Consider the following 45,241-nt stretch of genomic DNA (forward strand, 5'->3'; position numbering starts at 1 on the left):
AAGGACCAGAACGACGACAACGTGCTCGACGACAAGGACCTCATCCACGTGAAGGCGTCGGCCTATCCCGACTTCAATTACGGCCTGAGGCTCGGCGCCGAGTGGAAGGGGCTCTTCGTCAACACGATGTTCCAGGGCGTGGCGGGCTACAAGCAGTACATCAGCGACAACTACTCGCTGGAGAACGGCACGCTGCAACGCTTCCAGGACTACCACCTGACCGACACCTGGACGCCCGAAAACCCCGACGCGGCCTATCCGCGCGTCAAGATCACGCCGTCGAGCGACAACAACCGCCTGAAGTCCACCTTCTGGCTGCGCGACAACAGCTTCCTGCGCTGGCGCTACATCAACGTCGGCTACCGGCTGCCGCAGGCCCTGCTCGCCCATCTGCCCGTCAGCACGGTGCAGATTTCCTTCACGGCGAGCAACCTCCACACGTGGAGCAAGCTCAAGCACATGGACCCCGAGTCGCACATGGGCTACCCCATCCAGCGGTCCTACGGCTTCAACGTGAACATCGGTTTTTAGTCGTTCAACCCAAAAAACATTTCAATCATGAACAAAACATTCTTCCACAGATACCTTTCGGCCGGCTCCCTCGCGCTGGCCGCCATGCTGACGCTGGGCAGCTGCGACGCGCTCTTCGACGACGCGCCCGAGGACAAGCTCACCGACGAGAGCATTTGGACGAGCGAGAACCTGCTCGACGAGTACACCATGGCCTGGTACGGCAACATGAACAAGGGCTGGGGCGCGATGATGTCCACCTCGTCGTTCTTCGGCATGAAGTACATGTCCTACATCACCCCCGCCTTCTACGCCGACCAGACCACCTACGGCGTGGCCAACTGGGTGAACTCGGGCGTGGGCGAGGAGATGGCGTCGAAGGAAAGCACCGTCATCTTCTACGGCGGCAACCGCTGGAAAGCCTACTACCTCCAGATCCAGAGCGTCAACCGCCTGCTGGAGAACGCCGACAGAATGCCCGCCACCTACAAGAAGCGCATCCTGGGCGAGGCACACTTCTTCCGCGCATACTACTACTACATGCTCATGCAACGCTTCGGAGGCGTCCTGCTCATCGACCACAGCTACGACCCGCTCCACAGCGACGAACGGTTCGCCCGCGCCGGCTACGCCCAGATGGCCGACTTCATCGCCCGAGAGGCCGAACTGGCGGCCGAAGCGCTGCCCCTGAAGCACGACAACCGCAACACGGGACGCGTCACCAAGGGCGCGGCCCTCATGCTCAAGGCCAAGACCTACTTCTGGGTGGGGAGCCCGCAGTTCCAGAACAAGGACAAGGAATACTACGGATTCGCCGACGACAAGAGCCGGGAATACATGCTCAAGGCCATCGAGGCCTACAAGGCCGTCGAGGCGCTCGGCCTCTACAAGCTCATGCCCGTGAGCGGCAGCAAGCAGGCCGACATCGCGCAGAGCTACCACGACCTGTTCCTCCAGCACAACAACGCCGAGAGCATACTGGAATACCAGCACGGCGAGTCGCGCCTGACCAGCGAAGGGGCCCACTCGCTCGACCAGATGGCCATGCCGCCCGTGCTCACGGGCACGCAGTGCGCCTACTGCCCCACGCAGAACCACGTGGAAGAGTACGGCATGCGCGACGGAAAGGCCTTCGACCCGCAGAACCCCTACGCCAACCGCGACTACCGTTTCTACGCCAACGTGCTCTACGACGGCACCACCTTCCGCGACAGCGTCATGGAAATGCACTACACCGTCGACGCGAAGGGCAAGGAGGTGGCCCAGAGCGGAATCGCCAAATACGGCACGGGACGCAACAACGGCTTCAGCCGCACGGGCTACTACATGCGCAAGTTCCTCGACCCCAAGACCCCTTATCCCTACAAGGACAACGAGGGCAGCAAGCAGAACTACCCCATCTGGCGATACGCCGAACTGCTGCTCGACCACGCCGAGGCCGCCTTCCGCACGGGCGACAGCAAGACCGCGCTGGAGAAGGTGAACCAGGTGAGGCAGCGGGCCCACATGCAGCCGCTCGCCAGCGTCACGCTCACCCAAATCCTCAACGAACGCCGCGTCGAGATGGCCTTCGAGGAAACCACCTACTGGGACGAAATCAGGCTCGGCACAGCCCTGAAGAACCTCAACGGAGCGACCAACCCGCTGCGCCTCATGAAGATTGTCTACAAAAAGGACGGCGCCAAGACCTACACCGTGGAAGAACTGAAGAACCAGAAGGCCGAGCGCGCCTTCCGCGACTACCAGTACTACGGACCCATCCCATGGGACGAAGTGCGCTTCCAGGGCATAGAGCAGAACAAGGGGTGGACGGAGAAGTAGAGACGGGGGGCCTCCCCCGCCCCTCCAAAGGAGGGGAGTGTCTGCCGGCTTGAGACGGCGGCGGGAGGGAAGCCGCCTTTTCATCCTTCAAAAGCACGGCGACCGCTTTCCCAAAGCTGCCTTTTCTCCCCTTAAAAGCACAGCGATTGCCTGCTGAAAGGGCTGCTTTCACAAGACGAAAGCAGCCCTTTCATTTTTACCTTTTTACCCTTTTGTTTTTCCACCATCCTCTTTTACCTTTTTACCTTTTTACTTTTTTCCCTTTCCTTTTTACCCTTTTACCTTTTTACCTTTTTACTTTTTTCTTATCTTTGCCCCACCATCACCCATTGATGGCGAACAGACAAAGACCGACGAATGATGAAAAGAATGATGGCGACCGTGCTGTGGATGGCGCTGCTGACGCTCCAGGCCGCGGCTCAGGTGACCGACGACAGGCCCGGACACGTGAACCCCGAAGACCGGCCGATGGCCCCCGGCCAACCCACCTTCGTGCCGATGGTGAAGGTGGGCAAGGTGCTCGACGGACGCGACTCCATCCCCTACGTGGAGCTCAACGACGTGTGGTGCTACCCAAAGCCGCAGTTCGCCGACCCACGCCAACAGCAGCTCTACAACCGGCTGGTGATGAACGTCAAGAAGGTCCTGCCCATCGCCAAGGAGGTGAACCACATCATCGTCGAGACCTACGAATACCTGCAGACGTTGCCCAACAAGCAGGCCCGCGACGCACACCTGAAGTTCGTCGAGAAGAGTATCAAGCAGGAGTACACGCCGCGCATGAAGAAACTCACCTACGCCCAGGGCAAGCTGCTCATCAAACTCGTCTACCGCGAGTGCGGCAACTCGGCCTACGGCACGTTGCAGGCCATCCTCGGCCCCGTGAGGGCGGGCTTCTGGCAGGCCTTCGCCTGGACCTTCGGGGCCTCGCTGGCCAAGCGCTACGACCCCGAGGGCGTCGACCGCGTCACCGAACGCATCGTGCTGCAGGTGGAGGCGGGACAGTTGTGAGGAAAGGGGCATGCCCCGGGTGCGCCCACAGCGGCAAGTTGCCCACAAAACATTTGGAAATCTGAAATATAATCTTTACATTTGCACGATAATTAAAAACCGAAGACATGACATTTACACAAACTTGCAACGAGATTTTCAACAAGGCCATTGCCGACTATCATGTGAAGGATGACATCGAGACACCTATCCATAATCCCTACGACCGCGACTCGATCGAGAACAGGCTCTATCTGAAATGCTGGATCGACACCGTGCAGTGGCATTTCGAGGACATCATCCGCGACCCGCACATCGATCCCGTCGAGGCGCTCAACCTGAAACGCCGCATCGACCGCAGCAACCAGGACCGCACCGACCTCGTGGAGCAAATCGACAGCTACTTCCGGCAGAAGTACAGCGACGTGACGGTGCTGCCCGACGCCCGCATCAACACCGAGAGTCCCGCATGGGCCGTCGACCGTCTGAGCATCCTGGCCCTCAAGATATACCACATGCGCGAACAGGTGGAGCGCGAGGACGCCACCCCCGACCACCGCGAGAAGTGCCGGGCCAAGCTCAACGTGCTGCTCGAACAGCAGAAAGACCTGGGCGCCGCCATCGACCAGCTGCTCGACGACATCGAAGCCGGCCGCAAGTACATGAAGGTCTACCGCCAGATGAAGATGTATAACGACCCCGCCACCAACCCGGTGTTGTACAAGAAGTAGTGAAAGACCATCTGCTCATCATCCGTTTCTCGGCACTTGGCGACATCGCCATGACCGTGCCCGTCGTGGCTTCGCTGGCCCGGCAACATCCCGAGCTGCGCATCACGGTGCTGAGCCGCCCCTTCGCCCGCGTGTTCTTCGACGGGCTGGCGCCCAACGTGGGCTTCATGGGGGCCGACGTGAAGCAGGAGTATGCCGGACTCCACGGCATGAACACCCTCTACCGCCGGCTGGTGGCCAAGAACATCACGGCCGTGGCCGACTTCCACAACATCCTGCGCTCCAACTACCTGCGCCTGCGCTTCAACCTGGGCCTCTTCCGTGTGGCCCACATCGACAAGCATCGGCGCGGCAAGCGGCTCCTGACACGCGCCGGCGACAAGGTGATGGTGCAGCAGCCCACCGCCTTCAAGAACTATTTCGACGTGTTGGCCCGTCTGGGCTACCCCACGGAACCCACCTTCACCAGCATTTTTCCGCCCGAAGGCGGCAACCTGCGGCTCCTGCCTGATATAATAGGTGAAAAGAAGAAGTTCCAGCAATGGATCGGCATAGCCCCCTTTGCCGCCCACAAGGGCAAGATCTACCCCACGGCCAGCATGGAGAAGGTCATCGCGCTGCTCATCCGGCGCCATCCCTCGTGCCGCATCTTCCTCTTCGGGGGCGGCGGCCACGAGAAGACCGTGCTCGACGGCTGGGCCGTACGCCACCCCAACTGCGTCAACGCCTCGGCCGCGCTCGACGGCCTGAAGAGCGAACTCGTCCTGATGAGCCACCTCGACGTGATGGTGAGCATGGACAGCGGCAACATGCACCTGGCGTCGCTCACCGCCACGCCCGTCGTCAGCATTTGGGGAGCCACCCACCCCTTCGCCGGCTTCATGGGCTGGCGCCAGAACCCCGACAACGCCATCGGCCTCAACCTGCCATGCCGCCCCTGTTCGGTCTACGGCAACAAGCCCTGCCTCCGTGGCGACTACGCCTGCCTCAAGAACATCTCACCCGAAATGGTGTTGGAGAAAGTCGTGAAGGTGTTGGGGGTGTGAGGGTTGTTGGGTTGTGGGGGTGTGAGGGTTGTTGGGTTGTGAGGATGAATAATTACTCTATTATTACATTATTTATTAAAGCAAACCATTCATCCCCACACCCCCACAACCCAACAACCCTCACCCCCCCAACACCCCAAAACATGCACAATAGGGGGGTACATGTGCAAAAACAGTGCTATTTTTAAGTGTTTTATTTGCAACATTGAAGAAAAATTCGTTTCTTTGCACCCGATTTTTAATCCGAATATTATTTATAAACCAATTTAAAAGTTACAATTATGTCAGAAGTAGAAAGCAAAGTAAAGGCTATTATCGTGGACAAACTCGGTGTTGACGAGGCTGAAGTAAAGCCGGAAGCAAGTTTCACAAACGATCTTGGCGCCGACTCTCTTGATACTGTCGAGCTCATCATGGAATTTGAGAAGGAATTCGGAATCTCCATTCCCGATGACAAGGCCGAGACCATCCAGACTGTAGGCGACGCCATCAAGTATATCGAAGAAAACGCTAAGTAATTTAGCCCAGCTTTATTTTTCATACGATTAGGGATTAGTGATTAAGGATTGGACCGACGCATCCATCATTTTTCGATGCGTAGCTCTGATCACTAATCCTTAATTCCTAATTAACTTTTTATTTAGATGGAATTAAAGAGAGTAGTCGTAACAGGTCTTGGAGCTGTTACACCGGTAGGCAACACCCCCGAGGAGACCTGGGCCAACCTGTTGGCCGGCAAGAGCGGCGCGGCGCCTATCAAGCAATTCGACGCAAGCAAGTTCAAGACACAGTTCGCCTGTGAAGTGAAGGACCTCAACGTGACCGATTACATCGACCGCAAGGAGGTGCGCAAGATGGACCGCTACTGCCAGCTGGCCATGGTCAGCGCCATGCAGGGCGTGAAAGACGCCGGTCTCGACCTCGAAAAGGAGGACAGAAACCGCATCGGCGTGATCTACGGCGTGGGAATCGGCGGTATCAAGACCTTCCAGGACGAAGTCACCTATTACGGACAGCACATCGAAGACGGTCCGAAATTCAACCCATTCTTCATTCCCAAGATGATTGCCGACATCGCCTCGGGCCAGATCAGCATTCATTTTGGGTTCCACGGACCCAACTACACCACCACCAGCGCGTGCGCCTCGTCGACCAACGCCCTGGCCGACGCGTTCAACCTGATACGCCTGGGCAAGGCCAACGTCATCGTCAGCGGTGGTGCCGAGGCTGCTATCTGCGAATGCGGCGTGGGCGGATTCAACGCCATGCACGCCCTGTCCACCCGCAACGACGACCCTGAACACGCCAGTCGTCCGTTCAGCGCCAGCCGCGACGGGTTCATCATGGGCGAAGGGGCAGGCTGTCTCGTACTCGAAGAGCTGGAACACGCCAAAGCCCGCGGCGCCAAGATCTACGCCGAGATGGTGGGCGAGGGCGCCAGTGCCGACGCCCACCACATCACCGCGTCGCATCCCGAAGGCCTGGGGGCCAAGCTCGTAATGCTCAACGCCCTCGAAGACGCAGGCATGAAGCCCGAGGAAATCGACTACATCAACGTCCACGGCACCTCGACACCCGTCGGCGACGTATCGGAAGCCAAGGCCATCAAGGACGTCTTCGGCGACCACGCCTACAAACTCAACATCAGCTCCACCAAGAGCATGACCGGCCACCTACTGGGGGCCGCCGGCGCCGTCGAAGCCATGGTGTGCGTGCTCTCCGTACAGAACGACATCATCCCGCCGACCATCAACCACGAGGAAGGCGACGACGACGAGCAGCTCGACTACAACATGAACTTCACCTTCAACCAGGCGCAGAAGCGCGAGGTGAGAGCTGCCCTGAGTAACACTTTCGGATTTGGCGGACACAACTGCTGCGTAGTATTCAAGAAGTATGCTGAATGACCTCATCGATAGAATAAGGCTCCCTTTCCGACAGGAGAAGGAGCTTTATCTGTCTCTATACCGCATCATCGGCGTCTTTCCGCACGACATCAGCTACTACCAGCTGGCCCTGATGCACAAGAGCGTCATGCGGCGCAACGCCAAGGGCAGACCCGTCAACAACGAACGCCTTGAGTTTCTGGGCGACGCCATCCTCGACGCCATCGTGGGCGACATCGTCTACCGCCACTTCCCGGGCAAACGGGAAGGTTTCCTCACCAACACGCGCTCCAAACTGGTGCAGCGCGACACCCTCAACAGGCTGGCCAAGGAGATGGGTATCAGTAAGTTGATACTCAGCAGCGGCCGCAGTTCGTCGCACAATAGCTACATGGGCGGCAACGCCTTCGAGGCCTTGGTGGGCGCCCTCTATCTCGACCGCGGCTACAACGCCTGCATGCGCTTCATGGAAGGCCGCGTGCTGGCACAGATGATCAACATCGACAAGGTGGCCTACAAGGAAGTGAACTTCAAGAGCAAGCTCATCGAGTGGAGCCAGAAGAACCGCGTGAAGATAGCGTTCGAGATGACCGAGCAGAACGACCAGAGCAGCAGCCCTGTCTTCAACTGCCGTGTGAAGCTCGAAGGCTGCGAAGGCTGCGAAGGAGCGGGCTACAGCAAGAAGGAAAGCCAGCAGAAGGCAGCGAAGCTGACCCTGGAGCGGCTGCGAAAGGAACCGCAGTTCATCGACAGCATATTCGCCGCCAAGGCCGGCCGCACGAAGATGGAGGAGGAACCGGTGGAGCGCGTGCCCGCCGCCGACCGCAAGGACGACTTCATCATCAGCCGTCAGGACGACGGCGAGGCCGCCAAGGAGAAGCATCCCACCACCTTCCGCGAGCAAGTGTACAAGGACGATTCGCGCCGCAAGCGCCGTTCACCGATGTATCGGTCGGACAACGAGATGGCCGAAGAAGCCTCCGCTGCGTCCCCCCAGGCCGAAACGCCGCTGCCGCATGCCGCCGATCCGGCCGACACCCTCGACCTTGACGGCGATGAGTTCGACCTGAGCCACATCAGCGCCCAGCGCATGAGTCACGAGGAAATCGTCGCGCAGGCCGAAGCCGAAGCGTTCGAAGCCGAAGTGAAGGGCAAGAGCGAAGCATAAGAAACCACCGTCACCCCGCATTGCCACGTCAATGAAGAGTGGCTGTCATACGAGTGAATCCAAAAAGTCCTTTGTCCGGCTTTTTGGATTCACTTTTTTCGTTCCCCCCATCCTTATTCCTGCCGGTAGAAGTCACCCGCCGCAAACCGCTTTGCGAGTTCTTGGGGACGGGGCATGACACTTCTCACTTCTCATTCACTTTTATTTCCACCTTGCCGTCAGGCTCGGAGGGGACGAGGAGGTCCACCACTGTCATCCAGTCGGTGTAGTGGAGGCGGATGTGGAGGGTGCCGTCGGGGCGGAAGGCGTAGCCGCCGGACAAGGCGAAGGGGCCGTGAATGCCACGGAAGCGGCCTTGCGCGCCGATGGAATAGACGGGGGTGATGGGCGTGGAGACGGTGTTCCAGCGGCCGTAGATCATGGGAAGGGCGACGCGGCGGCCGTCTTGCACGTAGGAGAGCGTGAGCCGATTGGAGGCGTCTTGGTGTATTTCCAGCTGTTGCCAGCCGCAGTCGTTGGGCGGGAGCGGCCTGTCTTGCCTGAAGGGCGTTTCATGGGGAGGCCTGCTTTGGCCCTGGGGCAACGGCAACCGCATGGTGCGGGCATGTTTTCGATGGCGGCGTTCTTCGGAAGCGGACGGTGACGGCAGTTCGCCGTCGGCCACATAGGGCAGCAGGCGCCGCCACACGAGGTCGCGCTGGCGTGCCCCGTCGACGGCCGAGCACTGCGTCATGACCACCACCATCTGCTTGTCGGGCACCACGAGGATGTATTGTCCGTAGGCGCCGTCGGCGCGTGCCGCCCCCGGATGTTTGCAACGCCACATCTGATAGCCGTAGCCCGCTCCGCCATTGTCCATCTGCTTGCCCATCATGGCCTTCACCCAGGCTTCGGGAATGAGCTGGCGACCCTGCCAACGGCCGCCCTGCAACAAGAGTTGGCCGAACTTGGCCAGCGACTCGGCCTGAATGCGCAGCCCCCAGCCACCCGTGTCGACGCCCTCGGGGCTTTCCTCCCACTCCACCTGCGTGATGTGCAGGGGCTGGAAGAGGCGGGTTGTCAGATAGTCGAGTGTGGACTGGCCCGTGGCCTTTTGCAGGATGGCACTCAACAGATAGGTGCACATGGAGTCGTACTTGAACAGCCGACCGGGTTGGCCGATGGGTTTCGAGAGCCAGCAGCGTGTCCATTGGGTCTCAGTATTGCGGAATCCCCAGTCGGGTTCTATGCCCGACGACATCGTGAGCAGATGGCGCACGGTCATCGCCCGCAGGTTGACGGAGTCGGGGTGGCTCATCGGGAAGAAGTCGGCCACACGGCTGTCGAGCCGCAGGCGGCCCTCGTCGATGGCAATGCCGACGGCCGCCGCCACGAAGGTCTTGGAGCAGGAGTACATCGTGTGCATGCTCTCGGCCTTGAAGGGTGCGGGGTAGCACTCGTAGGCCACCTTGCCGTGGCGCATCACCACGAGACTGTGCATGTTGGCGCGGGGCAACGCCATGAGCGAGTCCATCAGTCGGCTCACCACGCGCGAGGGTATGCCCACGGCTTCGGGACAGGTGCGGGGCAGGTCGCCCACCTGGGCATGGAGGGGCAAGGCGAAGAGTAAAATAACACCTATCCAGGAGCCTCCCCCGCCCCTCCAAAGGAGGGGAGTGCCTGCCGGTTTGAATATTAAAGACTTGATATGCTTCATTTCACACTTGACATTTCACATTTAAAACTTCACACTCCACATTCCTCATTTCACATTCCTCATTACCTAAAATCGATCAGGAAGGCGGCAAGGTCGTCGCCCTCGGCCAGGTTGAACTTCCTGCGGAGCCGATAGCGGGCGCCCTCCACGCCGCGCACCGACATGGCGGTCACCCGGGCGATGTCCTTGGTGCTGAGGTTGAGGCGCAAGTAGGCGCAGAACTTCAGGTCGTTGGGTGTCAGCGTGGGGTAGCGTTCGCGCAGATGGCGGAAGAACTGCTTGTGGATCAGGTCGAAGTTCTCGCGGAACAGCTTCCAGTAGTCGTCGTCGCGCACGTCGCGGCTCGCCACGGCGTCCATGGCCATCGTCGCTATCTCGCGTCCCTTGTCCTGCAGCTGCTGTTCGAGCAGCTGTTTCTGCTGTCCCTCGATGATGCGCTGCTTCTCGAAGAGCTCCAATTCCTGGCGCATGCGCTCTGCTTCGGCCCTCAGCATGTGGCGTCGCAGCAGTTTGCCGGTGCGCCATCGCGTGAAAGCCCACAGGCCGGCGGCAAGCATCAGCAGGTAGACCGCAAGCATGGGATAGCTCAAGAGCGTGGGGCGGGGGTGGGCGAAGGCATACCGGAGGGTGGAGAGACGTCGCCCGTCGCTGTCGCGCACCGAGCATTCCAGTTCGTAGGAGCCGTATTTCAGACTGCTGTAGTGGGCTTCGGGCCGGGCCGCGACGGTCTCCATGTCGATTCCCGCTCCCCGCAGGCGGAAATGGAAGCGCAGCGGCGCGTTGTTGTAGTTGGGGCAACTCAGCACAATCGTCATGTCTCCCTTCACGTCGGGCCGTCTTCCGTCGACGGCGATGTCGTGGATACGGTTGGCCGCGTCCGTGAAGTAAGCCCTTCTGACGGCCAGTTCGGGTGCCGCCGGCCTGCCGTCCCGCCCCACGGAGCGCAAGTCCATGCGTCCCACGCCCCCGTTGAGGCAGAAGTAGGCCACGTCGTCGAACACCCTGACGTTGTTTTGGTTGTCGCCGCATTCCAGTCCGAAGAACTTCGCAGGCACGTACAGCTCCTGCCGGTAGCGTCCGTTGCGGTAGGCCACGAGCATGTAGCCCTTCGATGAGGTGAGCCAGAAGCGGCCGTTGTCTACCGTCGTGGCCGAAATGACATTGCCCGGGGCCAGCCGGTTGAGGGCCTCGAAGGGTCGTGGCGGCTGCTTGTCGGCCGCGAGATACAGCCGGCGGCCGTCCGACAGCACCACTTCGCCCCGTATCTTCATCACATGAATCTGCACGCCGCCCCCCTCGGGGTCGAGTGTGGGATAGTAGCGCATGCGTGCCACCCGCCGCAGGTCGGCCGTCAGTTCGATGCGGTAGCAGCCCTTGTTCATGTTGGTGGCCCAGACGACGCCGTGGCTGTCGATTTCCAACTGCCTCACGGGCCCCATGAAGCCCGCCACGTTGTTGCGGAACACCCATCGGCCGTCCACGTTGCGGTAGATGCGCAGCTCCGAATAGCTAGCTTCTACGAGATAGTCGTTGTCCTCGCCCACGTTGTAGCGGCGCAACGCCGTGCTGCTGGCCTCGCCGCTGCCGGGCAGGGCGTAGCTCCGGGTGGCGTCGATGATGCGCGTGCCGTGGTTGTTGCCCACGACGATCTGGCGGCCGAAGCGCGATATGTGCCAGTTCTGGCCCTGCGTGCCCTCCACGGCCATGAAGCCGGAGCCGTCGTAAAGCAAGGTGTTCTGGTTGGTGGCGACGTACATGCCCGCCGAAGTGTCGAACACGTCGTAAACCATGCCCATCGGTCCCGTCAGAAGCGTGTAGCGGCTGCCCCGGTGGATGAGTGCCAGGCCCGTGTCGAGGGCCGCCCACACGTTGTCGTCGGCGTCGGCGTAGAGTCCCAGCACGGTGTTGTTCTGCAACAGGTTTGACCGGTCGTAGTGCCAGGCCAGCCGCCCCTTGCGGTCGATGCCGTAGATGCCGCCCATGATGGTGCCGATGACGATGGTGGTGCCGTCGCGGGTGAGGGTGGCGCGGTTGACCTGTCGGCGTCGCAGCTCGGCGTCGACGGCGGTGGCGAAGGGCGTCACGCGGCGGCCGTCGAAGAGATAGAGGCCGTGAAACTCGGTGCAGAGCAGCATGCGGCCCGCCGACAGCGACAAGGCGGCCACGACGCCGTCGCCGCCAAGGGCCTCGCGGCTGACGACGGGGGCGTAGTGGCCGCCCGCCAGCAGGCAGAAAGGGCCGTCGACGAGCTGCACGTAGATGCGGCCGTCGAGTTGGAAGAAGTAGAGTGGAAGCTGGTGGGGCGTGAAATGGCCCGTCACCTGCCGGCCGTCGTACTCGAACCACGAGCAGAACGACTGGAAATAGATGTGTCCGTTGCGCCCCTTCACGATGTTCCATATTTCATCGTCGTGGGGCTTGAAGCCCTTGAGCCGGCTCCAAAGCGACGTGAAGCGGTGCCGGCCGTGGTCGTCGCGCTCGAAATAGCCGAACTCCTCGTAGGACCCCACGTAGACGCGGTCGCCGTCGGCCATCAGCGAGCGGGCCACGGCGCGGCCCGGCAGGGGCGTCGTCGTCCAGTTGTAGCCGTCGAAGGAGAGCATGCCCGAGTTGTTGCCGAAGAACATCATGCCGCGCGCGTCCTGCGTGACCGACCAGTTCTGCAGTCCGCCGTCGTAGTCGAGCGAACTGTAGTTGGTGAGCACGGGCACGAAGCCCGCCGCCACGCCGTGCGGCACGACCAGGAACAGTGCCATGAGACAGAGCAGCACCCGCTTCATCGGCCCCTACGCTATGTCGTCCGCCATGCGCCCGTAGAACTGCTCCACGATGTCGAGCATGTCGTCGGGCAGATACTCGAAAGCGCGGCCCACCATGTCGTCGGGAACCTCGTAGTAGGCCTCGGCTATGCTGCCGCAGATGGCCGCCTTGGTGTCGGTGTCGCCGCCGGCCGCCACGGCGGTGCGGATGGCGTCCTCGAAGTTCTGGCTCTCCATGAAGCAGCTGATGGCGTAGGGCACGGTCTCCTGGCAGGTGCCGTCGAAATGGTCTTCGCTGCCGATGCGGTAGATGTCGGCCAGCGGCGGGATGTCGTAGTGGAAGTTGCGCTTCACGGCGCCCCACAGCTCGTCCTTCGTGATGCGGCAGGTGCGCAGCCAGTAGATGAGCGTGGCCACGCACTGGGCGCCGTTGACGCCCTCGGGATGGTCGTGGCTCACGACGGCCGACCGGCGGGCCTCGTCGAGCACCTCGTGGTAGTCGTCGAAGAGCCATCCCACGGGACTCACACGCATGGCCGAGCCGTTGCCGCAGCTGCCGGTGGGCTGCGGGTCGTCGCTCTCCACCCACCTCAGGAACCACTCGCCGTAGCCGCCCATGGGGTTGGGATAGCGGCGGCACCAGTCGTGCAGCGCGTCCTTGTAGGGCCGATGGTTCATGATGGCGTCGGCAACGGCCACCGTGCAGATGGTGTCGTCGGTGTAGCTGCACTCGGATGTGAAGAATGTGAAGTTGCGGTTGGGTTGTTTTGAAAATTCAAAACGCGACCCGACAATGTCGCCTATAATCGCTCCTATCATGTTTCTAAGGTATAATTGAAGGTTGGCGTAAGAAGAAGAAAACGTGGTTCCACCGAGAATCGAACTCGGATCAAAGGTTTAGGAAACCTCCGTTCTATCCATTAAACTATGGAACCATGGGCCAACGGTGCACCGCTTGACCTCCGCAAAGGTAATTCAAAAAGCCTACATTTCAAAATAAATGCCGCATTTTCTTTAAAGGCAAAGAGGAAAAGTAAAAAGGTAAAAGGGTAAAAAGGTAAAAAGCAAAAAAGGAAAGAGCAAAAGCAAAAAAGATAAGGGGCAGTAAGTGTGGGGCGGAAGGGCCGCCGTTGGTCTGCGAAAGGCCTGCTTTCACAACGCCAAAGGGCTGCTTTCACAACGCCAAAGGGCTGCTTTTGAAGGGCAAGAGGGCTGCTTCCGCAGGCCGAAAGGACGGCTTTGGGCGGCTTGGTCGCCTTTTTTTCAGCAATGCCCGGATGATGTCGTACCCATTTCCAGTCAAGGAACATGCGATGACCAGCGGAATGAAGATTGACAATAGGGGCCAGGAGATGATGAAATGCGTGGATGTCGGAACAGACAGCAAACAGGCAGCTTGCGATTTGCTGTGCTTTGATTTTGTATGGACAATCGGCGATGGCGACAATGATTGATGGATTTGGCACGCGTGAGTCAACAATTTAAACGTTTTTGGCCTGTATTGATAAAATAATCGTAAATTTGCCGACGGTGTTTTGACGTGAGAGATGACTTTCGACGAATTGTTCCGTAAATACTATGTCCCCATGGTGCTTTATGCCGACCGCACCCTTCGCGACCGTCATGTGAGCGAAAACGTGGTTCAGGACGTGTTTGTCAGGCTGTGGAAGCAGCATGGCACGATGGACGGCGGGGCGGACTTGAAGAACTATCTCTTCGTGATGGTGCGCAACCGCATGCTCGACGAGCTGCGCCGACGCCGCGTGGAACGGAAATACCGGAGCGACGTCGCGCGAATGGCTGCGGAATCGGAGGAGGACGACCGTTTTGAGATGGAAGTCTACGAACGTCTTTATGCCGCCATCGACCAGCTTCCGAAGAAAACCGCCGAAGTGCTGCGGCTCAAACTCATGGGCATGAGCTATGAGGACATCGCCCGGCGACAGGACATTTCACCGGAAACCGTACACAGCCATCTGCGCCATGGCATTGCAAGGCTGCGCGGGAAAATAAGCAAAGACCTGCTTTCTTTGCTGTTTTTGTAAAAAAGAAGCCTTTTCTTTTAACCATTTGTTGCTTTTTCCACGTATTCATGAAAAAAGAACAACACATGGACATCCAACATCTGATTATAAAATCAATCTATGCCGCGCTGTCTGCCGCCGAGCGTCGGCAGCTTGAAGCCTGGCTTCGCGCCCCCGGCCATCAGGCCGTCTATGACCGTATCATCGCCAATTTGTCGGCTCCCGGCCATTCCGTGGAGGACATCGGCAGGCTGGATGTGTCCCAGGCTCTGCGACAAGTCAAGGCCCTTGCCGCCGAAACCATCGAGCGTCCGTCGCGCCGTCGCGGGCTTCGCCGGTGGCTTGGGCGGGCCGTTGCCGCGGCAGCCGTCGTGGCGGGCGTGGGCGTCGGGCTGTGGTGGTACGAAGACTACACCCGCGTCACGCCGCCGCAGCTGTCGGCCGAGGTGAGGCAGGGCATTCGTTCGGCCATTCGCCACGAGAGTTTGCTGACGCCCGACGAAGTCCGTCAGCCTTCGGCGCCGCTCGACAAGCGGGAACTGGAGACCTTCGGAATCGGCGAGAGCGAAGATGTGGCCCGCGAACTGATGGACGCCAAGCGTGTGAGAACCTATATAAATAAGGAGTATTGGCTGACATTGCCCGACGGCACGATGGTCCATCTGGCCGACGATTCCCGTCTGATCTATCCCGAAACTTTCGGCCGTGGCGACCGAAACGTGTGCCTGGAGGGTGAAGGCTACTTCCTCGTGGCCCACGACAGGAGCCGCCGCTTCATCGTGCATACGCCCCATGGCCGCGTTTGCGACTACGGGACGGAGTTCGACGTGAACACCCGCGACATCTCCGGAACCAGCGTGGTGCTGGTCAGCGGCAGCGTGGGCGTCATTCCCGCAGGCGGAAGGGAGCGGCTCATGCTGCCCGGTCAGAAAGCCGACATCGTGGATGGCGGCGTCGTGGTGCAGCCGGTGGACACAGCCCCCTACACGGCCTGGAACACCGGACGTCTGGCATTCCGCCGTTGGCCGCTGCGCCGCATCATGGCCGTGGTCGGCAAGTGGTATGGCAGGCAGGTTGTCTTCCTCTCCGAACAGTCGGAACAGAAGACCTTCAGCGGCACCTTCGACCGCTACGACGGCATGGAGTCGACGCTGGAGGCCATCCGCGAGGGCACCGGATTGCAGATAGAGACAGAGAAAGACCGGTTGGTCGTTTATTAACCTAATAATATTGTTTTATATGAGAGAAAGCCAAGTGAAAACAGTGCGCAGGCTTCTGCTGTCACTGCTGTGCTTGATGGCCGGCACCGGCATGTTCGCCCGAGGGCCGGTGGACACGAAGGTCACCATCGACTTCAAGTCTGCCGCGGTGCCCGTCGTCTTGCAGGAAATCAAGCAGCAGTCGGGCGTGAACTTCTTCTACAGTGACGAATTGGCCGAAACGTGGCCCAAGGTGACGATATCGGCCCGCCAGCAGCCGGTAGAAGACGTGGTCGGACAACTTGCGGAGCTCATCAAGTGTTCCTACAAGGTGAGCGGCAACATCGTGACTTTCAGCCGGCAGGCGCGGCCGGGACGTGTCGGAAAGGTCAAGGGAGTGGTCTACGACGAGAGCGGAGAGCCTGTCATCGGCGCGCAGATACGGGTCGTGGGAACCAAGATACTGACCGTCACCGATACCGAGGGGGCTTTTTTGCTCGACTACAAGGGCGATACGCCTCGCCGCATAGAGGTCTCCTATGTCGGCATGCAGACCCAGACACTGCCAATGGAGCCGAACATGAGGGTCAATATGGTGGCCGACGTGAAGCAGCTGAGCGACGTGGTGGTGACGGGTTACTACACCCAGAACAAGCAAACCTACACGGGCGTGGCCACCAACTACAGCGGAACGGAGCTGGCTGCCGTGTCCGACCGCAATGTCCTCTCGACCATCGCGTCGCTGGACCCGTCGTTCCGGCTGACCGAAAACATCGCCATGGGCTCCGACCCCAACACCATGCCCAACGTGCAGGTGCGCGGTATGAACTCGCTGCCCAACAGTTCGGTGACCAATCTGAACGCCGAGTACAAGGGAAATGCCAACCTGCCCACCTTCATCCTCGACGGATTCGAGGTCAGCGTGGAGAAGGTGTACGACCTGGACCCCAACAAGATAGCCCGCATCTCCATTCTGAAAGACGCTTCGGCCACGGCCATCTACGGGTCGCGGGCGGCCAACGGCGTCGTCGTCATCGAGACAAAGTCGCCCCAGGCCGGCAAGCTCAGGCTGAATTACTACGGCAGTGTGGATATGGAAGTGGCCGACCTGTCGGACTATCACCTGCTCAACGCGCGTGAGAAGTTGCAATATGAAGAACTGGCGGGGCTCTACAAGGGCAGCGACGCCGTATATGTGCAGGAGGAGTACCTGAAGAGCTACAACGAGAGACTGAAGCTGGTGGCGCAAGGCTACGACACCGACTGGCTGGCCAAGCCGCTCAAGTCGGTGGGAATCAGTCAGAAACACACCATGCAACTGGAGGGCGGCAACGACAGTTTCCGCTACGGACTAAGTCTGAACTATCTGATGAACGCGGGCGTGATGAAGGGTTCCGACCGCAGTCGGCTGGGCACGAGCCTGAACCTGTTGTACAACTATCGCAACCTGCGCTTCCGCAACGAGCTGTCATACGGCAAGGTCACGTCCAACAATTCACCCTATGGCCCGTTCAGTGCCTACACCTATCTGAATCCTTATTATTATCCTTACGACGGGAGCGGCAACCTGAAGCAGGTGCTCTTCGACAACTACACCCCCGCAAGGGGCAGTTCGCAGGTGGCCAACCCCATGTACAACTCCCGGCTCAATACGACCGACCGTACCGTCTATGACGACTTCGTTGACAATTTCAGCGTGGAGTGGAACATCATCCAAGGCTTGCGGCTGAAAGGCAACTTCTCCCTGGAGCGCATCAACCGCACCCATGACAACTTCAAACCGGCCGACCACACCGACTTCATCGGCAAGACGGAAGACAAGGGAAGCTACGCGAAGGGCTATACGTTGCAGACTTCCTACGACGCCAATGTCGTCCTGTCCTATTTCAAGCAGGCCGGAAACTATGCACTCAACCTCAACGGCGGCTGGAACATACAGGAGTCGAAGTCCGACTACAGCGCCTATACCGTCTACGGCTTTGCCAACCAGTCGCTCAACCACCCTTCGCTCGGCGTCAGATTCAAGGAGGGCGACCACGTGAGGGGCTATGCCACCACGAGCCGGCTGATGGGTTTCTTCGGCAACGCCAACCTCAGCTATGCCGATCGCTATTTCATCGACGCCTCGCTGCGTAGCGACGGTTCGTCCGTTTTCGGCAGCAACAACCGCTGGGGCACCTTCTGGAGTTCGGGAATCGGCTGGAACGCGCATCATGAAAGATGGCTGAAAGACAGTCGTTGGGTCAGTCAGCTGCGCCTCCGCCTGAGCACCGGATTCACAGGAAGCCAGAATTTCTATCCTTATCAGGCCATGATGATGTACAATTACAGCAGCTCTCTGGCCTATCAAGACTATGTGGGCGCGGTCATCAAGGCATTCGGCAACCGCGACCTGAAGTGGCAGCGCACGCAGAAAAACAACCTGGGCGTCGACTTCTCGTTCTTCGACGGCAGGCTGGGCGGTTACTTCAACTACTTCATCGAAAACTCCAAGGACTTGCTGGTGGACGTCAACATGCCCTCATACATCGGCTTCGACGTCTACAAGGACAACCTTGGCGAGACGCAGAACAAGGGCTTCGACTTCAACATAAAGGCCGTCGTGTATCGGGACAAACATACTTCGGTCAACCTGTTTGCCAACGGACAGCACTACACCAACAAACTGAAGAAGATTTCCTCGGGGCTCAGTTCCTACAACGACCTGGCCGACAAGGAGGCCGGTTCGCGCCCCTACGTGCGCTATCAGGAAGGAGCTTCGGTCAATTCGATATGGGTCGTGAAGTCGGCCGGTATCGATCCGGCTACCGGCAACGAGGTCTTTGTCAGGCGCGACGGCAGCTATACCGACACCTGGAGCGAGAAAGACTATGTGCCCTACAAGTCGACCGACCCGACGATGAGCGGCACTTTCGGCCTGAATGCCTACTATAAGGGATGGGAACTGAACGCCAACTTCTTCTATCGCTTCGGCGGCTATGCCTACAACCAGACCCTGGTGGATAAGGTGGAGAACGTGAATCCCTATCTGAACGTAGACCGCCGGGCGCTCTACGACCGCTGGAGCACGCCGGGCAAGGCGGCCCTCTACAAGCGGATAGACGACCTCTCGACGACCAAGCCCACTTCGAGGTTCGTGGAGAAAGACAACCTGCTCTCGGCCAATTCGCTGAGCCTGGCCTATACTTTCGGTCGCGAGGCCATCCGTTCCTTCGGCGCCGAGTATCTGAAAATCATCCTGACGGCCAACGATGTGCTCCGCACGTCGACCATCCAGCGCGAGATGGGGACGGCTTATCCCTATGCCCACCACTACTCGCTGGCCGTTCAACTAACCTTCTAAACCTATTTCAGACATGAAAATGAAATTATTTATCATAGGAACGGGACTGGTTGCGATGTGCAGCCTCACCGCTTGCGACAACTGGTTTGACGTTTCGGCCAAGTCGGAGCTCAAGGCCGAAGACCTGTTGGACAACGAACAGGGATTCCGTGACGCGCTCATGGGGTGCTATGGCTCGATGAAGGGCGAAAATCTGTATGGCGCCCAGCTCACCATGACCTATATGGACGTGCTGGGACAATACTATTCGACGGCCGGCGCGTCGCTCAACACGTTTGAGTATGCCAACAATTACGACTACGCCAACCGGAAAGAGGAGGACCGCAAGGACGCCATCTGGAAGAATCTCTATAACGTGGTGGCCAACACGAACAGTCTGTTGGAACAGATTGACGGTAAGAAGCAGGTCTTTCCCCTCCACGAATATGAACTCATCAAGGGCGAGGCACTGGGGCTGCGCGCGTTTCTGCATTTCGACCTGTTGCGCCTTTTCGCCTTTTCGCCATCCATGGACGGCGGGTTGCAGCGTGCTGCCATCCCCTATGTGGACAAGTTCACCAATACAACCTTTGCGCAGCTGACGGTGGAAGGCGTGCTCGGACGCGTCGTCGGAGACCTGGAAGCGGCCCGGGCGTTGCTGAAGGACGTAGACCCCTATGGCCCCAATCATGCCCAATACAATCTGAAAGCCCTCGCCGGTGTGTGGAAAGGCCGCGAATACCGCATGAACTATTATGCCGCGACGGCCCTTCTGGCCCGTGTCCGTCTCTATCGCAACCGGGGAAATGACCGCGAAGAGGCTTTTCGGCTGGCCGGGGAAGTGATTGACAGCGGTCTGTTTCCGCTCATTACGAGCACCGATGTGGGCAGCTCTGACAAGAACGGCTTCATACAGGAGAACATCTTTGCGCTCGAAAGCAAGGAATTGTATGACAACGTGGTGAAGCGCCATTTCCGTGCGGCCAATACCAGCAACAGCTATCTGGCCACTACACAGAAGCAAATGGAGAAAGTGTTTCCCGCAACGCTCGACATGGACTATCGCCGCCTGTGGTGGTTGGAGGCGTCGGGCTCCTATCACATCCTGTCGAAGTATGATTCATCGAAGCGCATTCCCCTGTTGAAGATGTCGGAGATGTATCTCATCGCTGCCGAAACGGCTCCCGACATCGTCGAAGGCGCCAAATTCTTCAACGCGTTGCAGTATCATCGCGGTTTGCCCGACAAGGAACTTACTGCCGACAACCTGCAAGATGAAATCCTGGCGGAGTATGCCAAGGAGTTCATTGGCGAGGGACAGCTGTTCTACGCTTACAAACGGTTGAAAAACACCGTAACACCGATTAACTGGACGGCCGTGAGCACTCCCGAAAAGGTGTATGTGCTGCCGTTGCCTGCCACGAATACCTACTTCAAGAAATGATTTCCATGAAACATAACCCTATCTACAAGATGGTCACGGCTCTGTGCTTGGCACTGCTGACGGGCTGCACGGAGAACGAGCGGATGACCTATGAGAACAAGCCCTGTGTCTATTTCAACAGCGTAACCGAAGCCGACAGCATTCCTTATTCCTTTGCCGCCGTCATCACGGACACCGCCACCGTGAGCGTTCCGCTGAAGATTATCGGCGAGGCGACCGACAAGGACAGGATCGTGGCTTTTCAAGCGGCCCCTGCCTCGACGGCCAAGGCCGGCGTGCATTACACGCTGCCCGAAGCTGAAGTGAAGTTGCCGGCAGGTCAAGTGACGACCGAGATTCCCGTCAAGGTCTACAACAAGGAGCTGGAGACGGGCGATGTGTCGCTCATTCTGAAACTGGTGCCCAATGCAGACTTCGACCTGGGCTACAGCGACAGGCTGACGGCCCGTGTCGTCATCACCAACCAGCTCGTCAAACCCAGCTACTGGAGGATTCTTTCCATCTATTATGGCGCCTATTCGAAGGCCAAACACCGACTCTGCATCCAGATACAGGGCTTCGACTTCGAGCCGAAGCTGCGCGGTTCCATGATTCAGACGTATATGTCGTATGGACGGTTGGTGTACAACTACTTGCTCAAGACCCCGATTTGGGATGAGGAAACCAAACAATGGATTACGGCCGATTGGTCTCCACTTTAATGAAAATGAAAGGAACAGACAAGATGAAACAGTTGTTTTTATTGCTGATAACAATCCTGGGGCTGACGTCGTGCGTGCATGACGACACCAACGACAACCCTACGCCGCTGAATGAAGTGACCATCGGAGGCATTCAAGACGAATATGACGACGTGCATATCGACAAGTTGCTGAGCATTCACCCTACGCTGGCAACCTCGCAGAACAGCGACGGGCAGTTCGGTTATTTCTGGATAGCCTACGACAACAATACGATGTACCGTGCCGACACGCTCTCGCGTGAGAGAAACCTGGATGTCAAGGTGGCTCTCGCGCCGGGACAGCACACACTGAAGTTCAAGGTGGTGGACAACCTGACGGGCGTTTATTATGAAAAGGAGTTCAAGGTGAATGTCGTCAATGAGTTCACCAAGGGTCTGATGATTCTTTGTGATGACGGCGGCAAGGCCCGACTCGACTTCCTGCCCGACGGACAGAAGGAGGTCATAACGAATGTCTATGGCAAGGTGAACGGTGGCGAGAGCCTCGGCACGAAGCCCAAGCGCGTCTATTTCAACAAGTTCGACAGGGAGTCGCTCGACGAAGTGATGGTGCTCTGCCAGGATGAACGGGGCGGCTGTTTCCTCGACGCCACCTCCATGAAGCAGAGTCGGACTTATGACGGATTCTTCATGAGCCCTCCCGAGAAGGTCATGCCCGAGGCTTATTACAAGTCCAGCATGCGCCATTACCTGGTGAACGACGGGAAACTACACGACCGTGCCGTCAACATGCACGCGCCGACGGTGAAGCCCAACATGCTCGTGGCGGGCAAGACGTACAGCATTGCCGACAACGCGAACTTCAACGACGACGAGCAACAGCCGGCGCGGGCCGTGGTCTATGATAATGAAAACATGTGTTTCTACACCATCAACTCCATTACGACGGCATTTCTGACCACCGCTACCAAGACGAGGGACTTGGTCTATATTCCCGGTGGCTTCTTCAATCCCGACAACGTGGGCATGAAATGTCTCTATGCCAACATCTCCGTGCGGAGCGAAACCGGTGCCAACCAGTTCATGGGAGTCTTTGAAGAGCCGGGCGGAAGGCGGCATTTGCTGAAGTGTGGCATTGGCTTTTGGGTGGAAGGGGCCGACCCCGACACCTATTTCTCCGACCTTGGCGACGACGTGTTGACCACCGAAAAGGTTGCGGAAGCAACCACTTTCGCATGTTCGGCACGCTTCCCGGGCTATATGTTCTATGCCAGTGGCAGCGTTGTCTATCTCTATAACGCGGAAAGCAAGACCGGCATGCGGGTCTATGACTTGGGCGGAGACGTGGACATCGACCACATTGAATTCGACTACAAGAGCAACACGCTCCTCGTGGCCTATCGCGACAAGGGCCGGGCGACGCTTCCTGCCGGCTTTGCCATGTTGGAAGTGGGTACCGACGGTGGGTTGCATCTGCAACTCACAGGGCGTCGTGACGGTTTGGCCGACCGCATAGTGGACTTTGAACGCAAGTATTAGAGCCATGACAAGACATCGTATCTACGCCCTTGTGTTTCTTCTCGGGATTGCGTCAGCTTTGCAGGCCCAGGGTGTGACGTTCAGGAATGTGAGTTGGCCCGAACTGAAACGGCAGGCGAAGGCAGAGAAGAAAGCCATCTTCGTGGATGTATATACCTCTTGGTGCGGCCCTTGCAAGAGGATGGACCGTGAGGTGTTCGGCAAGGCAGACGTGGGACGCTATATGGACAGCATGTTTGTTTCGGCGCATGTCGACGCGGAGCGGCAGAAAGACTTCGGCCTGTTTGCGGAGTACACGCCGAATGCCTACCCAACGTTCTACTGGCTGGACGCCGAGGGGAATCTGCTGGATGTGGAAAGCGGTTTCCTGCCGGCCGAAAAATTCCTGGAGCAATCGGAGAAAGCGCTGCGGAATACGGTCGGCGTGCGCTATCGAGCCTTGCAACGGCGATGGAACGCCGGCGAGCGGTCGCCCCGTTTCGTCACGGAGTTTGTGCTGAATGCCATGCCGAAGATTCACGTCGACTCTGTCCGAATCTATATGAATCGTTATCTGGAGGGACTGCGACCTGATGAATTGCGTTCGAAGGAGGTGGGCAAGATGGTGATTCTGTTTCCTCGAAGCGTGACCGACGATGCCGTGTGGCGTGCTTTTGTGGGCTGTCATGACGAATATACGCGCCTCTTCGGCTATGAATATTGGAAGAAACTCTACATGAATCTTGTTCGGGTGCCCATGGCCGAGCGTGGAAACGCGCAGCGGCAGGCCGAGGTTCTGGCATGTATTGACGGTTTTGACTTCACCGACAAGCAGCTCTTCGCCGACCTCAGGGCCATGGAAAACGACATCTTCGCCCACCGCTACGGCTCTGCCTTGAAGCAATCTCTTGCCATCGGCAGGGCGAACGAGCTGCGCCTACCTTATATTTATATGGAAATGTTCTACACTTATGTCATCGGCGACTTCTTCACAGCCGCCTATAAGCCCTCAAAAGCGGAACTGGACGATATTGCCGTGCTGGGAGAAAAGGCCTTTCGGCTCTATCCTTGTCAATGTTCGTTGATGTATCTGGCGGCGGCACAAGCCCGTTGCGACGACTATAAGCGGGCTTATGAGTCGTTGGCGAACCTGCCGTTCTATCAGGAACCCGTATTGTCGTCGGCCGTCTATAAGCTGTTGAACCTGAATAGAATCAAGCCGGGCCGGTAGTCGCCCCTTCCTTCTTTTGTGTAGACGGAAAACAAAAAAAGCATTGCTTCGTCCATGTGGAGGAAGCAATGCTTTTGCATGTCATGCCGAGGTTGTCGGCAGCGGGTTACTTGTCGAGACCTTCGGGAAGGATGACGACGGCGACCTTGTTGGCCACGGAGAGGAGTTGCTTCACCATGGCCGAAACCTTGGCGGGCGTCTGTGCCTCCACCAGCCGCTTGTAGTCGGTGTGGTTGTCGTGGCCGGTGTGCTCGTAGGCGTAGATGACGCCGTTCCAGTAGCCGTTGGTCTTGGCACGGTCGTCGGCCTGCTTGAGCATGAGCGTCTTCACCTTGTCGAGCATTTCGGCGTCGCAGCTTTCGGCCAAATCTTTCACGGCCGAGTTCATGATGCTCAGCGCGAGGTCTTTCTTCTCGGGCTTCATCGGGCAGAAGCCCACCAGCTGGGTCGTGTTCACGCCGTCGGTGCTGAGGCTCAGGGCACCCTGCGCGCCACAGGAGTAGGCGGCGCCGGCCTCTTCGCGAATCTTGTTGAGGTAGACCATCGACAGTACTTGTCCGGCCATGTCCATCTGAATGCTCTTCTCCAGCGTGTAGGGAATCTTGCGGCTCAGCCAGAAGATGTAGGCGTTGGCCTTCGGTGTCTCCATCTTGCGATAGAAAGTGTTGTCAACATTTTTGTCGGTGAGGTTCAATCGGCGCGTTCCCTTTTCGCCCTTGCCCTTTGCGGGCAGCGCGCCCAGGTAGCGGCAGATGAGCGGACGGATGGTAGCCTCGTCGAAGTTGCCGATGATTTCAAACTCCCAGCCGGCGGCGTTGGCCGTGCGCTCTTTCGCCATTTGCAGGATGCGGTCGTAATTGACGCTCTTCAGGTCGGCCAGCAATATCGGACGAGCGTAGGGGCTGTGGTCGTAGAGCGCGTTGCTGACGGAGTCGCCGAACGCCGTCTCCCAAGATAGGTCGCGGTTTTTCAGGGCCACTTCCATCTGTTGCATGAGCGTGTTGTAGGAACTCTCATCCTTGCGGATGTCGGTGAAGTAGAGGTAGATGAGCTGCAGCATGGTCTCTACATCTTTCGGGGTGGAGCTGCCGTTGACCGACATCATGCGTTCGCCCATGGAGAGCGAGGCCGAAGCGATCTTGCCGGCCAGGGCCTTGGGCAGTTCGGTGGAGGAGAAGGCGCCCAGTCCGCTGCCTTCGACCACGTCGTCGAAGACCTTGGTGTTCACGTAGTCGGTCAGTCCGTAGACACTGTTGCCCTTGCCGCCCTGACCCGAGAGGGTCACTTGGTCTTTCTTGAAGTCGGTCTTCTTCAGGATGACGCTCACGCCGTTGCTCAGTGTCAGCTTGGTGTAGCCGAACTTGTCGTTCTTCGTTTCCTTCCTGACCGTGCCGGCCTTGGGTAGTTTCTTGATGAGCGGTTCGCTCTTCACGTTGTCCTTGTAGGCGGTGATGTCGGCCTTGCGGGCGGCGTCGACGGCCCCGATGAGCTGTTCCTTGGTGGGATAGACATTACCTTCCTTCTCGGTGTTGAAGTTGACGATGACCATATTGCTGTCATTGTCGTGCACGAATTCGGGTAGTACCTGGTTGACGGCCTCCAGCGGAATCATCTTCAGCAACTGCTTCATCATCTGATATTGATAATCAATCGATGGAATGGGGTCGTTGTTGAGGAAATGGCTCTTGTAAGAGTTAAAGAAAGAGGTGTTGGTGCGCTTGTCCTTATTGCTGTAGAACTTTTCGAACGAGCTTTCAAAGTTGGCCTTGTAGCGGGCATATTCTGTGATCGTGAAACCGAACTTGGCAGCGCGTAGCACTTCGATGTACGCGGCCTTGAGGGCATTGGCGCACTGGCTGATGTCCTTGGGTGAGGCACTGAGTGTGAAGGCACCCTTGGTTTTGGCGAAGATGTAGTCGCCGTCGCCGACCGACGCGCTCAGGTAGGGGCACCCGGGCTTCTGCGCAGCCTCTACGTAGCGGTTGTTGAGCATGCTGATGGCAGCCCCGCGAACGAAGTTGTAAACCAGATAGTTGATGTTATTCTTGAGCGAGTCGGGGAATACGTCGTGCTTGATCATCAGGTCGATGTCCGACCGCTGGTATTCCTTGTCCTTGTCGATGATGACAATGGGCTGCGCGTTGTCGGGCACCAGCTCGTCGACGATGGGCGCCTCGTTGGCAGGATTCTTGATGTCGCCGAAGAGCTTCTTGATCATCGCTTCGGTATGGTCGACATCCACGTCGCCCACGATGATGATACCCTGGTGGTCGGGATGATACCACTTCTCATAATAGTCGCGAAGCTCCTTCGGCTTGAAGTTGTCGACGACGCTCATCAGTCCGATGGGGAAGCGCAGTCCATACTTGCTGCCGGGATAGAGGGCAGGCAGGTTGCGCTCGAACATGCGGCTGGAGGGGCTGGTGCGGTCGCGCCACTCCGAGTGGATGACGCCACGCTCCTTGTCGATTTCCGCGGGGTCGAGGGTCAGCCCCGTCGACCAGTCGCGCAGGATGAGCAGACAGGAATCGAGCGTGGACTGCGTCTGCGTGGGGACGTTGTCGATGTTGTAGACCGTCTGGTCAATGCCGGTGTAGGCGTTGAGATCGGCACCGAACTGGATACCTTTGGCCCGGCACCACTCGATGAGTCCGTTACCCTTGAAGTTGTCGGAGCCGTTGAAGGCCATGTGCTCCAGGAAGTGGGCCAGTCCGCGCTGGCTTTCCTCCTCCTGGATGGAGCCGACCTTCTGCGCGATATAGAAGTTGGCGCGGTGTTCGGGCCAGTTGTTGTGGCGGATGTAGTAGGTGAGCCCATTGCTGAGCTTGCCGATTCTCACGTCCGGGTCTACCGGAATCGTTGCTTCCTGCTGCGCCTGTGCCATGCCGGCGCAGAAGAGCAGCGCAACCACGAATAAGTTTCTGAGTTTCATTTCAAATGTTGCTTAAGGGTTTATAATGGGGAATGGAAGATGTGAAGTGTCTCACGGGATACCATACGGCAATCCAGCCTACGGCCATCACCGTGAGGAAGATGAAGAGGACGTCGTCGTAGTGGACGCTGACGGGATAGGCGTTGACGACGAAGCTGCCGCTGCGTTCGCCCATCTTCACAAGGCCGTAACTCTGCTGGAGCCAGCAGAGCAGCAGTCCCAGGCCAATGCCCAACAGCGCGCCCAAGGCCGATATCATGCGGCCCTCGAAGAGGAAGATGCGCTTGACCTGTCGGTCGTCGGCCCCCAGACTGCGCAGGGTCTCCACGTCCTTCTTCTTGTCGATGATGAGCATGGAGAGCGAGCCGATGATGTTGAAGCAGGCCACGATGAGGATGAAGGTCAGGAAAATGTAGGCCATGACCTTCTCTATCTGCATGATCTTGAAGGTGTCGGCCTGCTGTTCGAAGCGGTCGAGCACCTTGTACTTCGTCCCCGCTATCTTCCGCATCTCGCTTTTGACGGCGTCGAGGTCGCTGCCGTCTTTCAGTCGCAGTTCGAGTGACGACAGCATGCCGTCCTGTCCGAAGAGCAGGCGGGCGAAGGTGACGGAAGTGACGATGTAGTTGCGGTCGTATTTGCTTTGGTTGACGGCAAACACCACGCCCGGCGACAGCAGCGAGTCGACGACAAAGCCCTCCTCGGGGCTCATGACGTCGAACTGGCCTTCGCGTTGTGGCGCGTAGATGCGCAGATAGTCGCCGAAGTCGGCCGACGTGCCCAGCGTATTGGCCAGCCGAATGCCCAGGATACCGTATTGCAGGTTGGCGGCGTGCAGCGAATATTCGCCGTCGCCGTAGAGAATCTCCTTGATGTGGGTGAGTTGGTCGAAGTTGTCGTCGACGCCTTTCACCACCACCATGGCCTGCTTGTCGCGATACATGGCCAGCGCCTGGTCTTCCACGCACTCGGTGGCGACGTCGACCTGCGGCAGATGGCGTATCTTCGTCAGGATGGGATCGTCGGCGGGAGCCGTCTTCCCCTCCACGGGCACCACCTTGAGCTGCGGGTCGAAGTTGGTGAAGAACGAAGCCACAAGGTCGTGGAAGCCGTTGAAGACACTCAGCACGATGACCAGGGCCATCGTGGCCACGGCCACGCCCGTCACCGAGATGATGGAGATGACGTTGATGGCATTGGTCTTCTTCTTGGAGAAAAGATAGCGGCGGGCTATGTAGAAAGGGAAGAGCATTATTTCCTCAACAATTCGTCAATATGCTCGATATAGTCGAGGCTGTCGTCGATGAAAAAGCGCAGTTCGGGGACGATGCGCAGCTGGTTGCGCACGCGCTGTCCCAGGTCGTAGCGGATGGTCTGCGTGTTGGCGTTGACATTCTTCAATATCTCCGCGCCCCGTTCGCTCGGGAAAACGCTCAGATAGGCCGTGCAGATACTCAGGTCGGGGCTTATCTTGACGCGGGTGACGCTCACCATGACGCCGTGCATCATGCGGGTCTGGCTCTGGAAAATGATGGCCAGCTCTTTCTGGAGCAGCCTCGATATGCGATTTTGTCTTGTCTCTTGCATAACTTTCTTGGTGTAGTGAATATATTGATGTGCAAAGATAATCAATTATCTTGAAACGCCTGTGGCATGGGCCGGCCGCGCTTCATTTTTTGCGGATGACGGTCAGCCCGTCGCGCAGCGGCAGAATCACCTTCTCCACGCGGTTGTCGGCCGCCACGTGGTCGTTGAAGGCGCGTATGCCCAGCGTCTGCCGGTCGTGGTCGTAGGCTGAGTCGGCGACGTGGCCGTCCCAAAGCGTGTTGTCGGCCAGGATGCAACCGCCGTGGCGCAGCAGCGACATCACCATCTCGTAGGTCTCCACGTAGGTGCGCTTGTCACCGTCGACGAAAGCCATGTCGAATGTGACGCCCAGCAGGGGTGCCAGTTCGTTGGCGTCGCCGATGCGGAAGTCGATGAACGGGGCCAGCGGCGAGCCGTCGAGCCACGGGCGGGTGAAGTCTTCCATCTCGTCGTTGATCTCGAAGGTGTAGAGCTTGCGCTCCACGTCGGGCTCCTCCTGCGCCAGGGTCTGCAAGCCTTCGGCCATGCACAACGCCGAGTAGCCCGAGAAGGTGCCCACTTCGAGAATGTGGCGGGGCCGCACCAGCTGCACCATCATCTTGAGCAGCCGCCCTTGCAGGTGGCCGCTGGCCATGCGGCCGTGGATGGTGTGGATGTTGGTGGCCCGGTAGAGGCGGTGGAGGTAGTCGCCTTCGGGGTCGATGCGCGAAGCGATATAATCCTCCATTTCACACTTCACATTTTCCATTTCACACTTCACATTTTCCATTTCACACTTCACACTCCACACTTCGCATTCAAAATCCCCTCCACGGCCAGCTCGTATCCCTTCAGACCGAAGCCGCAGATGACGCCGAGGCACACGGGCGAGAGATAGGAGTGGTGGCGGAAGGCTTCGCGCTGGTGGACGTTGCTGATGTGCACCTCCACCACGGGGCAGGGCAGCGACCGGACGCAGTCGTGCAGGGCGACGCTCGTGTGGGTGTAGGCCCCGGCGTTGAGCACCACGCCGTCGCAAGTGAAGCCCACCTCCTGGAGTTTGTCGATCAACCGGCCTTCGCTGTTGCTCTGGTAGCAGTCGATTTCCACGTCGGGGAACCTCTGCCGCAACTGGGGCAGATAGCTCTCGAAGCTGCTGTTGCCGTAGATTCCCGGCTCACGGACGCCCAGCAGGTTGAGGTTGGGCCCGTTAATGATTTGGATTTTCATCTTTTTTTCTATCTTTGTATGGGGAAACAGCCGCGCAACGGCCCAATGAAGGCGGGCCGTCGTGGTGCTTTTTCCAGTACATGGGACAAAAATAGCAAATTATATGGAGAACGACAAGAAATCAAACGCGAATGTTGTGAAGTCGTATGTCAGATACCTGAAGCTGGAACGCAACTACTCGCGCAACACCATCGACGCCTACGAGCGCGACCTGCAGCGGCTGCTGGACTACTGCCGGGCCGCAAAGCTCGACCCGCTGGCGGTGAAACTCGAAGACCTGCAGCACTTTTCGGCCACGCTGCACGACCGGAACGTGACGCCCAAGTCGCAGGCCCGCATCCTCAGCGGTGTCAGGTCGTTCTACCGCTACCTGCTGGTCGACGGCTACATCGAGGCCGACCCGTCCGAACTGCTTGAGTCGCCGCAGCTGGGCGTGCACCTGCCGGAGGTGCTGACGACGGACGAGGTGGACCGGCTGGAGGCCGGCATAGACCTCAGCGTGGCCGAAGGGCAGCGCAACAGGGCCATCGTCGAGGTGCTGTTCTCGTGCGGACTGCGCGTGACGGAGCTTGTCAACCTGAAATGTTCCAACGTCTACATGGAGGAAAAGTTCATCCGCGTGGAGGGCAAGGGCAAGAAGGAGCGCCTCGTGCCCATATCGGCGAAGGCCATCAAGGAAATCAAGCTGTGGTATCTCGACCGCGTGCACCTCGACATCAAGCCGGGAGAGGAGGACTATGTGTTTCTCAATCGGCGCGGCCATCACCTCACGCGCACGATGATTCTCATCATGATCAAGCGGCAGGCTGCTGCGGCGGGCATTCGGAAGACCATCTCCCCGCACACGTTGCGCCACAGTTTCGCCACGGCGCTGCTGCAAGGGGGCGCCGACCTGCGGGCCATCCAGGCCATGCTGGGCCACGAGGATATCGCCACCACCGAAATCTATACGCACATCGATACGACCACGCTGCGGGAGGAGATTCTCAACCATCACCCGAGGAACATGAAGAGGAAGGGGGAATGTGAAGTTTGAAATGTGAAGTTTGAAATGTGAAGTTTGAAATGTGAAGTTTGAAATGTGAAGTGTGAAATGTGGAATGTGAAACAAACGCATTCCAAAAGCAGCCCTTTTAGCGTGCAAAAGAGCTGCTTTTACATTGTAAAAGGACTGCTTTTGCACGCTAAAAGGGCTGCTTTTGGAAAGGGTGGAAGGGTGAAAGGATGAAAAGGTAAAAAGGTAAAACGCTGAAAGAATAATGGATGAGCTGAGGCACAGATCCGATCAGCTCAATCCGGAGGCACTCCCCTCCTTGGGAGGGGCGGGGGAGGCTAAATCCACGTGGCGCACGCTGACTTGTTCCTTGAGGAATGTCTGGGCACTCTCCTTGAACTTGTCGGGATTCTCGGTCGTGAAGTACTGGCAGGTGCCGCCGAGGGTGAGCTTGCGGCGCAGCTCGGCGTGGCGGTCGAGGTAGCGGTCGAGGCTGTCGGCCACATACTCGCCCTGGGGAATGACGCGCACGCCGGGCTCGACGTACTTCAGTATCTTGGGCATGAGCAGGGGATAGTGCGTGCAGCCCAGGATGATGGCGTCGATGGCGGGGTCTTTGCGCATGAGTTCGTCGAGCCGCTTCTTCACGAAATAGTCGGCGCCGGGGCTGTCGGCCTCGTTGTATTCCACCAGGGGCACCCAGAAGGGGCAGGCCACGCCGCTGACGGTGATGTCGGGGAAGAGCTTCGCAATCTCGATGTCGTAGCTGTGGCTGCGCACGGTGCCCTCGGTGGCCAGCAGGCCGACGTGCCGGCTGTGGGTGAGCGAGCCGATGACTTCGGCCGTCGGACGGATGACGCCCAGCACGCGGCGCGAGGGGTCCCACGCGGGGAGGTCGTGCTGCTGGATGGTTCGCAGGGCTTTGGCCGAGGCGGTGTTGCATCCCAGGATGACCAGTTGGCAGCCCATGCCGAAGAGTTTCAGCACGGCCTGGCGCGTGAACTGGTAGACGACGTCGAAAGAACGGGTGCCGTAGGGCGCACGGGCGTTGTCGCCCAGATACATGTAGTCGTATTGGGGGAGCAGCCGGCGAATGCCGTGCAGGATGGTGAGGCCGCCGTAGCCCGAGTCGAAGATGCCGATGGGGCCTGGATTGACGGGAAGTGTCATGATGTTGCTGGATTGGGAGGACGTGGCAGGCGTCGGCGGTCAGCGCATTTCGGCCTTGACGGCCTCGGTGATGTCGTCGCCCATGGTGCTGTCGACGTAGGGCAGCGTGTCGCCGTCGAGGTTGATGATGAAGGCGAGGCCCCGGCGTTGGCCCACTTTGGCCGCGGCGAGCTTCACCTTCATCCTCAGTGGGGCGAACGCCTCTTTCTCGGCTTTCTTCAAAAGCTCGCGGGCCTCCTGCTTGAAAGCCATGTTCTTTTCGATGAGTTCTTGCAGTTCAGACTGCCGTTTCTTCAGGATCGAGGGCGCGAACGACCGCTGCCCGTCGAGGAAGTCTTCGTATTTCTTGTTGAATTCGTCCTCCACCCGTTTCATTTCGGCGTCGTACTTCGTCTTGAGGTCTGCGAGGTTGCGCTGCGTCAGGCTGTAGTCGGGCGTCGACTTCATGACTTCGTCGTAGCTGAAATAGCCGAACTTCAGCGCCGGAGCCGGCATGTTGGCGGCCGGCAGTTCGCGCGGCGCGCTTTCAGAGCGCTGTGCCGACGCGGTTGTCGACAGGGCGACGAACGCTGCGAAGAGAATGAACTTTTTCATGATGGTATGCGTTTGGGGTGATTGAAAACGACAGGAATCGGGCCGAAGCCGATTCCTGCGGATGTGGGGTTGCTTCCGGAAGGGGAAGCCGTGGCGTGTCGGGTCACTTCATCTTGGCCACTTCGGCCTTCACCTCGGCCGTGACGTCCTTCACGTTGTCGCCGAGATAGAGCACGCTGCCGTCCTCGAAGATGGAAGTGTAGGCTCCGGCCTTGCCGACGGCGATGATGGCGTTGCGGATTTTGGTGATGATCGGCTCCATCAGGTCGTTCGACTTCTTCTGGAGAGCCTGCTGGTTGTCCTGGAAGGTCTGCTGTATCTTCTGATACATGGTCTGCAGTTCGGTCTCCGTCTCCTGTTGTTTGGTGGCGTTCATTGTGGCCTTGTTCTTCTCATATTCCTGCGACTTGCGGGTCAGCTCGTCCTGCATGGCCTTCAGGTCGTTCTCATACCTCTTCTGTTCGGCGGCCATTTCGCCGTTGGCCTTGGCCAATTCGGGCATAGCCTGCATCACGGACTGTGTGCTCACTTTACCGAATTTCTGCGCGAGCATGGTCATCGGTGCGCAGAGCATCAGCATTAAAATCAGTTTCTTCATTGTTCTAAGTTTTTTTATTATTGTTTGAATTGTTTCCTCTTATCTCTTATCTTGAAGCATAGCCCAGTCTTTCGAGCACTTCGTTGCTGATGTCAATCTTGGGGCTGCCGAAGATGATGGCGGTGTCGCTCGAACGGTCGAGCACAAGGCTGTAGCCGCGCAGCTCGGAAATCTCCTTCACCACCTGGTAGATGTCTTCCTGGATGGGTGTGATGAGGCTTTCGCGCTTCTTGAAGAGCTCGCCCTCAGGGCCGAAGTACTTCTTGCGCAGGTCGGCCGCTTCCTTCTCCTTCTTCATGACGGCTTCCTGACGGGCCTTCTTCTGGTCGTTCGAGAGGAAGACCGCCTCGTTCTGATAGTTCTTGTAGAGCGTGGCAGCCTCGTTGTTGAGGGCTTCCACCTCGGCCTGCCACTTCTTGCTGGCCTGGTTGATCTGTTCGTTGGCGCGCGTCCAGGCGGGAACATTCTTCATGATGTATTCCATGTCCATCAGCGCGAACTTCTGTGCCGACGCCGCAAGCGTGGCCATGAGCATGAGGCTCATCAACAATGTCTTCTTCATCTTTATGTTTCCTTTCCTTTTTAGAATGCGAATGGGCAGCCGATGCGGTTCGGAATCCGACCCGCCCGGCCTCTTCGGCGGTTAGAACTCCTGTCCGAGGATGAAGTGGAACTGACTTCCGCCCTTCTTGCCGTTCACGTTGTCCTTGTCGAAGCCGTATGCCCAGTCGATACCCATGAGTCCGACCATCGGCAGGAATATCCTGACGCCGACGCCGGCCGAGCGTTTCATGTTGAACGGGTTGAAATCCTTGGTGTTGTACCACGCGTTTCCGGCTTCGAGGAACGAGAGTCCATAGATGGTGGTGTTGCCCAGCATGAACGGGTAGCGCAGTTCGAGCGAGAACCGGTCGTAGGCGTAGGCATTGTAGGCCAGCGAACCGTTCTCATAACCGCGCAGGGCTACGGTCTCTTCGGCGTAGCCCGAGGAGTAGCCGGTCATTCCGTCGCCGCCCACGTAGTAGGTTTCGAACGGGCTCTTCTTGTATTTGCTGTAGCTGCCGAGCAGTCCCAGCTCGATGCGGGTCATCAGGACGAAGCACTTCTGTCCGTTGGTGAGGGCGGTGTAGGTCTTCGACTTGAACTTCCACTTGTTGTATTCGATCCACCGGAACTTCTCCTGTTGCTCGCGGGCGTAGGTCGGCGAGTTGGGGTTGTTGGCCAGGTTCTGGTAGTCCTTGTGGTCCCAGAGGCTCCATGGCGGTGTCACCGTCACGCTGGCGGTGAACTCCGAGCCGCGGCGCGGGAAGAGTTGGTTGTCGGTGGAGGTGCGGTTGAGCGAGATGCTGAGGTTCAAGTTGTTGGCCGTTCCGTTGTTCATGAGGAAGTATTTCCAGTTTTTCAGCATGTAACGCTGGTACGCCAGCTGCAGCGAAAGCGTGAAGTAGTCGTCAGGCCAGCGCAGTCGCTTGCCCCAACCGAGGGTCAAACCGTAGAGTCTGATGTAGGTGTCGGGGTCGTAGTAGTTCTCGTAGTTGTTGTAACCGTAGGACCCCGAGCCGTAATAATAGTTGTTGTAGTAGTTCTGCATGGCGGCGCTGTTGTAGTAAGTGCTCGATATGTCGGTCTGCTTGCTGAAGTAGGCGCCCACGCTGAACTGGATGGGACGCTTGCCGCCGAACCAGTTTGTGGAGTAGCTCACGTTGTAGCTCTGGTAGTAGCTGCCGTTGGTCTGGGCGCCGAGGCTGAGCACTTCGCCGTCGCCGATGGGCATGATGCCGCGGTGTTCCTTGTTCTTGTTGAAGAGGTTGGCCATGGAGAAGTTGTTGAGCTTCAGTCCGACGCGGCCGATGACGCCCGTCTGTCCCCATCCGAGTGAGAATTCTATCTGGTCGTTGCTCTTCTGTGTGAGGTTGTAGTTCACGTCAACGGTTCCGTTTTCATAGTCGGGCTTCACGTCGGGGGTGATCTTCTCGGGGTCGAAATGCCCCATCGAAGCCAGCTCGCGCAAAGAGCGGGTGAGGGCTTCCTTCGAGAACAGGTCGCCCGGCTTGGTGCGGAGTTCGCGCCGGACCACGTTTTCGTAGAGGCGGTCGTTGCCGTTGATGCGCACGTGCGACAAGTGGGCCTGCGGTCCTTCGACCACGCGCATCTCCAAGTCGATGGAGTCTCCGTCGATGTTCACTTCGGTCGGGGTGATGCTGGAGAACACGTAGCCGTTGTTGTAGTAGAGGTTTCCGGCCGCGTCCTCGTCCTCCTGAAGCCGCTTCCGCATCAGTTTCTGGTTGTAGACGTCGCCTTTCTTCATGCCCAGGACGGCCGCCAGATAGTCGGTGGTGTAGACGGTGTTGCCCACCCAGGTCATGTTTCGCAAATAATACTTGCGTCCCTCGTCCACCTTTATGTATATGTTGACGTGCTTGGGGTCGTTGTTCCACACGCTGTCCGCCAGGATGGCGGCGTCGCGGTAGCCCAGTTCGTTGTACTTGGCGATGAGGTTTTTCTTGTCCGTCTCCCAGCGTTCGGGGGTGAATTTCTTCGCTTTGAGGAATGAACTGAGCTTTCCCGCCTCGTGTGTCTTGGAGAAAGCGCCTTTCACGAAGAGGCCTCCCTTGATCTTGCCGGCCTTCAACGCATTGTTTCCTTCGATGAAAATGTTGCGCACTTTCATCTTTTCCTTCTTGTCGACGTTGACATCCAGGATGACGCGATTCTTGCTTGCGACGTCGTCGCGCTGCACGATTTCAATCTCGGCGTTCTTGAATCCCTTGTCGTCGAAGTATTTCTTGGCCAGTATCTTGGCCCTGTCCACCATGTTGGGCGTGATCTGCGAGCCGATCAGGAGGCCGAGTTTCTTCTCCATGTCCTCGCGTTCGGTCTTCTTGAGGCCGTGGTAGTTGATGGTCGACACGCGCGGGCGGCCTTTCAGGTGAATGTGCAGATAAATCTTCCGGCCGATGATGGAGTCGGCTCCGATGGACACTTCCGAGAAGAGCCCGTATTTCCAGTAGCGTCTCACCGCGTCGGTGATCTCCCGTCCCGGGACGGTGATCTCGCGCCCGATGGTCAGTCCGGAGATTCCCGCCAGCTGGCTGTCCTCGTAGCCCTCGATGCCGTCGACGTTGAGGCCTGCAATGATGCACGAACGTGGGGTTCCGGTGTAGGAGATGTCGGGATGTACGATCTTATCCTGTGCTTTTGTTCCCAGTGTGCACGCCTGCGTGAGGGTGAGGGCAAACAGCACTTTCTTGTATATACGCATATTCTTTATAAGAGTTTTCTGATCTGAATGGCGGCGTCCGGCGTGCGGGCGTCCGTTTGTTAGTGTTCTTTCTCCACCTGTTCCTCGGTCTTTCCGAAGCGTCGCTGGCGGCTTTGGTAGCTCCGGATGGCGTCGTGCAGGTCGTCTTCGTCGAAGTCGGGCCAGTAGGTGTCGCAGAAGTAGAGTTCCGAATAGGCTATCTGCCAGAGCAGGAAGTTGCTGACGCGGAGTTCGCCGCCTGTTCGGATGAGCAGGTCGGGGTCGGGCATGAAGCTGGTCTGCATGTGCTCGGCGAGCAGTTCCTCGGTGATGTCGGCGGGCTGGAGCCGTGTCCCGTGCTCGCCGATGATGTCTCTGACGGCCTGTGTCATCTCCCAGCGGGCGCTGTAGCTCAGGGCCACGACCATGGTCATGGCCGTGTTGCCCGCCGTGTGGGCCTCGGTGTCGCGCAGTTTCTGCCTGACGTCGTCGGGCAGGCGGCCCGTGTCGCCGATGACTCGGAAGCGGACGTTGTGCTTCATGAAGATTTCGTCTTCGAGCGCGGTCAGCACCAAGCCCATCAACGCGCTGATTTCGTCGGCCGGACGATTCCAGTTTTCGGTGGAGAAGGTGTATAGTGTGAGGTGTTCGACGCCCAGGCGAACACATTCCGACGTGATACGGCGCACCGCCTCGACGCCGGCCTGGTGGCCGTAGGACCGTGGCTGATGGCGTTCGGTGGCCCAGCGTCCGTTGCCGTCCATGATGATGGCGATGTGCCGCGGCACCCTGTCCATGTCCAAGTTGTTCTTTGATTCTGCCATGTCTTGTATTCGTCGGAGTGTTCGATGTTAAAAGTCTTTATTGCAGTTGGCGCATTTGGGCGAGAAACTGTAGGTGAGCGTCAGCGACAAGGCCGAATAGCCGTCGGTGTTCTTGAACGGTCCCCGGCTCCGGATGGCGTAGGGGTCTTCGGCTCCGTCGAGCTTGTCGCTCAGACTGAAGTGCATGGCCCACTCAAGCGTCAGGTTGAGCCGCTCGCCCAGCTTGCGTTTCAGGCCTATCCCCAGGGGGATGTCGGCGGTGAAGACGTGCCGGCCGCCGCCTGTGGCATAGGTGGCTCCGAGTCCCGCCAGCATGTAGGGGGTGAAAGGCTTGGCTCCCCGGTAGTCGTGTCCGGTGCCGTAGGGCCACAGGTTGTACTCGTAGGCCGCGCCGAGGTTGAGCAGCGTGTTGTCGAAGCGGTAGCCGTGGTCGCTGAATCCCGGGTGGAAGGTCTTCACGTTGGCGGCTTCTCCCTTCATCTTTCCCATCAGTGCGGCCAGCCGCAGGGCCATTCTGGGGTTGACGACTCTGCGCAGGACGAGCGTGGCGGCGGGTTGCAGGTTTTTCGCGACATTGCCGTTGAAGTCGCCGAGATAGCCGGCGAGGCCCGGTCCGCCCCCCGCCTCCCAGCGATATTCATCGTCGAGTTGCGCACGACTCTGCATGGCAACGACCATGAGTCCTATCGTCAGCATGACCCTCGGCGTCATCCTCGTGTCTATTTCTCGAACTTCTTCTGTTCCGTGGCCCAGCCTTTGGCGGCGTGGCGGCCTTTCCAGAGCTGCCCGCTCTCGCCGCAGAATATCCAGATGAACTTCTTGCTGTCCACGGCCATGGCGAAGTGGGTCTTGCTGCTCTTGAAGACGGCGGGCAATGCCATGGTGGAGTCGCGCTTCCAGGTGACTCCCTTGTCCTTGCTGACATAGATTCCGCCGAAGGCTTTGGCCTTGCCGGTGCCCATGCCGTCGCCCCCGAACGCAATCAGCGCGTCGTCGTAGCGGGCTGTCTGCAGGTTGGTGAGGCGCAGGGCCTTGAACGGATTGCCGGTCGCCACGGGGTTGTAGCTCCATGGTTCGACGCTGGCCGTCTCGCTGTTGTCCTCCACCTTGCTCCAGATGCAGGCCGTGCTGTCGGTGGTGTTGGCTGCGGCGGGGTTGCCGACGAGCACCAGATGGTTGATGTTCTCGTTCGTCAGCGATGGCAACGTCATCAGCCTGATGTTTTCTTGGGGCAGGAGGGCGGCGCCGGCGTCCATCGTTTCGGTTTTCCAGTCCTTTCCGTCGGCCGAGCTGACGATTCCGTTGTCGGCTGACAGGCCGTAGAGTCTGGCCGTGGAGGCCCCCAGCAGTTTCGTCATCGTGGTGGGGGCTACCTCGTCCCATTGGCTTCCGTCGGTGGAGACGTAGAGCTTGCCGTCGGCAAGAAGGTAGAGTTTGTCGGCCAAAGCAGTGATATTGGCCGGCGAAAGGGCTGCTTTGGGCAGGTTAAAGGCCAGCTTTTGCCAGCCGTTGGGGCTGCTTTCGGAAGTCTTGTAGATGGCCGTTTCGCCGCCGGTGCGGCCCAGCAGGTACATGCTTCCGCCGCAGGCGAGCATTCTGAGGTCGGTCAGTGCGGCCGGTCCGTCGTTGTCGACGGTCGTCAGGTTCCATCTGAAGTCGTCGGCTTCTTCCTTGTGCATGTTCACCTTCACGGTGTAGACCGTGTGGCTTTGGCCCGTATGGTTGTAGACGGTGAAGACGCGGGGTTGTGAAAAGTCGATGGAGTCTCTCGTGGAATAGGCGCGCACGCTGTCGCTCGTCATGCTCTTGATGGTGATGACGCCGTTGTTCTTGGTGGCGCATGTGGCGATGACGTGCTTGATGTCGAGGCCTGCGGGCAGGGAGTCGGGGTTGTAGATGGTGTGCGTGGCCTGGTCGATGTAGAATTTGTATTTGCTGCAGTCCACGGCGACCTTCTTCACGGTGGTCTTTCCGTCCTTGTCGGTGGTCGTGAGATATTTGTTCAGCGTTCCAACTCTGAAGCTTGAGATGGCCGAGTCGTAATAAGTCGTCGTATTGCCGTCGGTGTTGCCGAGGCAGGAAGCCAGTAAAATCGTGGTAGTCAACGACAATATGAAGGATAAAAGGTTGCTCTTCATTCCGCTTGTTTTATCAGTTTTTGGTTGCAAATTTAATCAGAAAAACGCAAACAGGTGCATTTTTGCGTGCATATTATGTAAAAAAAGGAATCCGGCGGGCTTTTTTAAGGTTGTTTTAGTTTTGCTTTCGGCGGGTCTGAACAGGCTTCTTGCGGCGTGTTTTCGGGGGTGTATAAAAACAAGACCGGTGCGATCACTCGTACCGGCCTTGGCTTAATCTACATGCATGTTGGCATTGCTGGGTTTTGAAGCCCTGCTACGTTAGCTCTATAACGCTTGCCAGCATGTCAAATGTGTCAAAATCTAATAACATAATCTTTACCTTAAATGTTTATCAAAACTACTAACCTAATGAAAAAACAATAGTGCATTCTCACGAACACACTGCAAATATAGTCATTGTGTGCGAACACGCCAAACTTTTGCAGCTTATTTTTCATTGTTTAATAAGTTTTTAAATCCTTTCGTATCTGTTTGAAGTGTTTTGAAACGGGCCTTCGGGGCTTTCGGAACACTGCTCTTGCGGTTTCATAGTGCAATTGCGGCGGTGGAATCAGCCTGCGGCGGCGGCCGGCGGGGGCATGAAAAAATCCCGTTCCCCGGCGAAGGGGAACGGGATGGCTTGTCGTCGGCCGGCGCCCGATGGGCCGTGGCCGGACGGAATGCTTGTGGATTAGAGCTGCGGGCCGGCTGCTACGAGAGCCTTGCCTGCTTCGTTGCTTTCGTACTTCTTGAAGTTCTTGATGAAGCGGGCGGCCAGATCCTTGGCCTTCTCCTCCCACTGGGCGGCATTGGCGTAAGTGTCGCGCGGGTCGAGGATGTTGGTGTCGACACCTTCGAGCTGTGTGGGGACGGTGAAGTTGAAGTAAGGAATCTGCTTGGTCGGCGCAGCGTCGATCGAATGGTTGAGGATGGCGTCGATGATACCGCGTGTGTCGCGGATCGAGATGCGCTTGCCTGTACCGTTCCAACCGGTGTTCACGAGGTATGCCTTGGCTCCGCTCTTGTCCATTTTCTTCACGAGTTCCTCGGCATACTTCGTCGGATGGAGTTCCAGGAAGGCCTGGCCGAAGCAAGCGGAGAAGGTGGGAGTGGGCTCGGTGATACCGCGTTCTGTACCGGCGAGCTTAGCTGTGAAGCCGGAGAGGAAGTAGTACTTCGTCTGCTCTGCGTTCAGGATGGATACAGGGGGCAGCACGCCGAACGCGTCGGCCGACAGGAAGATGACCTGCTTGGCAGCCGGACCTTCGGAAGCGGGCCGCTGGATGTTCTTGATGTGGTAGATGGGATAGGACACGCGGGTGTTCTCGGTGACGCTCTTGTCGGCGAAGTCGATCTTGCCGTCGGCTGCAACGGTCACGTTCTCAAGCAGAGCGTCGCGTGTGATGGCGCCGTAGATGTCGGGTTCGGCCTCCTTGTCGAGGTTGATGACCTTGGCATAGCAGCCGCCTTCATAGTTGAACACGCCTTCATCGTCCCATCCGTGCTCGTCGTCGCCGATGAGTTTGCGCTTCGGGTCGGTGGAGAGGGTGGTCTTGCCGGTGCCCGACAGACCGAAGAAGATGGCGGTGTTCTCGCCGTTCATATCGGTGTTGGCGGAGCAGTGCATGGAAGCGACGCCCTTCAAAGGCAGGAAGTAGTTCATCATGGAGAACATACCTTTCTTCATTTCGCCACCGTACCATGTGTTGATGATGACCTGCTCCTTGCTCGTCACGTTGAAAACGACGGCGGTCTCAGAGTGCAGACCCAGTTCTTTCCAGTTCTCGACCTTGGCCTTGGAGGCGTTGTAGACGATGAAGTCGGGCTCCTGCTCGAAGTCGGCTTCGCTCTGGGGACGGATGAACATGTTGGTCACGAAGTGTGCCTGCCATGCCACCTCCATGATGAAGCGCACCTTCATGCGGGTGTCCTTGTGGGTGCCGCAGAATCCGTCGACAACGAAAAGGCGCTTGTTGGAGAGTTCCTTCTTGGCGATTTCCTTTACGGTCGTCCAAGCTTCCTTGGTGGCCGGATGGTTGTCGTTCTTGTATTCTTCGGAAGTCCACCATACTGTATCGTGGGAGTTCTCATCGTCGACGATGAATTTGTCTTTGGGAGAGCGGCCGGTGTAGATGCCGGTCATCACGTTGATAGCGCCAAGCTCTGTTTCCTGGCCTACCTCAAAACCTTCGAGGCCTTCTTTGGTCTCTTCGTTGAACAATACTTCGTAGGAAGGATTGTAGAGTACTTCTGTAGTACCTGTGATACCGTACTTTTCGAGTACGGATTTGTCAAACTTTGCCATTTTGTAAATGTATTTAAGTTGTGAAATGAATGCCTGTAGGGTTTTTCCTGAAGGCCGAATGCTGCTCGGGGGCATGGCCTTTTCGGGGTTTTACCGCCCGCAAAGTTACGTAAAAACCCAACAACAAACAACTTTCGTTCTGAAAAATAATCGTATTCTACAAACTATTTAGGTTAAAGATATTAAATTCTTCGACGCTCTTCTCTTTTTGCCATTTGGAGTTTGCATTTGGTCGTTGCGCTGCTTTGGGGGTGTTTTTGGCCTTTGATGGGAGTTGGGGCGAATGGTCTGCGGCGTGGTTTTCCATTGGCGAGTTGGGGTGGCAAGCTGCCAAAAGTCTCTTTTTTACTCAAAATAATCGCTGTGGTGGATAAAAAAGTAGGTTTTTTGTCCACCACAGCGATTAAAATGAATGGAAACGGCAACATCTCCACACTTGTGCGGCCAGCCGTTCCTGTGTTTCTATATTATAATAAGGTGTAGCTTCGGCGGGACTACCGATAGATCTGGGCTTTCTGTTGGCCTTGCAGCACGCCCAGGGCGTTCATGGCGAGGGCTTGCATCTCGTCTTCGCCCGGGTAGCAGTAGGTGGGGGCCAGAAAGTCGATGCGTCGGCGCAGCCGGCTGATGACATATTCGCTGCGCGCCATGCCGCCCGTCAGCAGGATGGCGTCGATTTTTCCGCAGAGCACGGCGGCCTCGGCGGCGATGTATTTGGCCGTGTGGTAGATCATGGCGTTGAGTATCAGCTCGGCATGTTGGTCGCCCTGCTTGATGCGTTGTTCTATCTCCTTCACGCTGTTGGTGCCCAGGTGGGCGATGAGTCCGGCCTCTCCCGCCACCTTCTTCAGCAGTTGCGCCTCGGTGTACTGCCCGCTGAAGCAGAGCCGGATGAGGTCGGCGGCAGGCAGCGAGCCGGCCCGTTCGGGCGAGAAGGGGCCTTCGCCGTCGAGCGCGTTGTTGGCGTCGATAGCGCGGCCGTGCTCGTGGGCCGCGATGGAAATGCCGCCGCCGAGATGGCAGATGATGAGGTTGAGGTCTTCATAGCGCTTCCCTATCTGTTGCGCGAAGCGGTGGGCGATGGCCCGTTGGTTCAGGGCGTGCCAGATGCAGATGCGCGGCATGATGGGCGAACCGCTGACACGGGCCAGCGGCGACAGCTCGTCCACCACGCCCGGGTCGGCGATGAAGCTGCGGCAGTCGGGTATCTCGCGTGCTATCTCATAGGCGATGAGACACCCCAGGTCGCAGGCGTGCTGGTGGATGGCGTTCTTCACGTCGTCGAGCATGCGGCGGTTGATTTCATACACGCCGCCGGCCACGGGCTTGGCGAGCCCGCCGCGGCCGATGACGGCGTCGAAATTGAAGTCGACGTGCATGCGTTCAAGCTCGTCGAGCACCAGCTGCTTGCGGAAACCGTGCTGGCTGGTGATGGTTTCAAACTGTGCCAGCTCTTCTGTGGAGTGGGTGATGGAGCGCAGCACCACCGGACTGGCGTCTTCGTACACCGCCATCTTGGTCGATGTAGAGCCTGGATTGATGACAAGGATTTTCATAATCGATCGTGAGCCGCCCCTGAGGCTTCTACCGCCCCTCCAAAGGGCCTCCCCCGCCCCTCCCAAGGAGGGGAGTGCCTGTCGGCTTGAGGCTGATTGGCTCTGTTTGGCAATTCTTTAATATGTTACTTTTTTACCTTTTTACCCTTTCCCCTTTTTACTTTTCACCTTTTCCCTCCTTCCTCCCTTTTTGTTTTTTTTACCTTTTTACCCTTTTACCTTTTTACTTTTCACCCTTTCCACCCCCAGCGCCAGGCTCATGAGCTTCGACTCCCTGCTGTCGCCCCGCGAAGTCATGACGATGGGAGCCGTCGTTCCTTGCAGCATGCAGGCCACCCGTGCGCCGCAGAACAGCGTGACGGCCTTGTGGAAGACGTTGCCGGCCTCGATGTCGGGGAAGATAAGGCCGTCGGCGTCGCCTGAGATGGGCGAGGCAATGCCCTTGATGTCCATGCTCTCCTTGTCGCACGACGTCTTCAGGTCGAGCGGGCCGTCGATGACGCAGGACCCGAAAGCACCCTCGTGGCCCATGCGGATGATGTCCCGGTAGCCCATGGTGAAGGGGAAATGCTTCTCGTTGGGCTGCTCCGAGCAGTGGATGAGCGAAATCTTGGGTTCGACTATGCCGAGGCCATGGCACAGGTCGACCATGTACCGCACCTGCGCCGCGCGCTGCTCCTGCGTGGGGTAGGGGATGACGGCGGGGTCGGAATAGGCGATGAGTTTGTGGTAGGCCCGCATTTCCGCCACGCCGATGTGCGTCAGCACGTTGCCTTTGGGCAGCAGCCCCCTCTCGCGGTCGAGGACGGCGCGCAGCAGCGTGTCGCTGTTGATGAGTCCCTTCATCAGCAGGTCGGCCTCGCCCTCCCTTACGAGTCTCACGGCTTCTTGCGCGGCCGCGCTCTTGTCCACATTGTCTATGTAGATGGGCTCGGCGAATCCCATTTCGCGGGCGCGTTCCACGGCCCAACGGGTGTGTTCGTCGGTGGCGCAGACCACGGCCACGCGCTTTCTGACGCCGCATCCCAAAAGGTCGGCCGTCATATCATCAAAGTTCCGGATAGGTTTCATAGGCTGTTTTTCTTTGTTTTTCGTCCCTTTGCCGGCTTTCTTTCGCGGGAATAGCCATGCCTTCGACCCCAGGTGGCGGCTCTTTGGGAATGGAGACGGATACATTTTGTGTCCGGGAAGTGAAGCGGTGTGACGATGGTATGTCAAGCAAATGTAGTGATTTTGCCCCTACTTTTCGCATAATCATCGAAAAAATATTATTTATTAACGGAACTGCGGGGCGCGAACGTGGCAGATATTTGCGTGCCGGCTGGCCAATGGCTCTTCAACGGCAGTCCTTTCGGCTTGCGAAAGCTGCCTTTTTGGCGTGTCAAAGGACTGCCGTTGCGGCGTAGAAGGACCGCTGTTGCGAAACGGCGGGGCGTCAGCGGCCGGCAAGGGGCGTCTCCCCTGCGCCGCGCCCCTTGAAAGAGAAGCTGTTGTTTCTTTGCTTTTGCGAGTTGTTTTGTCGAAAGTTATATATATAATAAGGTGTAAATGTCGGCTAAAAACTTTTTTTGCAACTTTCTTTAAAAAACATTTGGAAGTTCATTAAATAATACATACCTTTGCATCCGCATTCAGGAAATGACTCACATTCACATTTGAGCTGGATTACTGATAGCAAGGCCGAAAGTCTTGTCATGAGATTAACGGCAACCAAGGAAGCGTTCTTTGAATAGATTTACATAAACAGATAAGTAGTACAGGAAGCAGGCGCGGCCTGGGCGCATGGGGGGAGCTTTCCCCCGCGTTGTTGCCAGCCGCGCTTGGGTAGAATAGACGACCCGTCGATTGTATAGACAAGGTTTCCCAGGCTTCAGATGAAGGAACAGGCGTTCTGGACAGACAGACATCCGGGCTTCGGCCGCGGTCTTCTTCGGTTCGGCTTCGTGCCGTCCGTGGCTTCCGCCGTCGTGAGCCTAAAGAATATTTTACAATGGAGAGTTTGATCCTGGCTCAGGATGAACGCTGGCTACAGGCTTAACACATGCAAGTCGAGGGGCAGCATGGGGTTTGCTTGCAAACCCCGA

36 protein-coding genes, 1 tRNA gene and 1 rRNA gene (1 of these 38 running past the window's edge) are annotated in these 45,241 nt (G+C 58.0%); 17 read left to right on the forward strand and 21 right to left on the reverse strand.

Going from position 1 to position 45,241, the window contains the following annotated elements:
• The 8 genes from K334_RS0106320 to rnc form a co-directional block, all read left to right on the forward strand.
• Positions 1 to 531, forward strand: partial view of a SusC/RagA family TonB-linked outer membrane protein gene (locus tag K334_RS0106320; RefSeq protein WP_027444695.1) — the 3' portion only. The gene continues 2,550 nt to the left of window position 1, outside the view; the window shows 531 of its 3,081 coding nt (coding positions 2,551-3,081); its start codon lies off the left edge, out of view; it ends in the stop codon at positions 529 to 531.
• A gap of 27 nt (positions 532 to 558) precedes the next feature.
• Positions 559 to 2,331, forward strand: a complete 1,773-nt coding sequence (locus tag K334_RS0106325; protein ID WP_027444696.1) for a RagB/SusD family nutrient uptake outer membrane protein — start codon at positions 559 to 561, stop codon at positions 2,329 to 2,331.
• A 360-nt stretch (positions 2,332 to 2,691) separates the two neighbouring features.
• Positions 2,692 to 3,342: a DUF4294 domain-containing protein gene (locus tag K334_RS0106330; protein WP_025881884.1), complete on the forward strand. Its 651-nt coding sequence runs from the start codon at positions 2,692 to 2,694 to the stop codon at positions 3,340 to 3,342.
• A gap of 107 nt (positions 3,343 to 3,449) precedes the next feature.
• Positions 3,450 to 4,052, forward strand: a complete 603-nt coding sequence (locus tag K334_RS0106335) for a DUF4254 domain-containing protein (protein ID WP_021589649.1) — start codon at positions 3,450 to 3,452, stop codon at positions 4,050 to 4,052.
• Between the two features lie 50 nt (positions 4,053 to 4,102).
• On the forward strand, positions 4,103 to 5,098 hold the full coding sequence (locus K334_RS0106340; protein ID WP_051218681.1) for a glycosyltransferase family 9 protein: 996 nt from the start codon (positions 4,103 to 4,105) through the stop codon (positions 5,096 to 5,098).
• Between the two features lie 281 nt (positions 5,099 to 5,379).
• Positions 5,380 to 5,616 carry an acyl carrier protein gene (locus K334_RS0106345; RefSeq protein WP_021589647.1) on the forward strand — a complete coding sequence of 79 codons (237 nt, stop codon included), beginning with the start codon at positions 5,380 to 5,382 and terminating at the stop codon, positions 5,614 to 5,616.
• Positions 5,617 to 5,742: 126 nt separating this feature from the next.
• Positions 5,743 to 7,005 carry a beta-ketoacyl-ACP synthase II gene (gene fabF, locus K334_RS0106350; protein ID WP_027444698.1) on the forward strand — a complete coding sequence of 421 codons (1,263 nt, stop codon included), beginning with the start codon at positions 5,743 to 5,745 and terminating at the stop codon, positions 7,003 to 7,005.
• Positions 6,995 to 8,152 (forward strand): ribonuclease III, encoded by a 1,158-nt coding sequence (gene rnc / locus K334_RS0106355; protein WP_025881890.1) that lies wholly within the window; start codon positions 6,995 to 6,997, stop codon positions 8,150 to 8,152. Before fabF ends, rnc begins: the two co-directional genes overlap by 11 nt.
• A gap of 184 nt (positions 8,153 to 8,336) precedes the next feature.
• On the opposite strand, the gene K334_RS13610 is transcribed toward rnc, so the two are convergent.
• From K334_RS13610 to K334_RS14790, 5 genes are all read right to left on the reverse strand, one after another.
• Positions 8,337 to 9,848, reverse strand: a complete 1,512-nt coding sequence (locus K334_RS13610; RefSeq protein WP_081658046.1) for a serine hydrolase domain-containing protein — start codon at positions 9,846 to 9,848, stop codon at positions 8,337 to 8,339.
• Positions 9,849 to 9,910: 62 nt separating this feature from the next.
• Positions 9,911 to 12,628 (reverse strand): helix-turn-helix and ligand-binding sensor domain-containing protein, encoded by a 2,718-nt coding sequence (locus tag K334_RS0106365; RefSeq protein WP_027444699.1) that lies wholly within the window; start codon positions 12,626 to 12,628, stop codon positions 9,911 to 9,913.
• 6 nt (positions 12,629 to 12,634) lie between these two features.
• Complete coding sequence (locus K334_RS0106370; protein ID WP_021589682.1) at positions 12,635 to 13,426, reverse strand: ADP-ribosylglycohydrolase family protein; 792 nt, start codon at positions 13,424 to 13,426, stop codon at positions 12,635 to 12,637.
• A 44-nt stretch (positions 13,427 to 13,470) separates the two neighbouring features.
• Positions 13,471 to 13,542 (reverse strand) — tRNA-Arg (locus tag K334_RS0106375).
• A complete protein-coding gene (locus tag K334_RS14790) occupies positions 13,528 to 14,073 on the reverse strand; it encodes a hypothetical protein (protein ID WP_154655567.1) in 546 nt (181 codons plus the stop codon). Before K334_RS14790 ends, K334_RS0106375 begins: the two co-directional genes overlap by 15 nt.
• An 81-nt stretch (positions 14,074 to 14,154) precedes the next feature.
• Here K334_RS14790 and K334_RS13620 point away from each other — a divergent pair, with 81 nt between their 5' ends.
• The 7 genes from K334_RS13620 to K334_RS14190 are packed head-to-tail and all read left to right on the forward strand — an operon-like array spanning position 14,155 to position 24,027.
• Positions 14,155 to 14,652: an RNA polymerase sigma-70 factor gene (locus K334_RS13620; RefSeq protein WP_025882401.1), complete on the forward strand. Its 498-nt coding sequence runs from the start codon at positions 14,155 to 14,157 to the stop codon at positions 14,650 to 14,652.
• Between the two features lie 47 nt (positions 14,653 to 14,699).
• Positions 14,700 to 15,851: a FecR family protein gene (locus tag K334_RS14185; protein ID WP_051218676.1), complete on the forward strand. Its 1,152-nt coding sequence runs from the start codon at positions 14,700 to 14,702 to the stop codon at positions 15,849 to 15,851.
• 19 nt (positions 15,852 to 15,870) lie between these two features.
• A complete protein-coding gene (locus K334_RS0106395; protein ID WP_027444700.1) occupies positions 15,871 to 19,173 on the forward strand; it encodes a SusC/RagA family TonB-linked outer membrane protein in 3,303 nt (1,100 codons plus the stop codon).
• Positions 19,174 to 19,192: 19 nt separating this feature from the next.
• Positions 19,193 to 20,596, forward strand: a complete 1,404-nt coding sequence (locus K334_RS0106400) for a RagB/SusD family nutrient uptake outer membrane protein (protein WP_161625376.1) — start codon at positions 19,193 to 19,195, stop codon at positions 20,594 to 20,596.
• Between the two features lie 5 nt (positions 20,597 to 20,601).
• Complete coding sequence (locus K334_RS0106405) at positions 20,602 to 21,297, forward strand: DUF4843 domain-containing protein (protein WP_161625377.1); 696 nt, start codon at positions 20,602 to 20,604, stop codon at positions 21,295 to 21,297.
• A gap of 5 nt (positions 21,298 to 21,302) precedes the next feature.
• Positions 21,303 to 22,817 (forward strand): PKD-like family lipoprotein, encoded by a 1,515-nt coding sequence (locus tag K334_RS0106410; protein WP_161625378.1) that lies wholly within the window; start codon positions 21,303 to 21,305, stop codon positions 22,815 to 22,817.
• A gap of 4 nt (positions 22,818 to 22,821) precedes the next feature.
• Positions 22,822 to 24,027, forward strand: coding sequence for a thioredoxin family protein (locus K334_RS14190; RefSeq protein ID WP_081658048.1), 1,206 nt, complete (start codon positions 22,822 to 22,824; stop codon positions 24,025 to 24,027).
• 106 nt (positions 24,028 to 24,133) lie between these two features.
• Here the strand turns inward: K334_RS14190 and K334_RS0106420 are convergent, their stop codons facing one another.
• From K334_RS0106420 to aroQ, 5 genes are all read right to left on the reverse strand, one after another.
• Entirely contained in the window at positions 24,134 to 26,959 is a 2,826-nt protein-coding gene (locus tag K334_RS0106420) for a M16 family metallopeptidase (protein WP_027444702.1), read from the reverse strand.
• A gap of 1 nt (position 26,960) precedes the next feature.
• Positions 26,961 to 28,211 carry an FtsX-like permease family protein gene (locus K334_RS0106425; RefSeq protein ID WP_027444703.1) on the reverse strand — a complete coding sequence of 417 codons (1,251 nt, stop codon included), beginning with the start codon at positions 28,209 to 28,211 and terminating at the stop codon, positions 26,961 to 26,963.
• Positions 28,211 to 28,546 carry a 30S ribosome-binding factor RbfA gene (gene rbfA, locus K334_RS0106430; RefSeq protein WP_025882056.1) on the reverse strand — a complete coding sequence of 112 codons (336 nt, stop codon included), beginning with the start codon at positions 28,544 to 28,546 and terminating at the stop codon, positions 28,211 to 28,213. Before rbfA ends, K334_RS0106425 begins: the two co-directional genes overlap by 1 nt.
• 82 nt (positions 28,547 to 28,628) lie before the next feature.
• Complete coding sequence (locus K334_RS0106435; protein ID WP_027444704.1) at positions 28,629 to 29,294, reverse strand: O-methyltransferase; 666 nt, start codon at positions 29,292 to 29,294, stop codon at positions 28,629 to 28,631.
• A 29-nt stretch (positions 29,295 to 29,323) separates the two neighbouring features.
• Positions 29,324 to 29,755 carry a type II 3-dehydroquinate dehydratase gene (gene aroQ, locus K334_RS0106440; protein ID WP_027444705.1) on the reverse strand — a complete coding sequence of 144 codons (432 nt, stop codon included), beginning with the start codon at positions 29,753 to 29,755 and terminating at the stop codon, positions 29,324 to 29,326.
• Between the two features lie 103 nt (positions 29,756 to 29,858).
• Here aroQ and xerA point away from each other — a divergent pair, with 103 nt between their 5' ends.
• Positions 29,859 to 30,791: a site-specific tyrosine recombinase/integron integrase gene (gene xerA, locus K334_RS0106445; protein WP_025882061.1), complete on the forward strand. Its 933-nt coding sequence runs from the start codon at positions 29,859 to 29,861 to the stop codon at positions 30,789 to 30,791.
• Positions 30,792 to 31,040: 249 nt separating this feature from the next.
• On the opposite strand, the gene murI is transcribed toward xerA, so the two are convergent.
• The 11 genes from murI to K334_RS0106505 form a co-directional block, all read right to left on the reverse strand.
• Positions 31,041 to 31,919, reverse strand: coding sequence for a glutamate racemase (murI, locus tag K334_RS13635; protein WP_051218678.1), 879 nt, complete (start codon positions 31,917 to 31,919; stop codon positions 31,041 to 31,043).
• A gap of 39 nt (positions 31,920 to 31,958) precedes the next feature.
• Positions 31,959 to 32,513, reverse strand: coding sequence for an OmpH family outer membrane protein (locus K334_RS0106455; RefSeq protein ID WP_025882064.1), 555 nt, complete (start codon positions 32,511 to 32,513; stop codon positions 31,959 to 31,961).
• A gap of 103 nt (positions 32,514 to 32,616) precedes the next feature.
• On the reverse strand, positions 32,617 to 33,111 hold the full coding sequence (locus K334_RS0106460; RefSeq protein WP_025882066.1) for an OmpH/Skp family outer membrane protein: 495 nt from the start codon (positions 33,109 to 33,111) through the stop codon (positions 32,617 to 32,619).
• A gap of 46 nt (positions 33,112 to 33,157) precedes the next feature.
• Positions 33,158 to 33,673: an OmpH/Skp family outer membrane protein gene (locus K334_RS0106465; protein ID WP_025882069.1), complete on the reverse strand. Its 516-nt coding sequence runs from the start codon at positions 33,671 to 33,673 to the stop codon at positions 33,158 to 33,160.
• An 81-nt stretch (positions 33,674 to 33,754) separates the two neighbouring features.
• Positions 33,755 to 36,373, reverse strand: a complete 2,619-nt coding sequence (locus K334_RS0106470) for a BamA/OMP85 family outer membrane protein (RefSeq protein ID WP_025882070.1) — start codon at positions 36,371 to 36,373, stop codon at positions 33,755 to 33,757.
• A gap of 59 nt (positions 36,374 to 36,432) precedes the next feature.
• Positions 36,433 to 37,176: an isoprenyl transferase gene (locus tag K334_RS0106475; RefSeq protein WP_027444706.1), complete on the reverse strand. Its 744-nt coding sequence runs from the start codon at positions 37,174 to 37,176 to the stop codon at positions 36,433 to 36,435.
• Positions 37,177 to 37,203: 27 nt separating this feature from the next.
• Complete coding sequence (gene porG / locus K334_RS0106480; protein ID WP_154655568.1) at positions 37,204 to 37,872, reverse strand: type IX secretion system protein PorG; 669 nt, start codon at positions 37,870 to 37,872, stop codon at positions 37,204 to 37,206.
• Between the two features lie 23 nt (positions 37,873 to 37,895).
• Positions 37,896 to 39,314 (reverse strand): DUF6242 domain-containing protein, encoded by a 1,419-nt coding sequence (locus K334_RS0106485; protein WP_025882072.1) that lies wholly within the window; start codon positions 39,312 to 39,314, stop codon positions 37,896 to 37,898.
• 673 nt (positions 39,315 to 39,987) lie between these two features.
• Complete coding sequence (pckA, locus tag K334_RS0106490) at positions 39,988 to 41,601, reverse strand: phosphoenolpyruvate carboxykinase (ATP) (RefSeq protein WP_021589665.1); 1,614 nt, start codon at positions 41,599 to 41,601, stop codon at positions 39,988 to 39,990.
• A 494-nt stretch (positions 41,602 to 42,095) separates the two neighbouring features.
• Positions 42,096 to 43,157 carry a butyrate kinase gene (gene buk / locus K334_RS0106500; protein WP_027444709.1) on the reverse strand — a complete coding sequence of 354 codons (1,062 nt, stop codon included), beginning with the start codon at positions 43,155 to 43,157 and terminating at the stop codon, positions 42,096 to 42,098.
• 207 nt (positions 43,158 to 43,364) lie between these two features.
• Complete coding sequence (locus K334_RS0106505) at positions 43,365 to 44,228, reverse strand: phosphate acyltransferase (protein ID WP_025882075.1); 864 nt, start codon at positions 44,226 to 44,228, stop codon at positions 43,365 to 43,367.
• Positions 44,229 to 45,144: 916 nt separating this feature from the next.
• Between K334_RS0106505 and K334_RS0106510 the strand changes: the two genes are divergently transcribed.
• Positions 45,145 to 45,241, forward strand: a 16S ribosomal RNA gene (locus K334_RS0106510); the annotation flags it as partial.

This window comes from Segatella baroniae DSM 16972 = JCM 13447 (assembly GCF_000426585.1).
GTDB lineage: Bacteria > Bacteroidota > Bacteroidia > Bacteroidales > Bacteroidaceae > Prevotella > Prevotella baroniae.

Excerpts from the sequence above, each read along its gene's own strand:
- K334_RS0106475 (WP_027444706.1), bottom strand. The coding sequence starts at position 37,176 with ATGGCAGAATCAAAGAACAACTTGGACATGGACAGGGTGCCGCGGCAC.
- K334_RS13620 (WP_025882401.1), top strand. The coding sequence starts at position 14,155 with ATGACTTTCGACGAATTGTTCCGTAAATACTATGTCCCCATGGTGCTT.
- K334_RS0106435 (WP_027444704.1), bottom strand. The coding sequence starts at position 29,294 with ATGGAAAATGTGAAGTGTGAAATGGAGGATTATATCGCTTCGCGCATC.
- K334_RS0106410 (WP_161625378.1), top strand. The coding sequence starts at position 21,303 with ATGAAAGGAACAGACAAGATGAAACAGTTGTTTTTATTGCTGATAACA.
- K334_RS0106400 (WP_161625376.1), top strand. The coding sequence starts at position 19,193 with ATGAAATTATTTATCATAGGAACGGGACTGGTTGCGATGTGCAGCCTC.
- xerA (WP_025882061.1), top strand. The coding sequence starts at position 29,859 with ATGGAGAACGACAAGAAATCAAACGCGAATGTTGTGAAGTCGTATGTC.
- K334_RS0106335 (WP_021589649.1), top strand. The coding sequence starts at position 3,450 with ATGACATTTACACAAACTTGCAACGAGATTTTCAACAAGGCCATTGCC.
- aroQ (WP_027444705.1), bottom strand. The coding sequence starts at position 29,755 with ATGAAAATCCAAATCATTAACGGGCCCAACCTCAACCTGCTGGGCGTC.
- K334_RS0106340 (WP_051218681.1), top strand. The coding sequence starts at position 4,103 with ATGACCGTGCCCGTCGTGGCTTCGCTGGCCCGGCAACATCCCGAGCTG.
- K334_RS13610 (WP_081658046.1), bottom strand. The coding sequence starts at position 9,848 with ATGAAGCATATCAAGTCTTTAATATTCAAACCGGCAGGCACTCCCCTC.
- K334_RS14190 (WP_081658048.1), top strand. The coding sequence starts at position 22,822 with ATGACAAGACATCGTATCTACGCCCTTGTGTTTCTTCTCGGGATTGCG.
- K334_RS0106505 (WP_025882075.1), bottom strand. The coding sequence starts at position 44,228 with ATGAAACCTATCCGGAACTTTGATGATATGACGGCCGACCTTTTGGGA.
- K334_RS0106485 (WP_025882072.1), bottom strand. The coding sequence starts at position 39,314 with ATGAAGAGCAACCTTTTATCCTTCATATTGTCGTTGACTACCACGATT.
- K334_RS0106465 (WP_025882069.1), bottom strand. The coding sequence starts at position 33,673 with ATGAAGAAGACATTGTTGATGAGCCTCATGCTCATGGCCACGCTTGCG.
- porG (WP_154655568.1), bottom strand. The coding sequence starts at position 37,872 with ATGCTGACGATAGGACTCATGGTCGTTGCCATGCAGAGTCGTGCGCAA.
- K334_RS0106325 (WP_027444696.1), top strand. The coding sequence starts at position 559 with ATGAACAAAACATTCTTCCACAGATACCTTTCGGCCGGCTCCCTCGCG.
- K334_RS0106395 (WP_027444700.1), top strand. The coding sequence starts at position 15,871 with ATGAGAGAAAGCCAAGTGAAAACAGTGCGCAGGCTTCTGCTGTCACTG.
- K334_RS0106470 (WP_025882070.1), bottom strand. The coding sequence starts at position 36,373 with ATGCGTATATACAAGAAAGTGCTGTTTGCCCTCACCCTCACGCAGGCG.
- K334_RS0106370 (WP_021589682.1), bottom strand. The coding sequence starts at position 13,426 with ATGATAGGAGCGATTATAGGCGACATTGTCGGGTCGCGTTTTGAATTT.
- K334_RS0106345 (WP_021589647.1), top strand. The coding sequence starts at position 5,380 with ATGTCAGAAGTAGAAAGCAAAGTAAAGGCTATTATCGTGGACAAACTC.
- rbfA (WP_025882056.1), bottom strand. The coding sequence starts at position 28,546 with ATGCAAGAGACAAGACAAAATCGCATATCGAGGCTGCTCCAGAAAGAG.
- rnc (WP_025881890.1), top strand. The coding sequence starts at position 6,995 with ATGCTGAATGACCTCATCGATAGAATAAGGCTCCCTTTCCGACAGGAG.
- K334_RS0106330 (WP_025881884.1), top strand. The coding sequence starts at position 2,692 with ATGAAAAGAATGATGGCGACCGTGCTGTGGATGGCGCTGCTGACGCTC.
- K334_RS0106460 (WP_025882066.1), bottom strand. The coding sequence starts at position 33,111 with ATGAAGAAACTGATTTTAATGCTGATGCTCTGCGCACCGATGACCATG.
- fabF (WP_027444698.1), top strand. The coding sequence starts at position 5,743 with ATGGAATTAAAGAGAGTAGTCGTAACAGGTCTTGGAGCTGTTACACCG.
- buk (WP_027444709.1), bottom strand. The coding sequence starts at position 43,157 with ATGAAAATCCTTGTCATCAATCCAGGCTCTACATCGACCAAGATGGCG.
- K334_RS0106365 (WP_027444699.1), bottom strand. The coding sequence starts at position 12,628 with ATGAAGCGGGTGCTGCTCTGTCTCATGGCACTGTTCCTGGTCGTGCCG.
- K334_RS0106420 (WP_027444702.1), bottom strand. The coding sequence starts at position 26,959 with ATGAAACTCAGAAACTTATTCGTGGTTGCGCTGCTCTTCTGCGCCGGC.
- K334_RS14185 (WP_051218676.1), top strand. The coding sequence starts at position 14,700 with ATGAAAAAAGAACAACACATGGACATCCAACATCTGATTATAAAATCA.
- pckA (WP_021589665.1), bottom strand. The coding sequence starts at position 41,601 with ATGGCAAAGTTTGACAAATCCGTACTCGAAAAGTACGGTATCACAGGT.
- K334_RS0106425 (WP_027444703.1), bottom strand. The coding sequence starts at position 28,211 with ATGCTCTTCCCTTTCTACATAGCCCGCCGCTATCTTTTCTCCAAGAAG.
- murI (WP_051218678.1), bottom strand. The coding sequence starts at position 31,919 with ATGACACTTCCCGTCAATCCAGGCCCCATCGGCATCTTCGACTCGGGC.
- K334_RS0106405 (WP_161625377.1), top strand. The coding sequence starts at position 20,602 with ATGAAACATAACCCTATCTACAAGATGGTCACGGCTCTGTGCTTGGCA.
- K334_RS0106455 (WP_025882064.1), bottom strand. The coding sequence starts at position 32,513 with ATGAAAAAGTTCATTCTCTTCGCAGCGTTCGTCGCCCTGTCGACAACC.